Source organism: Sphingomonas paludis (assembly GCF_053502515.1).
Map to the genome: position 1 here is coordinate 113963 of NZ_CP187558.1, position 57671 is coordinate 171633.

52 protein-coding genes and 2 tRNA genes (2 of these 54 running past the window's edge) are annotated in these 57671 nt (G+C 66.5%); 33 read left to right on the plus strand and 21 right to left on the minus strand.

From position 1 onward, the window contains the following. Positions 1–654 carry the 3' end of a diguanylate cyclase domain-containing protein gene (locus ACPVPU_RS00520; RefSeq protein WP_448658956.1) on the plus strand. Its footprint begins 1104 nt before the window's first position, so the window shows 654 of its 1758 coding nt (coding positions 1105–1758); the start codon falls outside the window, past its left edge; it ends in the stop codon at positions 652–654. 66 nt (positions 655–720) lie between these two features. Here ACPVPU_RS00520 and ACPVPU_RS00525 read toward each other — a convergent pair whose 3' ends face one another. From ACPVPU_RS00525 to ACPVPU_RS00535, 3 genes are read right to left on the minus strand one after another with little or no spacing between them, the layout of a single operon-like run. Beyond that, entirely contained in the window at positions 721–1353 is a 633-nt protein-coding gene (locus tag ACPVPU_RS00525) for an Isoquinoline 1-oxidoreductase subunit (protein WP_448658957.1), read from the minus strand. Further along, positions 1350–3503: a molybdopterin cofactor-binding domain-containing protein gene (locus tag ACPVPU_RS00530; RefSeq protein WP_448658959.1), complete on the minus strand. Its 2154-nt coding sequence runs from the start codon at positions 3501–3503 to the stop codon at positions 1350–1352. Before ACPVPU_RS00530 ends, ACPVPU_RS00525 begins: the two co-directional genes overlap by 4 nt. Then, entirely contained in the window at positions 3500–3973 is a 474-nt protein-coding gene (locus tag ACPVPU_RS00535) for a (2Fe-2S)-binding protein (RefSeq protein WP_448658960.1), read from the minus strand. Before ACPVPU_RS00535 ends, ACPVPU_RS00530 begins: the two co-directional genes overlap by 4 nt. Before the next feature lie 134 nt (positions 3974–4107). Here ACPVPU_RS00535 and ACPVPU_RS00540 point away from each other — a divergent pair, with 134 nt between their 5' ends. The 6 genes from ACPVPU_RS00540 (at position 4108) to hslU (ending at position 10189) form a co-directional block, all read left to right on the plus strand. Then, positions 4108–5346, plus strand: a complete 1239-nt coding sequence (locus ACPVPU_RS00540) for a DUF3422 domain-containing protein (protein WP_448658961.1) — start codon at positions 4108–4110, stop codon at positions 5344–5346. Positions 5347–5607: 261 nt separating this feature from the next. Continuing rightward, on the plus strand, positions 5608–6138 hold the full coding sequence (locus tag ACPVPU_RS00545) for a glycoside hydrolase family 108 protein (RefSeq protein ID WP_448658962.1): 531 nt from the start codon (positions 5608–5610) through the stop codon (positions 6136–6138). Between the two features lie 73 nt (positions 6139–6211). Next, positions 6212–6625: a holin family protein gene (locus ACPVPU_RS00550; protein WP_448658963.1), complete on the plus strand. Its 414-nt coding sequence runs from the start codon at positions 6212–6214 to the stop codon at positions 6623–6625. Between the two features lie 92 nt (positions 6626–6717). Next, a complete protein-coding gene (locus ACPVPU_RS00555; protein WP_448658964.1) occupies positions 6718–8148 on the plus strand; it encodes an NAD-dependent succinate-semialdehyde dehydrogenase in 1431 nt (476 codons plus the stop codon). Positions 8149–8197: 49 nt separating this feature from the next. Then, positions 8198–8746: an ATP-dependent protease subunit HslV gene (gene hslV, locus ACPVPU_RS00560; protein WP_448658965.1), complete on the plus strand. Its 549-nt coding sequence runs from the start codon at positions 8198–8200 to the stop codon at positions 8744–8746. Between the two features lie 144 nt (positions 8747–8890). Then, positions 8891–10189, plus strand: a complete 1299-nt coding sequence (gene hslU, locus ACPVPU_RS00565) for an ATP-dependent protease ATPase subunit HslU (RefSeq protein WP_448658966.1) — start codon at positions 8891–8893, stop codon at positions 10187–10189. Here hslU and ACPVPU_RS00570 read toward each other — a convergent pair whose 3' ends face one another. The 3 genes from ACPVPU_RS00570 to ACPVPU_RS00580 are packed head-to-tail and all read right to left on the minus strand — an operon-like array spanning position 10190 to position 11836. Continuing rightward, positions 10190–10597, minus strand: a complete 408-nt coding sequence (locus tag ACPVPU_RS00570) for a DUF6491 family protein (protein WP_448658967.1) — start codon at positions 10595–10597, stop codon at positions 10190–10192. Between the two features lie 42 nt (positions 10598–10639). Beyond that, positions 10640–11377: a hydroxyacylglutathione hydrolase gene (gene gloB / locus ACPVPU_RS00575; RefSeq protein ID WP_448658968.1), complete on the minus strand. Its 738-nt coding sequence runs from the start codon at positions 11375–11377 to the stop codon at positions 10640–10642. Positions 11378–11380: 3 nt separating this feature from the next. Next, positions 11381–11836, minus strand: a complete 456-nt coding sequence (locus ACPVPU_RS00580; RefSeq protein WP_448658969.1) for a VOC family protein — start codon at positions 11834–11836, stop codon at positions 11381–11383. Positions 11837–11963: 127 nt separating this feature from the next. Between ACPVPU_RS00580 and ACPVPU_RS00585 the strand changes: the two genes are divergently transcribed. Then, complete coding sequence (locus tag ACPVPU_RS00585; RefSeq protein ID WP_448658971.1) at positions 11964–12707, plus strand: sulfite exporter TauE/SafE family protein; 744 nt, start codon at positions 11964–11966, stop codon at positions 12705–12707. A gap of 15 nt (positions 12708–12722) precedes the next feature. On the opposite strand, the gene pepN is transcribed toward ACPVPU_RS00585, so the two are convergent. Continuing rightward, on the minus strand, positions 12723–15317 hold the full coding sequence (gene pepN, locus ACPVPU_RS00590) for an aminopeptidase N (protein WP_448658972.1): 2595 nt from the start codon (positions 15315–15317) through the stop codon (positions 12723–12725). A 130-nt stretch (positions 15318–15447) separates the two neighbouring features. Here pepN and ACPVPU_RS00595 point away from each other — a divergent pair, with 130 nt between their 5' ends. Genes ACPVPU_RS00595 through ACPVPU_RS00605 form a run of 3 tightly spaced genes read left to right on the plus strand, consistent with a single transcriptional unit; the run spans position 15448 to position 19598 of the window. Next, entirely contained in the window at positions 15448–17118 is a 1671-nt protein-coding gene (locus tag ACPVPU_RS00595; RefSeq protein ID WP_448658973.1) for a M28 family metallopeptidase, read from the plus strand. Positions 17119–17122: 4 nt separating this feature from the next. Further along, positions 17123–18748 (plus strand): M28 family metallopeptidase, encoded by a 1626-nt coding sequence (locus ACPVPU_RS00600; RefSeq protein ID WP_448658974.1) that lies wholly within the window; start codon positions 17123–17125, stop codon positions 18746–18748. A gap of 1 nt (position 18749) precedes the next feature. Beyond that, complete coding sequence (locus ACPVPU_RS00605; protein WP_448658975.1) at positions 18750–19598, plus strand: NAD(P)-dependent oxidoreductase; 849 nt, start codon at positions 18750–18752, stop codon at positions 19596–19598. Here ACPVPU_RS00605 and ACPVPU_RS00610 read toward each other — a convergent pair. The 4 genes from ACPVPU_RS00610 to ACPVPU_RS00625 form a co-directional block, all read right to left on the minus strand. After that, on the minus strand, positions 19508–20398 hold the full coding sequence (locus ACPVPU_RS00610; RefSeq protein WP_448658976.1) for a DMT family transporter: 891 nt from the start codon (positions 20396–20398) through the stop codon (positions 19508–19510). The two genes, ACPVPU_RS00605 and ACPVPU_RS00610, sit on opposite strands and share 91 nt — an antisense overlap. A gap of 43 nt (positions 20399–20441) precedes the next feature. After that, positions 20442–21443 carry a threonine aldolase family protein gene (locus ACPVPU_RS00615; RefSeq protein ID WP_448658977.1) on the minus strand — a complete coding sequence of 334 codons (1002 nt, stop codon included), beginning with the start codon at positions 21441–21443 and terminating at the stop codon, positions 20442–20444. Between the two features lie 118 nt (positions 21444–21561). Further along, a complete protein-coding gene (locus tag ACPVPU_RS00620) occupies positions 21562–23670 on the minus strand; it encodes a transglycosylase domain-containing protein (protein WP_448658978.1) in 2109 nt (702 codons plus the stop codon). A 196-nt stretch (positions 23671–23866) separates the two neighbouring features. Next, on the minus strand, positions 23867–24433 hold the full coding sequence (locus tag ACPVPU_RS00625; protein WP_448658979.1) for an HNH endonuclease: 567 nt from the start codon (positions 24431–24433) through the stop codon (positions 23867–23869). Between the two features lie 104 nt (positions 24434–24537). Between ACPVPU_RS00625 and gluQRS the strand changes: the two genes are divergently transcribed. The 5 genes from gluQRS (at position 24538) to egtD (ending at position 28589) form a co-directional block, all read left to right on the plus strand. Then, on the plus strand, positions 24538–25416 hold the full coding sequence (gene gluQRS, locus ACPVPU_RS00630; protein ID WP_448658980.1) for a tRNA glutamyl-Q(34) synthetase GluQRS: 879 nt from the start codon (positions 24538–24540) through the stop codon (positions 25414–25416). 9 nt (positions 25417–25425) lie between these two features. Beyond that, positions 25426–25653 (plus strand): twin transmembrane helix small protein, encoded by a 228-nt coding sequence (locus ACPVPU_RS00635; RefSeq protein WP_448658981.1) that lies wholly within the window; start codon positions 25426–25428, stop codon positions 25651–25653. A gap of 22 nt (positions 25654–25675) precedes the next feature. After that, entirely contained in the window at positions 25676–26254 is a 579-nt protein-coding gene (locus ACPVPU_RS00640; RefSeq protein ID WP_448658982.1) for a cob(I)yrinic acid a,c-diamide adenosyltransferase, read from the plus strand. Positions 26255–26338: 84 nt separating this feature from the next. After that, positions 26339–27598, plus strand: a complete 1260-nt coding sequence (egtB, locus tag ACPVPU_RS00645) for an ergothioneine biosynthesis protein EgtB (protein WP_448658983.1) — start codon at positions 26339–26341, stop codon at positions 27596–27598. 4 nt (positions 27599–27602) lie between these two features. Continuing rightward, positions 27603–28589 carry an L-histidine N(alpha)-methyltransferase gene (egtD, locus tag ACPVPU_RS00650; RefSeq protein ID WP_448658984.1) on the plus strand — a complete coding sequence of 329 codons (987 nt, stop codon included), beginning with the start codon at positions 27603–27605 and terminating at the stop codon, positions 28587–28589. 30 nt (positions 28590–28619) lie between these two features. On the opposite strand, the gene ACPVPU_RS00655 is transcribed toward egtD, so the two are convergent. Together ACPVPU_RS00655 and ACPVPU_RS00660 are read right to left on the minus strand one after the other, a co-directional pair. Further along, positions 28620–28886, minus strand: coding sequence for a hypothetical protein (locus ACPVPU_RS00655; protein WP_448658985.1), 267 nt, complete (start codon positions 28884–28886; stop codon positions 28620–28622). Between the two features lie 98 nt (positions 28887–28984). Then, positions 28985–29058 (minus strand) — tRNA-Gln (locus tag ACPVPU_RS00660). Between the two features lie 189 nt (positions 29059–29247). Here ACPVPU_RS00660 and ACPVPU_RS00665 point away from each other — a divergent pair. Next, positions 29248–30261, plus strand: coding sequence for a Ppx/GppA phosphatase family protein (locus ACPVPU_RS00665; RefSeq protein WP_448660560.1), 1014 nt, complete (start codon positions 29248–29250; stop codon positions 30259–30261). Then, positions 30258–30938 (plus strand): RlmE family RNA methyltransferase, encoded by a 681-nt coding sequence (locus ACPVPU_RS00670; protein WP_448658986.1) that lies wholly within the window; start codon positions 30258–30260, stop codon positions 30936–30938. Before ACPVPU_RS00665 ends, ACPVPU_RS00670 begins: the two co-directional genes overlap by 4 nt. 75 nt (positions 30939–31013) lie before the next feature. On the opposite strand, the gene rpoZ is transcribed toward ACPVPU_RS00670, so the two are convergent. After that, positions 31014–31358 carry a DNA-directed RNA polymerase subunit omega gene (gene rpoZ / locus ACPVPU_RS00675; RefSeq protein WP_448658987.1) on the minus strand — a complete coding sequence of 115 codons (345 nt, stop codon included), beginning with the start codon at positions 31356–31358 and terminating at the stop codon, positions 31014–31016. A gap of 135 nt (positions 31359–31493) precedes the next feature. Between rpoZ and ACPVPU_RS00680 the strand changes: the two genes are divergently transcribed. The 13 genes from ACPVPU_RS00680 to ACPVPU_RS00740 all read left to right on the plus strand — a co-directional run bounded on the left by ACPVPU_RS00680 (position 31494) and on the right by ACPVPU_RS00740 (position 44585). Beyond that, positions 31494–32756, plus strand: a complete 1263-nt coding sequence (locus ACPVPU_RS00680) for a 2OG-Fe(II) oxygenase family protein (protein WP_448658988.1) — start codon at positions 31494–31496, stop codon at positions 32754–32756. Between the two features lie 206 nt (positions 32757–32962). Further along, positions 32963–34321, plus strand: a complete 1359-nt coding sequence (locus tag ACPVPU_RS00685) for a DEAD/DEAH box helicase (protein WP_448658989.1) — start codon at positions 32963–32965, stop codon at positions 34319–34321. Positions 34322–34412: 91 nt separating this feature from the next. Then, the gene (locus tag ACPVPU_RS00690) at positions 34413–34811 is read left to right on the plus strand and encodes a Dabb family protein (RefSeq protein ID WP_448658991.1); all 399 of its coding nucleotides are present in this window, start codon (positions 34413–34415) and stop codon (positions 34809–34811) included. Between the two features lie 111 nt (positions 34812–34922). After that, complete coding sequence (locus ACPVPU_RS00695) at positions 34923–37091, plus strand: sodium-translocating pyrophosphatase (RefSeq protein WP_448658993.1); 2169 nt, start codon at positions 34923–34925, stop codon at positions 37089–37091. A gap of 56 nt (positions 37092–37147) precedes the next feature. Continuing rightward, positions 37148–37555, plus strand: a complete 408-nt coding sequence (locus tag ACPVPU_RS00700; protein WP_448658994.1) for a hypothetical protein — start codon at positions 37148–37150, stop codon at positions 37553–37555. 129 nt (positions 37556–37684) lie between these two features. Further along, on the plus strand, positions 37685–39661 hold the full coding sequence (locus ACPVPU_RS00705; RefSeq protein ID WP_448658995.1) for a TonB-dependent receptor family protein: 1977 nt from the start codon (positions 37685–37687) through the stop codon (positions 39659–39661). Next, positions 39661–40971 carry a PepSY-associated TM helix domain-containing protein gene (locus ACPVPU_RS00710; protein WP_448658997.1) on the plus strand — a complete coding sequence of 437 codons (1311 nt, stop codon included), beginning with the start codon at positions 39661–39663 and terminating at the stop codon, positions 40969–40971. The genes ACPVPU_RS00705 and ACPVPU_RS00710 overlap by 1 nt, the downstream gene beginning before the upstream one ends. A gap of 86 nt (positions 40972–41057) precedes the next feature. Then, on the plus strand, positions 41058–41276 hold the full coding sequence (gene infA / locus ACPVPU_RS00715; protein ID WP_003049127.1) for a translation initiation factor IF-1: 219 nt from the start codon (positions 41058–41060) through the stop codon (positions 41274–41276). Positions 41277–41291: 15 nt separating this feature from the next. Further along, positions 41292–41861: a Maf family protein gene (locus ACPVPU_RS00720; protein ID WP_448658998.1), complete on the plus strand. Its 570-nt coding sequence runs from the start codon at positions 41292–41294 to the stop codon at positions 41859–41861. Further along, a complete protein-coding gene (locus ACPVPU_RS00725) occupies positions 41854–42837 on the plus strand; it encodes a ribonuclease (RefSeq protein ID WP_448658999.1) in 984 nt (327 codons plus the stop codon). Before ACPVPU_RS00720 ends, ACPVPU_RS00725 begins: the two co-directional genes overlap by 8 nt. Next, positions 42815–43024, plus strand: coding sequence for a DNA gyrase inhibitor YacG (locus ACPVPU_RS00730; RefSeq protein WP_448659000.1), 210 nt, complete (start codon positions 42815–42817; stop codon positions 43022–43024). The genes ACPVPU_RS00725 and ACPVPU_RS00730 overlap by 23 nt, the downstream gene beginning before the upstream one ends. Positions 43025–43055: 31 nt before the next feature. Beyond that, a tRNA-Phe gene (locus ACPVPU_RS00735) sits at positions 43056–43131 on the plus strand. Positions 43132–43184: 53 nt separating this feature from the next. Further along, on the plus strand, positions 43185–44585 hold the full coding sequence (locus ACPVPU_RS00740) for a mannitol dehydrogenase family protein (RefSeq protein WP_448659001.1): 1401 nt from the start codon (positions 43185–43187) through the stop codon (positions 44583–44585). A gap of 4 nt (positions 44586–44589) precedes the next feature. Here ACPVPU_RS00740 and ACPVPU_RS00745 read toward each other — a convergent pair whose 3' ends face one another. The 4 genes from ACPVPU_RS00745 to ACPVPU_RS00760 all read right to left on the minus strand — a co-directional run bounded on the left by ACPVPU_RS00745 (position 44590) and on the right by ACPVPU_RS00760 (position 51204). Next, positions 44590–45807, minus strand: a complete 1218-nt coding sequence (locus tag ACPVPU_RS00745; RefSeq protein ID WP_448659002.1) for a membrane dipeptidase — start codon at positions 45805–45807, stop codon at positions 44590–44592. 64 nt (positions 45808–45871) lie between these two features. Then, a complete protein-coding gene (locus ACPVPU_RS00750; RefSeq protein ID WP_448659003.1) occupies positions 45872–48193 on the minus strand; it encodes a TonB-dependent receptor in 2322 nt (773 codons plus the stop codon). Positions 48194–48453: 260 nt separating this feature from the next. Then, a complete protein-coding gene (locus ACPVPU_RS00755) occupies positions 48454–50706 on the minus strand; it encodes an NADP-dependent malic enzyme (RefSeq protein ID WP_448659004.1) in 2253 nt (750 codons plus the stop codon). Between the two features lie 99 nt (positions 50707–50805). Then, the gene (locus tag ACPVPU_RS00760; RefSeq protein ID WP_448659005.1) at positions 50806–51204 is read right to left on the minus strand and encodes a winged helix-turn-helix transcriptional regulator; all 399 of its coding nucleotides are present in this window, start codon (positions 51202–51204) and stop codon (positions 50806–50808) included. A 91-nt stretch (positions 51205–51295) separates the two neighbouring features. Here ACPVPU_RS00760 and ACPVPU_RS00765 point away from each other — a divergent pair, with 91 nt between their 5' ends. Then, positions 51296–52036, plus strand: a complete 741-nt coding sequence (locus ACPVPU_RS00765) for an SDR family oxidoreductase (protein WP_448659007.1) — start codon at positions 51296–51298, stop codon at positions 52034–52036. A 69-nt stretch (positions 52037–52105) separates the two neighbouring features. Next, positions 52106–54676 carry a DNA mismatch repair protein MutS gene (gene mutS / locus ACPVPU_RS00770; RefSeq protein WP_448660562.1) on the plus strand — a complete coding sequence of 857 codons (2571 nt, stop codon included), beginning with the start codon at positions 52106–52108 and terminating at the stop codon, positions 54674–54676. Positions 54677–54701: 25 nt separating this feature from the next. Here the strand turns inward: mutS and ACPVPU_RS00775 are convergent, their stop codons facing one another. The 3 genes in view from ACPVPU_RS00775 to ACPVPU_RS00785 are tightly spaced (at most 39 nt apart) and all read right to left on the minus strand, a layout consistent with a single transcriptional unit that may run on beyond the window. After that, positions 54702–55439, minus strand: coding sequence for a sigma-70 family RNA polymerase sigma factor (locus ACPVPU_RS00775; protein ID WP_448659008.1), 738 nt, complete (start codon positions 55437–55439; stop codon positions 54702–54704). Next, positions 55436–57484, minus strand: a complete 2049-nt coding sequence (flhA, locus tag ACPVPU_RS00780) for a flagellar biosynthesis protein FlhA (protein WP_448660563.1) — start codon at positions 57482–57484, stop codon at positions 55436–55438. Before flhA ends, ACPVPU_RS00775 begins: the two co-directional genes overlap by 4 nt. A gap of 39 nt (positions 57485–57523) precedes the next feature. Next, positions 57524–57671 carry the end of a lytic transglycosylase domain-containing protein gene (locus ACPVPU_RS00785; RefSeq protein ID WP_448659010.1) on the minus strand. 731 nt of this gene lie beyond the right edge of the window, so the window shows 148 of its 879 coding nt (coding positions 732–879); its start codon lies off the right edge, out of view; the stop codon is at positions 57524–57526.

Consider the following 57671-nt stretch of genomic DNA (forward strand, 5'->3'; position numbering starts at 1 on the left):
GCTTTGGCCACCGACACGGTCCAGCGACTGGAAATCCAGCCGCCCGACCGACGCGGCATGACGGTCGAAGTCGCGCTGAAAGCGGTCTGGTCCGACCAGCGGCTGGTGGGCGTGGTCGCCACCATCCGCGACGTATCCGACCGCAAGGCGCGGGAGATCGAACTGGCGCGTGCGGCGGAAACCGATCCGCTGACCGGCCTGTTCAACCGGGCGGGCTTCGACCGGCACCTGCAACAGCGGCTGACCAATGGTCTTGCTCCGGTCACGCTGGCGCTGATCGATGTCGACCGGTTCAAGAGCGTGAACGACAGTTTCGGCCACCAGGTCGGGGACGATGTGTTGCGCGAAGTCGCCCGGCGGCTAAAGGACGGGACGCGCCCCGACGATCTTGTCGCCCGGCTGGGCGGCGACGAATTCGTCATTTTGTTCGCCTGTGGCGGATCGGCGGCGCGGATGGCGTGCGAACGCATTACCGAATCCGTGGCCCGCGCACCGGTGCACAAGGATCGCGGCACCGCCGTGCTCGGCTCGATCAGCTGCGGCGTCGCCCCGCATCGTCCGGGGCAGACCGGCCTTGATCTGATGCGCGAAGCTGACCGGGCGCTCTACGCCGCGAAGCGGGAGGGACGGAACCGGGTTCGCACCGCGGCGTAACCCGGTATCGGGCGTACCCTGCCTCTGAACCCCGCCACGCTCAGCGGGGTCCAGCGGCATAGTGCGCTATGCCGGGCACTTCGCGCCGCTTTCCACCCATGCCCGGGTCAGTTCCCCGAACTCGGCCTGCGTCCCCGGGGCAGGCGTCCGGCCCTTGCCGGGGGCCCAGCCCCATCCGACCAGCCCGTCCTCAGCATTATGTTCGATCAGCGCGGCCAGCGTCTTGCCCCCGTTGCGCTTCGGGTCCTTCAACTGCTCGCAGATTTCGCGCAGGGACTTGCCCTCCCACGCCATGCTGGCCGGGGCCAGATGCCATTCGGGATGGCCGGGGATCGATCCCTTGCCGTTGGCATAGGCGACGTTTTCCGGCCCGTGACAGGTGGAACATTCCATCCCCGTCAGCCCATGCCCGTCCTTGCCCCGCTCGACCGGCGGCATGTGGAACCGGCCTTCGTCGCCCTGCAGCGGCGAATCGGTGCGCGGGTGGCAGTTCACGCAGCGCGGATGCTGCAGCACCTTGCCCATCTCGGCAAAGATCGCCGCCGACCGCGCATCGCGGTTGCCGATGTTGGCAAAGGAGGCCACTGGCTTCAGGCTCGCCGTCCCGTCCTGGGCGCCACTGGCCCAGATCGCGGCCGGCACCGCCAGCGCCGCCAATCCCAGCGCTGCCCAGCCAGCCCTGTTCCCCGTCCCCATCATGCATTGTCCTTATGAGCGAAGGGCAGGCGGCGCACCGCCTTGCCGGTCAACTTGCGCCAGGCATTGGCGACCGCCGGGGCCGATGGCGGCACGCCCGGTTCGCCCACGCCGGTCGGATCGACGCTGGACTTGACGATATCGACCTCCACCTCGGGCATCTCACCGATGCGAAGTGACCGGTAGCCGTCGAAATTGCCCTGCTCGACGATACCGCCCTCGGCAATCGTCACCTCGGCATAGAGCGCGTGGCCGATGCCGAACCCGATGCCGCCCTCCATCTGCGCACGGATGACATTGGGGTTGACCGGCACGCCGCAATCGACCGCGCACCACACCTTGTGCACGCGGGGCAGACCGTCCTTGCCCTTCGACACCTCGGCCACCTGCGCGACATAGCTGCCGAAACTCTTGTGCACGGCGACGCCCAGCGCCCGGTCCGCGCCTCGCGCCCGGCCCCAGCCCGAACGCTCGGCCACCCGGGTCAGCACGCCCTTGGCCCGCGGATCCTTCAGCAGCGCCAGCCGCCCCTCGACCGCATCCTTGCCGCCCATCGCCAGCAACTCGTCCAGGAACGTCTCGCCCGCATAGGCGGTATGGGTATGCCCGACCGATCGCCACCACAGCGTCGGCACCCCGTTCTGCATCACATGATAGGACAGGCGCGCATTGGGGATGGCGTAATTCTCCGGCCCCGATCCCTCGAACAGCGTCTCGTCCTCCTTCATGCCCAGCGTGTCCGCCATCGGCGTGCCCAGCATGAAGGATTGGGCGGCGATCACCTGATCCCAGCCGACCACATTGCCGCCCGCATCGACCATCCCGGTCAGCTTGTGGACGGTCAGAGGGCGATAACGTCCGCCGCGAATGTCGTTTTCCCGTGTCCACACATGCTTCACCGGCACCGGCTCGCCATAAGCCTTGGCGGCCATCGCCGCCTCGACGGCAAAGCCCATGTCCGGCTCGGCCCGCCTGCCGAAACTGCCGCCCGCATATTGCTGGTGCAGCGTCACCTTGTCCGGGGACAGGCCAAGCACCGCGCCGATTGCCGACATCTCGCCGACCTGGAACTGGCTGCCCATCCACACATCGGCCTTGCCGTCCTGGGCATGGACGATTGCGTCCAGCGGCTCCATCGGCGCGTGCGCCAGGAATGGAAAGACATAGTTCGCCTCGACCGTCCGCGCACCGCTGGCCGCCGCATTCAAGTCGCCGCGCGTCTCCTTGGCCACAACCGTGCCGGTCCTGGCCGCCGCCTCGACATAGGTCTTCACCATCGCCGCGCAGGACCGCGTCTCCGCCTTGGCCATGTCCCACTCAGCCTTCAGCGCCGCGCGCCCCTTCTGCGCGGCATGGAAGCTGTCGGCATAGACGACCACGCCGCGCGGAATGGCCTTCACCGCGCGCACGCCGGGCACCGCCAGCGCGGCGGCATCGTCCACCGACTTCAGCGTGGCACCAAAAGCGGGCGGGTGCAGGATCGCGGTCTGCACCATGCCTGGCTGTTTCAGGTCCATGGTAAAGCGCGCCGACCCGTCGGTCTTGATCGCGCTGTCCACCTTGGGCACGTCGGTGCCGATCAGCGTCCATTGATCGGGCGTCTTCAGCACCGGCTTTTCCGGCGGGGTCAGCCTGGCCGCGTCCGCCACCAGCTCGCCGAACGTCGCCCGCTTGCCTCCTGCGCTCACCACGCCCTTCGCCACGCTGACCGCATCGGCCTTCACGCCCCAGCGCCGCGCCGCCGCTTCGACCAGCATCGCTCGCGCCGATGCGCCCGCAGTGCGCATCTGCACCCAGCTATTGGCCATCGCGGTCGATCCGCCCGTACCCATCGTGCCGAAGAACAGGTTCTTGTACAGGGGGTCGTTGGCCGGGGCCATTTCGATCCGCATCTGGCCCCAATCGGCATCCAGCTCGTCCGCCACCAAAGTCGCCAGCCCGGTCGCCGGACCCTGGCCGAACTCGATATGCTTGATGACGACCGTGACGCTGTTGTCCGGCGCGATCTTCACGAACGCATTGGGCTGCATCGCCTGTGCCGCCGCCGGGCCAGCCGCCGCGCGCGCGCCCTTGCCGCCCATCGGCAGCGCCATGCCGATGACCAGCGCCCCGCCGGTCAGGAACCCGCGCCGCGTCGGCGTCACCGCGTTCATGCCACCGCTCCTTCGCCCAGCTTTGCCGATGCGTCCTTGATCGCCTGGCGGATACGGACATAGGTGGCGCAGCGGCAGATATTGCCCGCCATTGCCCCGTCAATGTCGGCATCGGTCACGCTGGGCTTGGCGGCCAGCAGCCCGATGGCGCTCATCACCTGTCCCGACTGGCAGAACCCGCATTGCGGCACGTCGATCGCGGTCCATGCGGCCTTCACCGCCTCCGCCACCGGTCCCTCGACCCCTTCGATCGTCGTCACCGCGCGGCCAGCGACGAACTTGACCGGCGTGACGCAGGACCGGCGCGGCTTGCCGTCCAGATGCACCGTGCACGCCCCGCACTGGGCGACGCCGCAGCCATATTTGGTGCCGGTCAGCGCCATCTCGTCGCGCAGCACCCACAGCAGGGGAGTATCGGGATCGCCGTCATGGGCGATGCTTCGCCCGTTCAGCGTGAATTCGGTCGCCATGGCCCTGCTCCCTTGCCCCGTTCGCTGCCCAGCATAGGGGTTTCCCGCAGTCGCGCCAAACATCATTTCGCGCCCGTCGCCGGTTCGACACGATCCGTTCCGGCTGATACGACAGGGGCGAGGGGATTGGGGGCATGGGCGTGACTGACGGCACCGAACATCCGCTGCGCCGGACCTTTTCCGAACTGATGCACCTGCGCACGCTGCCGATCGCGGCCCCGCCCTTTCGCGTCCGGCAATGGCTGCTGCTGCAGAACGGGCCGGTGCGCGACGCGACGGGCGCATGGCTGCAATCGATCGGCGCCCCGGCCGAAGCGCTGGAACGCGGCCGCCACGAAGTGCGCGACGCCCATGCGACCCGCATCTGGGAACAGCATACCGAATTCGCCACCGTCACCGAAGTGCGCAGCGACATCGCCGACGATCTCATCCCCGATTCGCCCTGGCTCGCCGCCCTGCCCGGCGCCGTGTTCCGATCCATCGAGGTGGTCGTATCCGCGCGCGGCGCCGCGCCGCCCGACCCCGCCCAGTTCGATCCCGCCCGCCTGGTCAGCGCGTTCGTCTTCGACGGCGCGGCGCGCATCTGGAGCGACTATTCGCTGAAGGCCGAGGGGGCGGGCCGCATCTGGATCGAGGATCTGGCGCTGGCCAATGACGAGCCCGCCCGCCTCGTCCAGACGCTGCTTGAGGTCGGCAATTACCGGAAACTCGCCCTGCTCGGCTTTCCGGAGGCGCGCGGTCTGCTTCCCTGGCTCAGCGAGGCGGAGGAACGCCACGCGACCCTTGCCCGCGCGCTCACCGCGCCGGACGGCGATGACGAGGCGCTCTTGGGCGCGCTCACCCGGCTGGCGACCGAGGTGGAGGACCGCGCCGCCGCCATCCGCTTCCGCATGGGGGCGACCTTTGCCTATCAGCGGCTGACGCTCGACCGGCTGCATTCGCTTCGGGAGACGCGGATCGCGGGCTTTTCCGGCCCGACCGAGTTCATCGAGCGTCGCCTCCTGCCCGCCATCCGCACCTGCGAGGTGGTGGACCGCCGCCTGACCGACCTGTCCGAACGCATCGCCCGCACCTGCAACCTCATCTCGCTGCGCCAGGGCCTTGCGCTCGAACGCCAGAATCAGGCGATCCTCACCAACATGAACCGGCGCGCCGACCTTCAGGTCCGGCTGCAGCAACTGGTCGAGGGCTTCTCGGTCTTCGCGCTCAGCTATTATGTGCTTGGCCTCATCGGCTATGTCGTGAAACCGTTCGGCGACAAGGATCATGGCGCGGCGCTCTGGATGGCGCTGGCCACCCCCGCCGTGCTCGCCCTGGTCTGGCTCGGCCTCAGCATCGTCAAGCGCCGCGTCCATACCCAGGTGGACGACTGAGCCGATAGCGCGCTCGGCATCGAAAATCCCTCACCCTTCCCACCGCCTGCGGCGGCGGGCCCCTTCCCTCTCCCGCTTGCGGGAGAGGGAGGGAGCGCCGTCAGGCGCGGAAGGGTGAGGACCTCCCTTCTTCACCGTCCGCACTCAACCCAAACCCCGTTCATCCTGAGCCGGTCGAAGGATACGTCCGGCCCTTCGCCTCTGTCCTACACATAACCATATCGGTTATTCCTTGCCCTCCCCAGACAGGAGGGCCAGCAAATGCACATCGAAACCCTGATCGACGCCGTCATCGACCGGGAGGGCGGATATGTCGATCACCCCGCGGATCGCGGCGGCGCCACCCGCTACGGCATCACCGAACGGGTCGCGCGGGCGGAGGGCTATGACGGCCCCATGCGCCACCTGCCGCGCAGTGTCGCCGCCAGCATCTATCGCCGCCTCTACTGGACCGGCCCCCGCCTAGACCGGATTGCGGAGCGCGCCCCGAAACTGGCCGCCGAACTGTTCGATACGGGCGTCAACATGGGGCCGCGCACCGCCGTCACCTTTCTTCAGCGCGCGCTGAACGCGCTCGACCGCGACGGCACCCTGCTGGTCCCGGACGGGCAGGCCGGGCCGAAGACGCTGGCGGCGCTCGACGCCTTTCTCGCCCAGCGCCCGACCCTGGGTGAAACGGTCCTGACCCGCGCCTGCGACGCGCTTCAGGGCGAACGCTATGTCGCGCTGGCCGAGCAGCGTCCGCTGAACAAGGCGTTCCTTTATGGCTGGCTGGCGAACCGAATCGGTTAGTGGCCCAACTTGACGAAATGCAATGCGTTGCGCGTAACTTTGTCAGCTTTCACGTGCTCGAAAGGAGCATCTCATGAGCATTCTCGGTTCCCTGATCGGCCCCGTTGCGGGCCTGATCGACAAGATCATTCCTGACCCAAAGGCGCGCGACGCCGCCAAGCTCGAACTGATGCGGCTGGAGGCCGCCAACGAGCTGGAGGGCGTCCGCACGCAACTCTCCGCGATCATCGCCGAGGCGCAGTCGCCCGATCCCTGGACCAGCCGCGCCCGCCCCAGCTTCCTCTATGTCATGTATGCGATTTTGCTTTTCTCCATCCCCATGGGTTTGATCGGCGCGGTGCGCCCGGAAATGGCGCAGGGGATCGCCGCTGCGATGAACGCCTATCTGAACGGCCTGCCAGAGCCGCTCTACGCGCTCTTCGGCACCGGCTATCTCGGCTACACCGCCGCTCGCCAATGGGGAAAGGCAAAGGGGGTGGACCGGTAAAGCAGGGAGCGGACCGGGGCCTTCTGCGTTGACGCACCATGCCCCGGCCCTGTTACGGTTGGGACACAATCCCAGCATCAAGGAGCCGCCCCATGTCCGACCTGATCCGCGAAGCCTGCTTGATCGACGGCGAATGGGTGACCGGCAATACGTGGATCGACGTCGACGATCCAGCCACCGGACGGATCATCGGCCGCGTGCCCGATCTCGGCGAGGCGGAAACCGACCAGGCAATCGCCGCCGCCTCCCATGCGATGACCGAATGGCGGCAATGGACGGCGGCGGAGCGCGCCCGGATCATCCGCCGCATCTTCGATTTGATGATGCAGCATCAGGACGCGCTCGGCGAACTGATGACGCTGGAACAGGGCAAGCCGCTGGCCGAGGCAAAGGGCGAGATCGCCTATGCCGCCAGCTTCTTCGAATGGTTCGCCGAAGAAGGGAAGCGTGCCTATGGCGACGTGATTCCGGGGCATCAGCGGGACAAGCGGATCGTCGTCCTGAAACAGCCGGTCGGCGTCGTCGCCGCGATCACGCCCTGGAACTTTCCCGCCGCGATGATCGCTCGAAAGCTCGCCCCCGCGCTGGCGGCGGGCTGCGGCATGGTCCTGAAACCCGCGCTGCAAACGCCGTTCAGCGCGCTCGCCATCGGCGCGATCGCGCTTGAGGCGGGCTTGCCAAAGGGGCTGTTCAACATCGTGACCGGTGATTCCGCCACCATCGGTGGCAAGCTGACCAGCGACCCGCGCGTGGCGAAACTCAGCTTCACCGGCTCCACCGCAACGGGTGCCAAACTGATGGCCCAGTGCGCGCCGACCATCAAGAAGCTCAGTCTGGAACTGGGCGGCAATGCCCCCTTCATCGTGTTCGACGATGCCGATCTCGATGCGGCGGTGGAGGGCGCGATCCAGTCCAAATATCGCAACAACGGCCAGACCTGCGTCTGCGCCAACCGCATCTATGCCCAGGCAGGCATCCACGACGCCTTTGTAGAAAAACTCGCTGCCGCCGCGTCAAAGCTGAAGCCCGCGCCGGGCACCGACCCGGACGCGAAACTGGGACCGCTCATCGACAAGAAGGCGCTGGAAAAGGTGGAGGCGCACGTCGCCGATGCACTGGAAAAGGGCGCAACCCTCGTCACCGGCGGTAAGCGGTCGGATGCCGGGCCACTCTTCTACCAACCCACCGTGCTGACCGGCGTGACCCCCGAGATGATCGCCACGCAGGAGGAAACCTTCGGCCCCGTCGCCCCGGTGCTGAAGTTCGAGACCGAGGAACAGGTGATCGCCGCCGCCAACGACAGCCCGTTCGGCCTGTCCGCCTATTTCTACGCCCGCGACCTGTCCCGTGTCTGGCGCGTGGCAGAGGCGATCGAGGCCGGGATGATCGGCATCAACACCGGCCTCATCTCGACCGAAGTCGCCCCCTTCGGCGGCGTCAAGCAATCGGGCATGGGCCGCGAAGGATCGCACTACGGCCTCGACGACTATCTTGAGACCAAATATCTCTGCATCGGCCTGTGAACCCGGCCGCCCTTGAACACGCCCTCGCTCACCTCCCATATCCGAACCCATGAGCGACAAGATCCAGTGGCACGGCACGACCATCCTTTCCGTGCGCAAATCCGGGAAAGTGGTGATCGCGGGCGACGGCCAGGTTTCCGCCGGACAGACGGTGATGAAACCCAATGCCCGCAAGGTCCGCCCGCTGGGCGACGGCAAGGTGATCGCCGGGTTCGCCGGGGCAACCGCTGATGCCTTTACCCTGTTCGAGCGGCTTGAGGGCAAGCTGGAACGCCATCAGGGCCAGCTCCTGCGCGCCGCGGTCGAACTGGCCAAGGACTGGCGGACCGACAAGTATCTGCGCAATCTGGAGGCGATGCTGATCGTCGCGGACAAGGATGTGACGCTGGTCATCACCGGAAATGGCGACGTGCTGGAGCCGGAGGCCGGTATCGCCGCGATCGGATCCGGCGGCAACTTCGCCCTCGCCGCCGCCCGCGCGCTGGCCGATTACGAACCCGATCCCGAAGTGCTGGCCCGCAAGGCAATGGCCATCGCCGCCGACCTCTGCGTCTACACCAACGACCGCCTGACCGTGGAGACGCTGGACGCCGCATAACCCTCTCCCGCTTGCGGGAGAGGAGCGAGACTTGATGAGCGAAGCGAGTTTAGTCGCAGCGGTGAGGGCCTTGCCGCGCGATGCTGAAAGAAAGGCCCTCACCCAACCCTCTCCCGCAAGCGGGAAAGGGCTCAAGAAGAAGCCATGAACGACCAACTCACCCCCAAAGCCATTGTCCGCGCGCTGGACGCCCACATCATCGGCCAGGCGGACGCCAAGCGCGCGGTCGCCGTTGCACTGCGCAACCGCTGGCGCCGCCAGCAGCTCGATGCCGACCTGCGCGACGAGGTTTCGCCCAAGAACATCCTGATGATCGGCCCCACCGGCTGCGGCAAGACCGAGATCAGCCGCCGGCTGGCCAAGCTGGCCGACGCGCCCTTCATCAAGGTGGAGGCGACCAAGTTCACCGAGGTCGGCTATGTCGGCCGCGACGTCGAACAGATCGCCCGTGACCTGGTGGAAGAGTCCATCCGGCTGGAGAAGGAACGCCGCCGGGTCGCGGTGAAGGACAAGGCGGAGGAAGCAGCGCTTGCACGCCTGCTCGATGCGCTGACCGGCAAGGATGCCAGCCAGGCGACGCGGGAGGCCTTTGCCCAGCGCTTCCGCGACGGTCAGCTCGACGACAAGGAAATCGAGATCGAGGTGGAGGCTGCCGCCCAGATGCCCTTCGAGGTGCCGGGCGCGCCGCAGGTCGGCATGATCAACCTGTCCGAAATGATGGGCAAGGCATTCGGCCAGAACAACCTGAAGCGCCGCAAGCTATCCGTCCCCGCCGCCTGGGCCAAGCTGGTCGAGGAAGAGGCCGACAAGCGGCTCGACCAGGACGATGTCGCCCGCGTCGCGCTTGCGGATGCAGAGGCGAACGGCATCGTCTTCCTCGACGAGATCGACAAGATCGCGGTCAGCGACGTGCGCGGCGGCTCGGTCAGCCGCGAGGGCGTGCAGCGCGACCTGCTGCCGCTGATCGAGGGCACTACCATCGCCACCAAATACGGCCCGATGAAAACCGACCATGTGCTGTTCATCGCCTCGGGCGCCTTTCATGTCGCCAAACCCAGCGACCTGTTGCCCGAACTTCAGGGTCGCCTGCCGATCCGGGTCGAGCTGAAGGCGCTGACGGTCGAAGATTTCGTAGCGATCCTGTCGGACACCAAGGCATCGCTGCTGCAGCAGTACGTTGCCCTGCTCGGCACCGAACAGGTCAGCGTCAGCTTCACCGAAGACGGCATCCGCGCCATCGCCCGCATCGCGGCGGACGTGAACGACAGCGTTGAGAATATCGGTGCCCGCCGACTGCAGACGGTGATGGAAAAGCTGCTGGAAGAAGTCAGCTTCGATGCCGAGGACCGTACCGGACAGACGCTGTCGGTGGATGCCGCCTATGTCGAGAAACAGCTGTCCGGCATTGCCCGCAATACCGATCTCAGCCGCTATGTCCTATGATCAGCTCGCCTTGTCATAGGGGACGAAGCTGCCATAGCGGCAATAGGCGCCGGGGATGCTGGTTCCGCGCTGCACCACGCGGAACCGGTCGTTGCGGCACATCTGGCTGCCATAGACTTCGGCGATGATGATGCTGTCCTGCGGACGCAGGCCTGGGCAGCTGCCCTGAAGTTCGTTGACCCAGACCCGCTTGCCGCCCTGGCGATAGATCAGGCGGTTGTCGCCGACGATCTGGGGGCCGTCGACCCCGATGGTGTCGATGCACAGCGACGGCGTACCGGCCACCCGCCCGTCGGTGGCCTTGGCGAAATCCTCGGCAGCCACCGCCTGCTGGCTGGCCATCTGTTCGGGGGTGGCCGCACATCCCGCTGCCGACAGCGCTGCCGCCAATGCCAATACCGCCTTCATCGCAACACTCCCCATTATCGTCTTAATGCCCGATCGTTTCACTCATCCCCTGAACCCATCCTTTACAGCGCGCAGTTCGCCCAGTCGTTCCGCGCTTCCTGCCCGCATGAACGGATTGGTCGCCAGCTCGGCCGCGATGCTGGTCGGAATGGTCGGCTCGCCCCGCTCGCGCATCGCGGCGACTTCAGCCAACCGCGCGGCGATGGCGGGATTGTCCGGTTCGACATGGGCGGCGAACCTGCCGTTGGACAGGGTATATTCGTGCGCACAATAGACCGCGGTATCGGGCGGCAAGGCGCTGAGGCGCTGCATGTTGGCGAACATCTGCGCGGCCGTTCCCTCGAACAACCGGCCGCATCCCATCGCGAACATCGTATCGCCGACGAACACGGCCCGGGCATCGGGCAGGTGATAGGCGATGTGCCCGGCGGTATGGGCGGGCACGGCCAGCACCTCTGCCGTCATCGCGCCCAGCGCAATCCGATCGCCCTCTGCCACCAGCCGATCGGCGGTGGGAATCCTGGCGGACTCAGCGGCGGGGGCGATGACCACCGCGCCGGTCGCGTCCTTGATCCCCTGATTACCGCCGGTGTGGTCGGGATGCCAGTGCGTGTTCCAGACCGCGCCAATCCGCCAGCCACGCGCATCGGCCGCTGCCAGCACCGGGTCGGCCGCCGCAGGGTCGACCACGATGGTTTCGCCCGACACCGGTTCGTGCACCAGCCAGATGTAATTGTCGCTGAGTGCGGGGATACGGACGATCTCGAGCGGCACGGTCATCGCTTACCAGACACCTGTATTGGGCATGGAAGACCATGGCTCGGCCGGGGCCAGCGCCTCGCCCTTTTGCAGCAGCTCGATGGAGATCAGATCCGGCGTCCGCACGAACGCCATATGCCCGTCACGCGGCGGCCGGTTGATGGTGACGCCCGCATCCATCAATCGCTGGCACGTGTCATAGATATTGGCCACGCGGTAGGCCAGATGACCGAAATTGCGCCCGCCATCATAAACCTCGGCAGGGCTGCCATCCTCTGGCGGCCAGTTATAGGTCAGCTCCACCTCGGCGCGGCCACGTCCCGTGGCGGGATCGATGTCATCCGGCGCGGCCAGGAAGATCAGGGTGAAGCGCCCGCCCTGGCTCTCCATCCGCTTGGTTTCCTGCAGGCCAAGCAGATTGAAGAAGCGGACGGTCGCGTCGGGATCGCTGACGCGGATCATGGTATGCAGATAATTCATTCGGTTTCGGCTCCGGGTTGCTGGCCGATAGATAGGGGTGGCGCCGAGACACGCCAAGCGCAGGCGCAATCACGAAAAGTCGCTGACCGCTTGATCCAATCGGCTAAAGACCCCTTCAATGGATAGCATGCTCCTCCTCGCGTTTGCCGCCGGCGCTCTTGGCGGGGCAATGAACGCGCTGGCCGGCGGCGGCACCTTTGCCACGCTGCCGGCCCTTATTGCGATCGGCCTGCCGGCAACGATCGCCAATGCCACGTCCAACGTCGCGCTGTTGCCGGGTGCCATCACCAGCGCATGGAGTTTCCGCCGAGAACTCGGCCCTCTGGGCGGCGTGTCCGTCGCACTGCTCGCCGCGATCTGTTTCGCCGGCGGCCTGGCGGGCAGCCTGCTGCTGGTGCTCACCCCCACCCGAACCTTCGATCTGCTGATCCCGTGGCTGCTGCTGACTGCATTCGTCGTCATCGCCTTCGGCAAGCGCGGTGCCGAATGGCTGCGGACGCGCTTCCAAATCGGGCGCCGGACGCTGATCGGCGCACAGGGGCTGCTCGGACTGTATGGCGGCTATTTCGGGGGTGGTGTCGGCATGATGATGACGGCGACCTATGGCCTGCTGGCCGGGCTGGACCCGCGCAGCCTGTTTGCGCCCAGGACGCTGATGCTGGCCGCCGCCAATCTTGCGGCCGCGATCGTGTTCATCGGCTTTGCCATGATCGACTGGAAAAGCTGTCTGCCGATGCTTACCGGCGCGATCCTGGGCGGATGGGTAGGCGCGGGTCTGGGCAAGCGCCTGCCGCCCCGCGCCGTCCGGTTGTGGACGCTGGCGGTGACGGGCGCGACGACCCTGGTGTTCTTCGTCCGCGCCTATGGCTGACGGAACGGGTCCGCCTCAGCCCTCCAGGCTTTTCGACGCCTGTTCGAACATGTCCTTGCTCAACCCTGGCTGCGCCAGGATGCGCGCCAGTCCAGCCCGCATCAGCGCCGCCCGCCCATCGTCGAAGCGCCGCCACCGGCCGAGCGGGGGCAGCAGCTTGGCCGCCGTTTGCGGGTTGAGCCGGTCGAGCGCGATCAGCTGATCCGCCAGGAAACGGTATCCGCTGCCGTCCGCCCGGTGAAACGCGCGCTGATTGACGCCGAACGCGCCCACCAGCGCCCGCGCGCGGTTGGGATTGGCCAGGGTAAAGTCGGGATGCGCCGCCAGTTCGACCACCGCCTCCAGCGTATCGTCACGGCTCGACAGCGCCTGGGTGGTGAACCATTTGTCGAGCACCAGCCCGTTGTCGCGGTAGCGCTGGTAAAAGATATCCAGCGCCGCCACCCGCTTGTCGGAGGACAGGTTGGCCAGCGTGCCCAGCGCACCCTGCCGGTCGGTCATGTTGTCGGCCTGTTCGAACTGGACAAAGGCCAGATCGGCCGCATCCGGTGCGCCCGATGCGGCGATATAGCCGAGCGCCACCGTCTTCAGCCGTCGCAGCCCCTTGCCCGAGGGCGAATATTCGAAGCGATTGCCGCTTGACCGGTCATAGGCCGCGCGCCAGTCCCCCTCCATCGCCCGGCCGATATCCCGGCGCAGCGCCTCTCGCGCGCGGTGGATGGCGTCGGGATCGACCCAGGCCATCTGATCCCCGACAAAGCTTTCGGCCGGCAACAGCACCGCCTCGGCGATGAAGGCGGGGTCGAGCACCGGATTGACCAGCGTGCCGCGCACTGCGTTGATGACGGGTTCGTGATCGGCCCGCCCCTCGGCCGTGGCGGTGATCAGGGTCTCCAGCATCAACTGCTGCATCGCCTCGTACCGGGCGAACGGATCGTCGTCATGCGCCGACAGGAAGGCAAGATCGGCCGGCGACCGATCGCTTTCCAGCACGATCGGTGCCGAAAAACCCCGGTTGATCGACAGGATGGGCCGTTCCCCGATGTCGGCGAAATGGACCGTCGCGTCGCCGTCGACCAGTTCGATCAGCCGCTCATCGCCCAGCGGCGCACCGCTATCGGCCCCGAACAGCCGGGTGCGCAGCGGAATATGCATCGGCAGCTTGTCCGGCTGGCCCGGAGTCGGCGGCACGGCCTGAGCCAGTTTCAGCGTGGCCGCACCCTTTGCCGCATCATAGGCCAGCCGGGCCGAAACGCGCGGCGTGCCTGCCTGGGAATACCAGCGGCGAAAGCGCGACAGATCGACCCCGCTCGCCTCTTCCATGCATGCGACAAAATCCTCGCACGTCGCCGCCGTGCCGTCGAAGCGGTCGAAATACAGATCGCTGCCTGCCCGGAACCGATCCGGCCCCAGGATCGCGGCCATCATCCGGATCAGTTCGGCACCCTTGTTATAGATGGTGGCGGTATAGAAATTGCTGATTTCGATATAGCTTTCGGGGCGCACCGGATGGGCGAGCGGCCCGGCATCCTCCGGAAACTGCGCGGCGCGCAGGCCGCGAACATCCTCGATCCGCTTGACGGCGGCACTGCCCTGATCGGCGGAAAAGCACTGGTCGCGATAGACGGTGAAGCCTTCCTTCAGGCTCAATTGAAACCAGTCGCGGCAGGTGACCCGGTTGCCCGACCAGTTGTGGAAATATTCGTGCGCCACAACCGCCGCGACCGCGTCGTAATCGTAATCCGTCGCGGTTTCGGGATCGGCCAGGATGTAGCGGCTGTTGAAGATGTTCAGCCCCTTGTTCTCCATCGCGCCGAAATTGAAATCGTCGACGGCGACGATGTTGAACACGTCCAGATCATATTCCCGGCCGTAGACCTGTTCATCCCAGCGCATCGCGGTCTGCAATGCGGCCAGGGCATGATCGGTCTTGCCCAGGTCGCGCGCGCGGACCCAGATCGCCAGCTGCACTTCCCGCCCGCCACGGGTGGTAAAGGTCGCGCGATTGGCGGCCAGATCGCCGGCGACCAGCGCGAACAGATAACAGGGTTTCGGATAGGGATCGGTCCATTCCGCCCAATGGCGGCCGCCATCCAGGTCGCCCGACGCCACCGGATCGCCATTGGCCAGCAGCACCGGATAGCGCGCCTTGTCCGCCGTCATCCGTACGGAATAGCGGCTGAGCACATCGGGCCGGTCGGGGAAGGGCGTGATCCGGCGGAACCCTTCCGCCTCGCACTGGGTGCACAGATTGCCGCCCGATGCATAGAGGCCCATCAACTGGGTATTGCGATCCGGCGCCAGCGCCACCCGGGTCGTGATGCGATGCTGGGCCCCGTCCAGCGGCAGGATCAGCCGATCATCCGTGATCACGGCATCCTGTTCGACCCCGTCGACCGTCACCGACAGCAGTTCCAGCGCCTCGGCGTTCAGTACCAGCGGCCGCCCATGCGCGCCGTTCCGCTCGACGGTCAGCGTCGCGGTGACCAGGGTGCGCGCGGCATCCAGCTGAAAATCGAGCGCGACCTGCGGCACCATCCAGTCGGGCGCGAGATAGGCGTCGCGCCGGATGGCCGGTGGCGTCACGGGGGCGGACATTGCGTCGAGCATGGGCGTCACCTTGATTGAACCGCCGGGACCGGCCGACCGCATAGTGCCGACATTTGGTCCGAGTGTGCGACTTGTGCAAGACGCTGGGCCTGCTAGGCATCGGGTATCCGTTGTTTTGTCGAGGATGTCCATGTTCCGCTACGCCGCCCCCCTTCTTCTTTTGACCGTCAGCCTGCCGACGCTGGCACTGGCCCAGACCGCCCCGGACGCCGCGCCGCAACAACCCGCTCCGGTCGTCGCTCCGCTGACCGACGCCGAATCCGCGATGAAGGCGCATGTGATGTTTCTGGCATCGGATGCGCTGAAGGGGCGCGAAGCCGGAACCCCGGAATATGAAGTCGCGGCCAATTATGTCGCATCCCAGTTCTTTGCGGCCGGGCTGCAGCCGGGCGGGGATGCCGGCAGCTATTTCCAGCGCGTTCCGCTGATCGGATACAAGGCCGCCGGCGAGGGAAGCTATGCGATCACCGGCCCTGCCGGATCGACCGTCCTGGCGTTCGGCAAGGATTATATCCCCAGCCCCGATTCGGCCCGCGCCGAGCGCACGACCGAAGGGGAAGTGGTGTTCGTCGGCCAGGGCATTTCGGCGCCGCATCGCGGCCGCGACGATTTCGCCGGCGTCGATGTGAAGGGGCGGATCGTCGCCCTGTTCAACGGCGCGCCCGCCGATTTCGATGGCGAGGAACGGGCGCATTTCGGATCGATCGCCAACAAGATCGCCGTGGCTGCGCAAAAGGGCGCGATCGGCGTCATCGTCCTGCAAACCGCCGCATCGGAAAAGATCCGGCCCTTTGACCGGCAGGCCAGCACCTATGATGCCCTGCGCGTTACCTGGACCCGGCCGGACGGCAGTGTCGCCAGCACCGCCACCACGACGCCCAGCCTGGGGATCCTGAGCCAGGCCGGTGCGGAGAAGCTGTTCGCCGGCGCCGCCACCCCCTGGGCGACCATCACCAAGCAGGCGGAGGATCCGTCGGCGAAGTTCAAGCCCTTCGTGCTCAAGACCCGGCTGAAAGCCACGACGAAGACCGAGATTTCCAAGCTGGAAAGCTCGAACGTCGCGGGTCTGCTGCCCGGCAGCGACCCGGCGGTGAAGGACGAGGTCGTGGTGCTGACCGCGCATCTGGACCATGTCGGGGTGGGCCGGGCCAAGGACGGCGACACCATCTACAACGGCGCGATGGACAATGCGGTCGGCATCGCATCGCTGATCGAGGAGGCAAAGCGGTTCAAGGCATCCGGCAAGCCGCCGCGCCGCTCCATCCTGTTCCTGGCGGTCACCGCCGAGGAAAAGGGGCTGGTCGGCTCCGACTATTTCGCCAACAATCCGACGCTGCCCAAGGAACGGCTGGTCGCCAACGTCAATCTCGACATGCCGATCATCACCTACAAGTTCGAAGACGTCATCGCCTTTGGATCGGACCGCACGACTCTGGGCCCGATGGTGCGTCAGGCCGCAGCCGAGGCGGGCGCTGTCTTTTCGCCCGACCCCATGCCGGAACAGGGGCTGTTCGTCCGTTCCGACCATTACCGGTTCGTGCAGCAGGGTATTCCGTCGGTGTTCCTGTGGCCGGGCACCAAGGGGCCGGGCAAGGCGGCGACAGACGAGTTCTTCGCCAATCACTATCACCAGGCATCGGACGAACTGGACCAGATTCCGGTGATCGACTGGTCGTCGGGCGTGCGGTTCATCGACGTGAATTACCAGATCGCCCGGAATATCGCCGATGCCCCGGAGCGGCCGCGGTGGAACAAGGGCGATTTCTTCGGAACGCTCTATAACGGCGTCGGAGCCAGATAAGCCGATGAAGGCGTCGATGATGCTGGCGAGCGCGATCCTGGCCCTGTGCAGCCCTGCGCTGTCGGTGGCCGTCCGGGCGCAGGCCGGACCGGATGCTGCGCAGGAGGCGGCACTACGCGCGCACGTCACCTTCCTGGCCGACGATGCGCTGCGCGGCCGGGAAGCCGGCACCCCCGATTACGATGTCGCCGCCGCCTATGTCGCTGCGCAGATGCAGGCGGCGGGGCTTGAGCCGGGGGGGATCGACGGCAGCTGGTACCAGCCGGTGCCGCTGGTCGGCGCGGTGGCGGCAGTCGAACCGGTGCTGACCCTGAACCGGTCTGGCGTAGCGCAGCCCATGCTGTTCGGCACCGATTTCACGATCCGCGCCGTGGCCGGACCGGAACGCATCGCGGTCGATGCCCCGGTCGTCTTTGCCGGATATGGCATCAGCGACGCAGCGATCGGCCGCGACGATTATGCCGGACTGGATGTTGCCGGGAAGATCGTTGCCGTCCTGTATTCGGGACCAAAGGGGCTGAACAGCGAAGTCAGCGCGCATCTGGGCAGCCGGGGGGACCGTGCGGTCATCGCCCGACAGAAGGGCGCGGCGGGCATCGTCTATCTGATGACCAGCCAGATCGAAAGCGTCTATCCGTTCAGTTCGATGAAGCGCAACTGGCAGGGCAAGGCGATGGCCTGGGCCAATGCCGACGGCACGCCGCAGGGGGGCGGCGCGCCGCAGATCGGCGTCATCAGCCTGGCCGGCGCAGCAAAGCTGTTCGGCACGAAGCGCTGGGCCGCGATCCGGGCGGCCGATGACGCGGGCCGGCCGCTGCCCCATCGGGGAGCGACCGGGGCTTCGCTGGCGACCGAGCAGCGATTCACGATCGACCGTGTGACCAGCCCCAATGTCGTCGGGCGTATTCCCGGCAGCGATCCGACGCTGGCGGCGGAGGCCGTGGTGCTGACCGCGCATCTCGATCATGTCGGGACAAAGGCCGACGGGGATGGCGACCGGATCAGCAACGGGGCGATGGACAACGCCATTGGCATCGCTGCGATGCTGGAGGTGGGGCGGGCCATCCGTGCATCGGCCACCCCGCCCCGCCGGTCGATCCTGCTGGTCGCGGTTACTGCCGAGGAAAAGGGGCTGATCGGTTCCGATTATTTCGCTCGGTTCCCGACAATGGCCAGGGATCGCATCGTGGCCAACGTCAATCTGGACATGCCGATCCTGACCTACCGGTTCCAGGACCTCGTCGCCTATGGCGCGGATCGATCGAGCATCGGAGCCGCCGTCGACCGGGCGGCACGGACATCCGGTTTCGTGCTGGTCCCCGACCCCGACCCCGGACAGGCCAGTTTCGTGCGGACCGACCATTACAGCTTCGTGCGGCAGGGCATCCCCTCCGTATCGTTGGAACCCGGGCCGGGCGGCGCGGGCGCAGCGGCTGCCAAGCGGTTCCTGGACGATCATTATCATCAGGTATCGGACGATCTGAACCAGCCGTTCGACTGGACGGCGGCGCGCGCCTTTGTCCGGGTCAACGCCGATGTCGCTCTTGATCTGGCCAATGGCGATGCACGGCCGACCTGGAAAAAGGGGGATTATTTCGGGCTGCTCTATGGGGGGCCGGGGGCCAGGTAACATGCGCATGCTGATTTTCGGCATGGGCTATACTGCTGCTCGGATCGCCGCGCTCGCATCGTCGCACGGCGCGGTCGTGATGGGGACCACCCGCGACGGCAGGAACGGGACGATCCGGTTCGACGATGCCCAGGCCGTGACCGCTGCCGTGGCGGCGGCCACGCACCTGCTGTCCTCCGTTCCGCCGGACGGGGCGACGGGCACGGACCCTGTGATCGATCGCTATGGCGGCGCGTTGACGGGCCATCGTGGCCGGATCGGCTATCTGTCGGCCACCGGGGTTTACGGCGATACGGGCGGTGCCTGGATCGACGAAAGCGCGGCGATCGGCACCGGTCGGCGGAGCGCCCGGGCAGCCGCCGATCTGGCATGGCAGGCACTGGGGTCCAGCATCTATCGCCTGCCGGGCATCTATGGCCCCGGCCGCTCGGCGCTCGACCGGGTTCGGGAGGGCCGGGCCAACCGAATCGACCTGCCCGGACAAGTGTTCAGCCGCGTCCATGTCGACGACATCGCATCGGGCGTGATGGCGGGGATGACCGGCTCGGCCGGGATCTACAATCTGGCCGATGACAATCCATGCAGCCAGAATGACGTCATCGCCTATGCCTGCATGATCACCGGGCTGCCCTTGCCGCCGCTCCTGACGCTGGAACAGGCGAAATTGTCGCCGATGGCGCGGGATTTCTATACCGAAAACCGGCGGATTGCGAATGGCAGGGCACGGCGGTTGCTCGGTTGGCGGCCACGGTACCCGGATTACCGCGCCGGCCTGCGCGCCCTCAACGCGACGATCAGCCCGATCAGCACCAGCACCCCCCCTGCCGCCGCCAGCACCGACCATCGGTAACCTTCGAACAGCGTCGACAGGGCCATGGCAATGACCGGGACGACGACACTGTTGTAAGCGGCCTTAGCCGGGCCGATCTGACGGATCAGCCCGAAATAAAGAGGAAAGGCGATGGCGGATCCGGCCAGCCCCAGGAACAGCAGCCCGGCGATGTAACCGGCCCTGAAATCGAACACCGGCGGCCCGACCAGCACCCAGGCCAGCAGCGCGTCGATGACAGCCCCGATCAGCATCGCATGGCCCAGCATGGTCGCCATCGGATAGGCGCGTGCGGTCTGCGTCGCCTGCAGCACATTGGCGGTCGATGCGCTCATCACCCCCATCAGCGTGATGCCGATGCCCAGCGCCACCGCACCGGCGCCGTTGGGATCGGCCCGCAGTTCATGGCCGAACAGCAATGCCGTACCGACCATGGCGATGGCCGATCCGACAAGGAATCTGCCCGTCACCTGCTGACCAAGAAAGCGCCGGGCCAGCAGCGCATTGGGCACAATCAACAGCGCAAAGACGACCGCCACCAGGCCCGAGGTGATGAACCGTTCCGCCTGATAGACGAAATTGAAATTGAGCACGAACTGACTGCCGCCAAGCAACACGGCAAAACGCCAGCCGCGCGCATCGAGGCGCATCCGCTCGCCCCGGAGCCGCGCCCAGACGAGCATTGCCGCCCCGGCAATGGCGAACCGATAGGCCACGGACCAATTGGCCGGCACCACGCCCAGCTGGTCCCGGATGACGATCCACGTCGATCCCCAGATCAGCGTGACGATGATGAACGGGATCAGGACCGCAGGGCGCACGACCGGTCCCCAGCCAAACGCCACGCGGTCCGTGCGGCGATGCTCACAATGCCTGGATCGCGGCTGCCAGCGGCCGGACGGCGGCGGCGTCCTGGTCCCAGCCGACCACCAGCCGCGCCTCGCCCGGCCCCCAGTCATAGAAATCGAATCCCTGCCCGCGCAGCAGGGCGGCTTCATCGGCCGTCAGGCGCAGGAACACCTCGTTGGCCTCGACCGGATGGATCAACCGCCCGCCCGCCGCTTGGGCCAGCATCGCCGCCCCGGCATTGGCGGCCCGCGCATTGGCCAGCCACACGTCATCGTCGAGCATCGCCAGCAACTGCGCCGCCAGATAGCGACCCTTGGACTGCAGATGGCCCGCCCGCTTGCGCCGCCGCCGGGCACCCGCCGCCAGGTCGGGCCGGAACAGCACCAGCGCCTCCGCGCTCATGCCGCCATTCTTGATGAAGCCGAAGCTGAGTGCATCGACGCCCGCCCGCCAGGTCGCATCGGCCGGCGAACAACCGCGATGGACGATCGCATTGGCAAAGCGCGCACCGTCCATGTGCAGGCCAAGCCCATGGTCCCGCGCCACCGCCCCGATCGCAGCTACCTCGTCGAGCGAATAGGACAGGCCCCATTCGGTCGCGTTGGTGATGGAAATGGCATGGGCCTGCACCTGATGCACGTCCGGCCGGATCGCCGCCAGGGCAGCGATCAGCGCATCCGGCGTCAATTTGGCACCATCGCCGTCGACCGGCATCAACCGCGCGCCATGCGTGAAAAACTCGGGCGCGCCCGCCTCATCCACGACGATATGCGCCTCGCGGTGGCACAGGACGCCGCCGTCGGGCGGGCACATCGCCGCCAGCGCCAGGCAATTGGCCGCCGTCCCCGTCGCCACCCACAGCACCGCGACCTCGGTTTCGAACAGCGCGGAAAATTGGGCATCCAACGCCTGACTGATCGCATCGCCGTCATAGGCAGTGTCCTGCACATTGGCGCGAACGATCGCGTCCATCACGGCGGGACAGGCGGGCGCGGCATTGTCGGAAAAAAAGCGCATCCAGTCTGCCTTTCAGCGGCACCCACATCCCGCATGCCGAGCGAAAATCACCCGACGCACAGGGTCGGGCCGTGGCGCACGCCCTAAGCGCCCGCGCCGCCGCCCGTCAATCGCCTGGCTATTCCCCTTCCGGCTCCGGTTCCCCGCGCGGCGGCGGGGCACGGGGGCCGCGCAGATCCAGCTGGAACGGGGCCTCGCGGCGCTGCTGCTGGCGACGGTCCTCGGGCCGGACGATATCGACGCCGCCGTCGCGGTCGATCACGACGCTGGTGCCATCGCCCAGCTGGGCATCGAACACCGGTTCGCCGGGGCCGGGCATGCCCAGTTCATCCTCGATCGCATCGACCTCATTGCCCAGATCGAACCCGTCGGTTTCGTTGACCAGCTCGGGCTCATCCTCCGGCAGGTCGACGGCACGACGCATCACATCGGCCCATAGCCGTGCGGGCAGTCCACCGCCCGACAGCCCCGGATTGGGTGAATTGTCGTCATTGCCCAGCCAGACGCCGACGATCAGTCCTTCGGCATAACCGATGAACCAGCCGTCGCGATTGTCCTGGGTCGTACCGGTCTTGCCGTAAACCGGCACCGGCAGGCGCGCCGCGCTGCCCGACCCCTTGTCCACCACCGCCCGCAACAGCTGGCGCATATCCTCCAGTTCGCGCGAGCCGATCGATCGCCGCCCGCCCGTCAGCCGGTCGAGCCATCCCGCCTCTCCGGTTTCCGCAAGACCGCGCGGCTTCACCGGATATTCCCCGGCCGCGATCGCCGCATAGGCAGCGGTCAGTTCAAGCAGCGACACGGACGGCGTACCCAGCGCGATGGTCGCCTCCGCCGGGATCGGGGTGGTCACGCCCAGGTCGCGGGCCGCCCGGATCACGGCGCGCGGCCCCACCTCGTTGGTCAGGCGCGCGGCAGCGACGTTGCTGGACCAGGCAAACGCCCCCTCCAGGCTCATGCTGCCGCGATAGCGCCCGCCGTCATTCTTGGGGCTCCACCCGGCGATGGTCAGCGGCGTATCCTCCACCCGGTCATCGGGACGCATGCCCGACCGCAGCGCCGCCAGATAGACGAACAGCTTGAACGTGCTGCCCGGCTGGCGATTGGCGGCGGTGGCGCGGTTGAACTGGTTCGCCCGGTAATCCTTGCCGCCGACCATTGCGACCACCCGGCCATCGGGGCGCATCGCGACGATCGCCACCTGCGCCTTGGTCAGCCGTGCGGATCGCACCGCGCCCTCGGCCGCGCGCTGGATGCGCGTTTCCAGCGTGGTCTTGATCTCGACGCCGTTTTCGACGCCGCCGGCGCGGTCCCGCGCCTCTGGCAGAACCCAGTCACTGAAATAGGTCCCGGTGGGCAGCGTATCGGATCGCTCGACCCGCAGCCGCGCCGGCTGAACCGCATCGCCCTCCGCCTGGGTCAGGAACCCGGCGTCCACCATCGCGCCGACCACGACCGACTGGCGCTCGCGCGCACCGGCCAGATTGGATGTCGGTGCCAGCCGCGACGGCGCCTTGACCAGCCCGGCCAGCATGGCCGCCTGCGCAGTGGTCAGCCGCTCCGGCGACCGGCTGAAATAATGGCGTGCGGCCGCCCGCAGACCATAGACATTGTCGCCGAAATAGACGTTCGACAGATAGCGCGACAGGATATCGTCCTTGGTCAGCCACGCCTCCAGCCAAAATGCGATCAGCACCTCGCGCGCCTTGCGGGTAAAGGTGCGGTCGGAATTGAGGAAGGCGTTCTTTGCCAATTGCTGGGTGATGGTGCTGGCACCCTGCGACCGGCCGTCGCTGAAACTGTTGTGGATGACCGCGCGCAGGATGCCGCGAGGGTCTACGCCCCAGTGCGACCGGAACCGGCGATCCTCGATGGCCAGGAACGCGTTGACGACATGTTCGGGCAGCGCGGCGGCATCCACCGGATCCTCGATCCGCGCACCCGACCGGGCGATCGGCGTTCCTTCGGCCGACAACAGGGTGATCGACGGCGGAACTGGCGGCTCAAGCGACTTGGACAGTGGGGCGGTGAAGGCCAGCCAGCCAATGGCCAGCACGACCAGAAACAGGCCAAGGCCGGCCGCCCGCGACAGGTTGCGCCACGTCACCCATCGACGCTTGCGGATGGCCGGCAGCTGCGCCTGCGGCGACGCCCGGCCCGCGGGATCGAACTCCGCGCCGGGCATGATCGGGTCGGGCACTGCCGGCTTGCGAAACCATTTGAACATGACGGGGTGTTTTATCCGAGCAATACGGCTTCGACAAGCATCGGGCGGTGCCGGGCATTCCGGGCAACAATCGGCATCATGCGGATCGCCCCCCAATGGTTCCGGCCAGCGAGGCCAATGCGATACCGCGCAGCCGCTGTCATCGCAATGAACGATGCGGATCGCCGGTCATGCGGCCGGGGTGGCCGATGGCGGGCTATGCCTCCAGCTCGATATCCCAGTACAGCCAGTCATGCCAGCTGTCGTGCAGGTAATTGGGGGGGAACCGGCGGCCATGTTCCTGCAATTGCCAGTTGGTCGGGCGGATGGGCGCGATGCGCAGCGGCATCGCCGCCTGCTTCGGCGTCCGCCCCCCTTTCTTCAGGTTGCACGGGGCGCAGGCGGTGCAGACATTTTCCCAGGTCGTTCGCCCGCCCTGGGCGCGCGGCACAACGTGGTCGAACGTCAGATCCCTTGGACTGCCGCAATACTGGCATTCGAACTTGTCGCGCAGGAACAGGTTGAACCGCGTGAAAGCCGGAAATTGCGACGGTTTCACATATTGCTTCAGCGCGATAACCGACGGCAGCCGCATCCGGGCGGTCGGGCTGCGGATTTCGCGTTCATACTGGGCGACGATGTCGACCCGTTCCAGGAACACTGCCTTGATCGCTGTCTGCCACGGCCAGACGCTCAGCGGATAATAGCTGAGCGGGGTATAGTCCGCATTCAGCACCAGCGCGGGGCATCCGTCGGGATGCCGGATCAGATCGGGATGAAACATCCTGTCTCCCTCACCATGCGCGTCACCCTTTCGCCGGAAAGCATGACGGCACTATGACAGCATGGCCGCTTTGGCCGGGTCAACCCGAACTTGTTGAGGAATCTGTGGATAAGTCTGTGGTCACCCGGTTTGCCCCCAGCCCCACCGGTGCGCTGCACCTTGGCCATGCGCTGTCGGCGGTAACGGCCGACCATGCGGCGCGGGCAGCAGGCGGCCGGTTCATCCTGCGGATCGAGGATCTGGATGGCGGGCGCAGCCGGAAGGAATGGGTTGATGCGATCTTCACCGACCTGGCCTGGCTCGGCCTTGGCTGGGAAACGCCGGTCTGGTTCCAGTCGCGGCGGCTGGACAGTTATGCGGCTGCGCTGGACAGGCTGCGGACGGCGGGCCTGCTCTATCCCTGTTTCTGCACCCGGGCGGAAATCGCGCGCGAGAGTGCGGCCAGCCTGTCCGCGCCGCACGGTCCGGACGGACCCGTCTATCCCGGCACCTGCCGCAGCCGTTCGGCGGCCGAACGGGCCGAGCGGATCGCACGGGGCGATGCCCATAGCTGGCGGCTGAACGTGGCAGCCGCCATGGATCGCGCCGGGCGCCTGGAATGGCACGATCGGCATGCGGGCAGGATCGCGGCCCGGCCCGGGCTGTTCGGCGATGTGGTGCTGGCGCGCAAGGATGCGCCGGCCAGCTATCACCTGGCGGTCACGCTGGACGACGCGGCACAGGGCGTGACGCTGGTGGTGCGCGGACGCGACCTGTTCGATGCCACGCATGTCCACCGCTTGCTTCAGGCTTTGCTGGACCTGCCGGTTCCCGATTACTGCCACCATCACCTGATCGGCGACGCGGCCGGGCGGCGGCTGGCCAAGCGGGAACGGGCGGCATCGCTCGCCGATCTGCGCGCGGCGGGGATGGACGGTCACTCGCTTGCGCAAATGTTGCTGGCCGGCCGACTGCCGCTTGGTTTTCGGTTTCTGGATGCCTAGATAACGGCCATGCAAACGTTCCTAATCCTCCTGCTCGTCGCGGCGATGATCGCCACCGTTGTCGCGCTGGTTCGCGGCATCATCGCGTTTCTACGCACGACCGAGGCGGAGCTTAAGGGAGAGGGACCCGCCCGTTCCAGCGTTCAGTCGAACAAAATGATGCAGGCGCGCGTGATGTTTCAGGCGCTGGCGGTCCTGATCGTCGTGGTGATCCTGTTCGCCGCGGGCCGGACCTGAGCCACGGCGCGACGGGGGCGACATGGTCAAGCTGAATCGGATCTACACCCGCACGGGTGACAACGGCACGACCGGGCTGGTCGACGGGTCGCGTGTCGCCAAGCATGACGCACGGCTGAATGCCATCGGAGAGGTGGACGAGGCGAACAGCGCGATCGGGCTGGCGATGACCGCCACCGGCATGCCGCCGACGATCCGTGCGATGCTGGAGCGGGTGCAGAACGACCTGTTCGATCTGGGCGCAGACCTGGCGACCCCGCTGGCAGACGATGAGGCACCCGGTGCCATGCTGCGTATCGTCGCGGAACAGCCCGCGTGGCTCGAATCAATGATCGATGCCGTTAACGCCGATCTCGCCGCGCTGAACAGCTTCATCCTGCCGGGCGGCAATCCCGCCGCGGCCGGATTGCATCTGGCGCGAGCCATTGCCCGCCGGGCGGAACGGGCTGCGGTCGCGGCGGCCGATGTCCACCGCCTGAACCCTCACGCGCTGGCCTATCTGAACCGGCTGTCGGATCTTTTGTTCGTTCTTGCACGAATGATGAACCAAAATGGCGCCAGCGACGTTTTGTGGATACCGGGGGCGTCACAGACGACTTGATCGACTGTTCGTGCGGCGTCCCCTGATGTTGTCGGTAACCCGATCGGCAGCGCGAACGAACCCCAGGATGCACGGGGGCAATGGATGCACGAAGGATTGGCACGATCGTCGGCCATTGGCCCGCTGGCCGAGCGACTGACCGCCGTCCGCTCCCTGTCAGAGGCATTGGTCGAACGGCTGAGCGATGCCGATGCCACCGTCCAGTCGATGGACGATGCCAGCCCCGCCAAATGGCATCTGGCCCACACGACCTGGTTTTTCGAAACCTTTGTCCTGCGCGACCATGTGCCGGGATACCGCCTGTACGACGAACGCTATCCGTTTCTGTTCAACAGCTATTACGAAGCCGAAGGGCCGCGCCACGCCAGGCCCAATCGCGGGCTGATCACGCGCCCGACCCTGACAGAGGTGCTGGACTGGCGCCGTTCGGTGAATGCGGCCCTGGTCGATGCGCTGCCATCACTCGGCGCGGATGCGCTGACTTTGGTGGAGCTGGGCTGTCACCACGAACAGCAGCATCAGGAACTGCTGCTGACCGACATCCTGCACCTCTTTGCCCAAAACCCGCTGGAACCGGCCCTGTGGCAGGGCGACCCCAAACAGCCCGTGGGCATGCCAGGCCCCGTCAACTGGATGCCGGGTCATGCCGGGCTGGTCGAAATCGGACATGACGGCAGGGGCTTTGCATTTGATTGCGAAGGGCCGCGCCACAGCGTGCATCTGGCTCCCCATGCGCTTGCCGACCGGACCGTCACCAACGGCGAATGGGCCGATTTCATCGCCGATGGCGGCTATGATACGCCGCGCTGGTGGCTGTCGGACGGGTGGGCGTGGGTGCAGGCACATCAGGTTGAGGCCCCCCTGTACTGGCGACGCGAAGGGCGCACCTGGACCCGGTTCGGCCTAGACGGCCGCCGTCCGCTCGATCCTGCAGCGCCGGTCACGCATATCAGCTTTTACGAAGCCGACGCTTATGCCGCTTGGGCGGGCGCGCGGCTGCCGACCGAGGCGGAATGGGAATCGGCGGCCAGCGGCCATGATCCGATGGTCGGCAACCTGCTCAACCGCGCCGGTCCGGCCGAGCCGCGTCCGGCACGGGGCGGTCCAGCATTTTTCGGCGATGTCTGGGAATGGACGGGCAGCGCCTATCGCCCGCATCCCGGCTTTAGAGCAGCCGAGGGTGCGGTCGGCGAATATAATGGCAAGTTCATGAGCGGCCAGTTCGTCCTGCGCGGCGGCAGCTGCGCGACGCCGCGCGGCCATGTCCGCGCCTGTTACCGAAACTTCTTTCATCCCCACCAGCGCTGGCAATTTACCGGCCTGCGCCTTGCCAAGGATCTGTAATCCGATGTGGACCGATCATACCGCGCAGGCCCCTGCCCGTCCCACCGCCACCATCGATCCGCATTTCCGCGCCGATGTGCTTGCGGGTCTTTCCACCGAGCAAAAGGCGATACCGGCCCGGTGGTTTTACGATCATCGCGGATCGGAATTGTTCGAGGCGATTACCGAGCTTCCGGAATATTATCCGACGCGTACCGAGGCGGCGCTTTTGGAACAGGCCGGACCGGAGCTGCGCGCGCTGAAGGGGATCGGTTGCGCGATCGTCGAATTCGGATCGGGTTCGTCCGCCAAGACGCCGATCCTGCTGCGTCATGTCGATCCCGCGGCTTATGTCCCGATCGACATTTCCGGGGATTTTCTGCGCGAATCCGCTGACGGCATTGCCAGCGCCTTTCCCGGCATCGGCGTTTTCCCGGTCGAGGCGAACTTCATGCAGCCGGTGCCGTTGCCGCGCGCCATTGCCGACCTGCCGAAGCTGGGCTTTTTCCCCGGGTCGACCATCGGCAACCTGACCCCGTCGGCTGCGATCGACTTGTTGCGGACCATGCGCCAGTCGCTGGGAGAAGGCGCGCGGTTGCTGATCGGCATCGACCGGACCAAGCCGGCCGACGTGCTGGTGCCTGCCTATGACGACGCGCAGGGGGTGACGGCCGCGTTCAACCTCAATCTACTGACCCGCATCAACCGCGAACTGGATGGCACGATTCCGGTGGACGCATTCCGGCACAAGGCCTTGTGGAACGATGCCCGTTCGCGGATCGAAATGCATCTGGAGGCGATGGCCGACCTGAGCTTCTCGGTCGCCGGCCAATCCTTTTCCATGCGCGCTGGCGATACGATCCACACCGAAAACAGCCACAAATATGGGCTTCGTGACGCTCGGGTGCTATTGTCGGCTGGCGGATGGACGCCGATCCGCGAGTGGCAGGACGATCGAGGCTGGTTCGGTCTGACGCTGGCTCAGGCGATGCCGCATCCGGCAGCCCCCTGATCGTCGCAGCCCAAAACCTTCTCGGAAAACTCAGCCTTTGCCGGTTCGCTGCGGCTGCCGTTGATCGGTCAGCTGCAGCGTCCGCCGTCCCATGATCCAGTTCCATGCGCGGTGGCGGGCCAGATCACGCCGCCGCGTCCGCCGGTGATCGGCCAGGCGCTGTCGATCGATGACCATTCGACCGATCCGGTAGAGAAGCGGGGCAATTGCCAGGCACCCCAAAGCGGGCAGCATCCACCACGGAATCAGCTCGAAATGCAGCATGTCGCGAGTCTCCCCGCGCCGCATCTGGGCCATTCCGCCGTTATTGTGCAATTGCGAAGATTGCAGTCACGATCGCACCCCGTGACGCATCAGCCGTTCAACGCGGGACCGAGAGACAGCAGCGGAAGGAATGGATGCCCGACAAGGATTCGAACCTTGATTGACGGAGTCAGAGTCCGCTCTCTTACCATTAGAGGATCGGGCAATCGTCGGGCGCAGATAGGTCCGGCATTTCACCCTGTCAATGCCGACCGGCGTTCCGCTTGCCGCCACCGCTGCGCTTCGCTACCTTGATCGCAAGCACCGAACGGCGTGTCGCCGTGACGGAAGAACGATAAGTGAGTGTTTCGTCATGGGGGAACAAACCGCCCCGACGCCGACCCGTCGGCAGGCCATGCCGCCGCCCCGCGATGCGCAAGGCGCGCAGCGGGCGCGCGGCCATCACCCCCGATTATATGCTGCGCTGGACCTGGGCACCAACAATTGCCGTCTGCTGATCGCCCGGCCCCAGGGGGCGGGATTCGTCGTCGTCGATGCCTTTTCCCGCATCGTCCGGCTGGGCGAGGGGCTGGCGGCGACCGGCCGGCTGTCCGATGCCGCCATCGAGCGAACCATCGCGGCACTGCGCGTCTGTGCGGACAAGCTTCGGCGGCGACAGGTGACGCTGGCGCGTTCGGTCGCGACCGAGGCCTGTCGCAGGGCGGCCAACGGAACCGCGTTCATCCAGCGGGTACAGGCGGAAACCGGGATCCGGCTCGACATCATTTCCGCCGAGGAAGAGGCCCGTCTGGCCGTGCTTGGCTGCCATGGCCTGCTGGAACCGGGCGATGGCCCTGCGCTGGTGTTCGATATCGGCGGCGGGTCGACCGAACTGGTGCTGATCGACGCCGCCCAACCGGTGCCGCGCGTGCTGGACTGGCATTCAGCCCCCTGGGGCGTCGTTTCGCTGACCGAGGCATATGGCGAACGGACGGGCGGCGGCCATGCGGTCGCCTATGCCCGGATGAAGGCTGTGGCCGCCGAACATTTCGCCGCCTTTGCCAGCCGGCTGTCCGACCGTTCCATGCCGCCGCAATCGGTGCCAGTCCGCCTGCTGGGCACCAGCGGTACCGTCACCACGCTGGCCAGCGTGCATCTGGGCCTGGCCGCCTATGACCGGGCGCAGGTCGATGGGCTGATCGTGCCCGCCGATGCCATGCGACAGATCAGCACGCGGCTGGCGGGCATGGACCTGGCCCAGCGCGCGACCGTGCCGTGTATCGGCCAGGAACGTGCCGATCTGGTCGTTGCTGGATGTGCCATCCTGGAGGCGATCCTGGACATCTGGCCCGCCCCGCGGCTGGGCATTGCCGATCGCGGCATCCGCGAGGGTATCCTGAAACGATTGATCGATGGAGACCGCGCATGAGCCGGTTCGGAACGCGCGGCGGGCATCAACGGGTCAAGACCGCCCGCAGCCGATCGGCGCAATCAACGCGCTGGCTGGAGCGGCAGTTGAACGACCCCTATGTCAAGCGGGCCAAGGCAGAGGGGTATCGCAGCCGTGCGGCCTACAAGCTGATCGAACTGGACGAGAAGTTCGATTTTCTGAAAGGCGCCCGGCGGGTGGTCGACCTTGGCATCGCGCCCGGCGGCTGGGCTCAGGTGGTGCGGCGTCAGGTGCCGAAGGCGGTGGTCGTCGGCATCGACCTGTTGCCGGTCGACCCGATCGACGGCGTCACGATTTTCCAGATGGACTTTACCGATGACGCCGCACCCGGCCGGTTGATCGATGCGCTGGGCGGTGCGCCGGACCTGATCGTGTCGGACATGGCGGCCAATACGGTGGGCCATGCACAGACGGATGCGCTGCGCACCATGGCGCTGGTCGAGATCGCGGCCGACTTCGCGGTCAGCACCCTGGTCCCCGGCGGCACGTTCGTGGTCAAGGTGTTTGCGGGCGGCGCGGATTCGGCACTGGTGGCGGAAATGAAGCGCAATTTCGCGACAGTGAAACACGCAAAGCCCCCGGCCAGCCGCAAGGGCTCGGTCGAATGGTATCTGGTGGCTCAAGGGTTCAAGGGCCGATCCGAAACCGGGGACTGAACGCCCCGTTTCGGCGATGGGCAAACAAAAACCCCCGCCGAAGCGGGGGTCCTGTATCCGGTTGATCCGGGCGGATCAGCCGTCGTAATCGCCGCCGACATTCTGGTTGCGGGCGGGCGCGGCGGCGGTCAGGCGCAGCGCCTCTGCGGTGCTGGCCAGGTTGCCGATTTCGTCCGGCGCTTCCTCGTCGTCGACCTGAACCTTCTGCAGCGATCCGACCAGCGAATCCTCCAGATGATCGGGCCGAATCGTCTCCTCGGCGATTTCACGCAGCGCGACGACCGGATTTTTATCGCGGTCCCGGTCCAGGGTCAGCTCTGCACCACCCGAAATCTGGCGCGCACGCTGGGCCGCGAGCAGGACCAGATCGAACCGGTTGGGAACCTTGTCGACGCAATCTTCGACGGTAACGCGCGCCATGAAACGCTTCCTTCAAAACGACCAGAGTGTCGGGAAAGTGCGTGGAATAATCCCCCCGACCCCGAAAAGTCAAGATTTTTGGGACCGGACCGGGTCGGCTTGCACTGCGCAGCGGAAACCGGTTTGACGACCGGCATGAGCGATGCGGATATCAGAGCTGGCGCCCTGCGGGCCTATGCCGCCGGGACTGGCGATGCGGCACAACGGGTTGCCGAGGCATTGCGCACGCATCCCGAAGACGGCGCGCTGCTGATCGCCGATGCAGTCCTGGCTGCCCAGGCGCGCCGCCCCGACGCGCTGGCACGGATCGACGCGATGCTCTTCGCTGCGCCTGACTGGCTGGACGGCCATGTCGCGCGCGCGGAGCTTGCCTGGGCGATGGGAGATCGCGACGGGTATCTGGCGATGATCCATCAGGCGCTTGGCAGGCTCCCCCGGCACGGCGGGCTCTGGATGCGGCTGATGCGGCTGATGGCCGGCACGGGACGGTCGGCAGAGGCGGCGGACGTGGCCCTGCGGCTGCGCCGGACGGGCGGAGATGTCGCCCCGCTTCGGCTGATCGAGGCGCGCCATGCCGGTGCGGCGGGGCAGACGGAGCGCGCGGGCACCCTACTCGCCAGCCTGCCCGAAGCGATGGCCGAGGCCTGGACCGATCGCGGGCGCCACGCCCTGCGGATGGGCGATCCAGCCGTTGCCGAGTCCTGGCTCGCGCGCTCGCGCCAGAGCGAGCCTGACAATCCCGCCGTCTGGGCGCTGACCGAACTGTCCTGGCGCGCCGTCGGCGATTCGCGCCACGACTGGCTGATGCGGCCCGATACGATGATCCGCCGAATGCCGCTGCTGGATGACGCCGCGACGCTGAGCGGGCTGGCCGGATGCCTGCGAAAGCTGCACCACGACGCGCTGCCGCCGATCGGCCAGAGCGTTCGGGCGGGAACGCAGACGCGAGGCGCGCTGGCCGAGCGCGGCGAGCCGGAGATCCGCGCGCTGTTCGATCGGATCAGCGTCGCGATCGACGCGTATCGGGCTGCGCTGCCCCCCGCCGATCCGTCCCATCCGCTGCTTCGTCACCGCGACCGGCACTGGACGATCACGGCAAGCTGGTCGATCCGTCTGACGGGTGGCGGCCATCATGTCAGCCATCTGCACGATCATGGCGTGCTGAGTTCGGCTTGCCACATCGCCGTGCCCGCAATGGACGATCCGGGCTCGACCGATGGCTGGCTGGAGCTTGGCCGAGCGCCCGCCGACCTTCCGCTCGCGGTGCCGCCGGTCGCCATCGTTCAGCCGCAACCGGGCACGTTGGTGCTGTTTCCTAGTTTCCTCTACCACGGCACTCGGCCGGTTTCGGCCGGCGAAAGATTGACGGTCGCACTCGATATTGCTCCAACGGATTGACTTTCGCGGCACATCCGCACATATGCCGCAATGCAACGCAGGCTTTCTGCAGCGTGATCGAACCGCCCTTATGGCAGTTCAGGCTCGCCCGCGTTGTCCACCGGCTTCCCTAGTCACGCGGGTCGTCACGTTGTTGACACCCAGCCTTTTCCCGCGTGCGATCCCCGCATCCGGGAGGGACGCTGTATTTCGTTTCAAGGAATCACATGACCTTTCAGTCGCTCGGGCTTTCCAAGTCCGTCCTCGATGCGCTCGCGCAGAAGAATTACGACACGCCGACCCCGATCCAGGCACAGGCGATCCCGCCGCTGCTCGCCGGCAACGACCTGCTCGGCATCGCGCAGACCGGCACCGGCAAGACGGCGGCCTTCATGCTGCCGTCGATCGACAATCTGGTGAAGGCCAATATCCGGCGTAAGCCGATGCGCTGCCGGATGCTGGTGCTGGCGCCGACGCGCGAGCTGGCAAGCCAGATCGCCGATTCGGCGCAAACCTATGCCAAATATACCAAGCTGACCGTCGCCACCGTGTTCGGCGGCGTGCCGATCGGCCGCAACCGCCGCGATACCGCCGCTGGCGTCGACATCCTGGTCGCCACGCCGGGCCGCCTGATGGACCTGATCGAACAGCGCTGCATGAGCCTGGCGGACCTGGAAATCCTGGTGCTGGATGAGGCGGACCAGATGCTCGACCTGGGCTTCATCCATACGCTGAAGCGCATCATCAAGATGCTGCCGGTCGATCGCCAGTCGCTGTTCTTTTCGGCAACCATGCCCAAGGAGATCAAGGCGCTGGCCGACGGCTTCCTGACCGATCCGGTCACGGTCCAGGTGACGCCCGTCGCCTCGACGGCCGAGCGCGTCGAACAGTTCGCCACCTTCGTCAATCAGCAGGAAAAGCAGGCGCTGCTCACCCTGTTCTTTCAGAAGAACGAGATCGACCGGGCACTGGTCTTTACCCGCACCAAGCATGGCGCCGACCGCGTGGTGAAGCTGCTGGCATCGAACGGCATCGTCTCGCACGCCATCCACGGCAACAAGAGCCAGCCGCAGCGGGAAAAGGCACTGGCCGATTTCCGCGCGGGCCGGGTCAAGATCCTGATCGCCACCGATATCGCGGCGCGCGGCATCGACGTGTCCGGGGTCAGCCATGTCATCAATTTCGAGCTGCCCAATGTCGCCGAACAATATGTCCACCGCATCGGCCGCACCGCGCGTGCCGGGGCGGACGGCGTCGCGTTCAGCTTCGTCGCCGACGATGAAAAGGCCTATCTGCGCGGTATCGAGAAGCTGACCCGGCAGAAGATCGAGATCGTGCCGCTGCCCGCCAATTTCATGGCCGAGGCGGAGCGGATCAAGTCGAGCCGAGTCGGCCCGATACCTGCCGAGCGCCCGGACCGCCCGATGCGTCCGCGTCAGGAACAGGGGCCGCGCCGTCCGCGTGCCACCCATGCCGCCCGTCCTGCGGGTTCGAAACCCGCCGGAGAAAATCGCGGCGGCCGTCCCGGCGGCAATCGCCGTCGTGGCGGCGGCGGTGGCGGCCGCCCGCAGCGCGTCCAGGGCTGATCCGGTCGAAAGCCAGCGCCGGTGACGGCGCTGGCTATCCGGACGGGGGGGATGCTATGCGAGCGCTCACATCCGAACGATGGAGCGTTTCATGGCCAAATCCCCCCTGCCCGGCGTCGCTGCCCTGGCTGCCGCCACCCTGTTTCCCGCCGCTGCATCGGCGGATGCCCCGGCGCAGGCGCCGTTTATCCATCACGTCTATTTCTGGCTGAACAATCCCGACAGCGCGGAGGACAAGGCCAAGCTGGTCGCCGGCCTGCGCAAGATGACGGGCATCGCCACGATCAAGAGCTGGCAGATCGGCCAGCCCGCCGGCACGCCGCGCGACGTTGTCGACAACAGCTATCAGGTCAGCTGGACGGTCAGCTTCGCCAGCGCAGCGGATCAGGACAGCTATCAGGTCGACCCGGTGCACCAGCAATTCGTTGCTGAAAACGCATCGCTGTGGCGCAAGGTCGTGGTGTACGACACCGTTCCCGTCGCCCCATAAGCCCGGCCAAACCGGCGCTTGCGCCCGATTGGCGTCGGCCTATACCTTTTCGTTCCAGACCACGCACGGACCGACAGAGTCCGGCGGGCCGAACAGAGGGGATGGATGCCAATGTCAATCGTGACGATTGCCCTGGCGTGCGGCGTGATTGCCGTGCTCTACGGGATATTGACCAGTCAGCAGGTGCTGCGCGCATCGGCGGGCAACGAAAAGATGCAGGATATCGCCGCTGCCATCCAGGAGGGGGCAAAGGCCTATCTGGGCCGCCAGTATCGCACCATCGCCATTGTCGGCGTCATCGTCGCCATCATCCTGGTTCCCGCGCTGGGCATGCTTTCGGCCATCGGGTTCGTCATCGGCGCGGTGCTTTCGGGCGTCGCTGGCTATGTCGGCATGAATATCTCCGTTCGCGCCAATGTCCGCACGGCAGAAGCAGCACGCGGCAGCCTTCAGGGCGGCCTTACCCTCGCCTTTCGCTCCGGCGCGATCACCGGGATGCTGGTCGCGGGGCTCGGCCTGCTCTCGATCACCGGCATCTTCTGGTATCTGACCGGGCCGGGCGGCCATGCGCCCAATGACCGCGAGATCATCGAGGCGCTGACCGCGCTCGCCTTCGGCGCGTCGCTCATCTCCATTTTCGCGCGGCTGGGCGGCGGCATCTTTACCAAGGCGGCGGACGTCGGCGCGGATCTGGTCGGCAAGGTCGAGGCGGGTATTCCCGAGGACGACCCCCGCAACCCGGCGGTCATCGCGGACAATGTCGGCGACAATGTCGGCGACTGCGCCGGCATGGCAGCCGACCTGTTCGAAACCTATGTAGTCACGCTTGGCCTGACCATGGTGTCGATCGCGCTGCTGGTCACCGGCAGCGACGCGGAACTCACCGCGCTGATGAGCCTGCCGCTCGGCGTTGGCGGGGTGTGCATCATCACGTCGATCATCGGCACCTATGCCGTCCGGCTGGGCGGCGGCACCAACATCATGGGCGCGCTGTACAAGGGGTTCTGGACCACCGCGATCCTGGCCGTGCCCGCGATCTGGTGGATCACCAGCTACGCACTGGGCGACCTCTCCGCCACGATCGGAAGCGCAGGCTTCCTGGATGCGGCCAGCGACACGCTGTCATCGGAGCCGCTGGGCACCAGCGTCGCCGATGCGGGCCAGAGCTTCACCGGCTGGGACCTGTTCTGGTGCATGATGATCGGACTGGCGGTCACCGGCCTGCTCGTCTGGATCACCGAATATTATACCGGCACCAATTTCCGCCCCGTGAAGTCCATCGCCCATGCCAGCCAGACCGGCCATGGCACCAACGTCATTCAGGGGCTGGCGATCAGCCTGGAATCGACCGCGCTGCCGACGCTGGTGATCGTGGTCGCGGTCATCGCCACCTATCAGCTGGCCGGGATCATCGGCGTCGCCTTTGCCGCAACCTCGCTGCTGGCGTTGGCGGGCATGGTCGTCGCGCTCGACGCCTATGGCCCGGTCACCGACAATGCGGGCGGCATTGCCGAAATGGCGGGGCTGGACGACAGCGTGCGGGAAAAGACCGACGCGCTGGACGCGGTGGGCAACACGACCAAGGCAGTGACCAAGGGCTATGCCATCGGGTCCGCCGCGCTTGCCGCGCTGGTGCTGTTCGGTGCCTATACCGAGGATCTGAAGCGATACTTCAGCACCGTCACAGTCGATTTCAGCCTGTCCAATCCGTACGTCATCGTCGGGCTGCTGCTCGGCGCGCTGCTCCCCTATCTGTTCGGCGCGTTCGGCATGACGGCGGTGGGCCGCGCGGCCGGCAGCGTGGTCGAGGATGTCCGCGATCAGTTCGCCAGGGATCCGGGCATCATGGCGGGCACCAGCCGTCCCAACTATGCCCGCACCGTCGACATCGTCACGCGCGCGGCGATCAAGGAGATGATCGTTCCATCATTGCTGCCCGTTCTCTCGCCCATCGCGGTCTATTTCATCATCACCGCCGTAGCAGGACAGGCTCAGGGGTTCGCGGCGCTGGGCGCGATGCTGCTGGGCGTGATCGTCTCCGGCCTGTTCGTCGCCATCTCGATGACCAGCGGCGGCGGCGCATGGGACAATGCCAAGAAATATATCGAGGACGGCCATTATGGCGGCAAGGGATCGGAGGCGCACAAGGCGGCTGTGACCGGCGACACGGTCGGCGATCCGTACAAGGACACCGCCGGCCCGGCGGTCAATCCGATGATCAAGATCACCAACATCGTCGCCCTGCTGCTGTTGGCGGCGCTGGCGGGAGGCGCTGGCTGATAGTTGGACCATTCGCCCCGGTGACAAGCCGGGGTGAAGCCTTTAAGGGCGCGGGCGTGGCAACGCTCCGCGCCCTTTTTTCATCCAGCCCGCGCCTGTTCTTGGCGCTGATGCTGGTCGCGCTCGGCGCGAAGTTGCTGGTCCCGGCGGGCTACATGGTCATGCCCGCCCAGCCGGGCGCAATGTCGTTCAGCGTCGGGGTCTGCAACGCGACCGGACCATCGCGGCTGACGGTCACCATCCCGATGGATCAGCCACAGCCATCCGATGAACGCGCGGCGGCGGACAAGCCCTGTGCCTTTGCCGGTCTGGGCCAGCCGATGCTGCCGGGCACTGACCCGGTCCAGCTGGCGCTGGCTATCGCGTTCATCATCGCCCTCGGCTTTGCCGCGCTTCCCGTCCTGCGCCGTGCCGCAAGCCCGCGCGTCCTGCCGCCCAGCCAAGCGCCGCCCATCCTGAACTGAGCCGTCATCGCTCGTCCCGAGGATCCGCGAAGCGGCGTAACGAAGGACGGGTGCCTGTGCTTCGGGACGGGGCATTGCCCCGCCTCGGCACGAACGGAGCCTGTCGGCTTCATCGTTCAGGAAAATACCATGTCTCTCTCCATGCTTGCCCTTGCGGCCGCTCTTTCTGCGCCCGCCACCGATCCCGTCGCGGTCGAAGACACCGATACTCAGGTCATCATCGTCACTGCGCCTGAGGCCCGCGATCAGGCCGAACGCGAAACCGCCCGCACGCCCGGCGGGGCGAACACCGTCGGCTATCAGGATTATGCCGACAAGACCGTCATCTCCCTGCGCGACGCGCTCGCATTTTCGCCCGGCGTCTACCTTCAGCCGCGCTATGGCCAGGAAGTTCGGATCAGCATCCGCGGATCCGGCATTTCGCGCGGCTTTCACATGCGCGGGCTGACGCTGCTGCAGGACGGCGTGCCGATCAACCTTGCCGACGACAATGGGGATTTTCAGGAACTGGACCCGGTCTTCTTTTCCAGCCTTCAGGTGTTTCGCGGGTCGAACGCGCTGCGCTATGGCGCGTCCACGCTGGGCGGCGCGGTCAACGGCATCACCCCGCGCGGAACGGAGGCGCAGGGCTTTTATGCTCGCGCCGATGGGGGGAGCTTCAACACCGCGCGCCTGCTGCTGACTGCGGGCGGCACGTCCGGCCCCGGCGATTTCTGGGTCGGGGTCAGCGGCGATACATCGGATGGCGACCGCGATCATGCCAAGCGCCGCTCGGTGCGGTTCAACGGTAACGCAGGGATCGAGGTTGCTCCCGGCCTGACCACCCGCTTCTACGGTTCGGCCAATGCCATTTACCAGCAGCTGCCCGGCGCGCTGACCCGCACGGTCGCGCTGACCGATCCGACGCGCGGCAATTTCACCGGCGACCAGCGCCGCGACATCACCTCGATCCGCATCCAGAACCGAACGACGCTGGCGCTACTCGATGGCAAGCTGAATGTCGGCATCTTCATGAACGACAAGCAGCTCTATCACCCGATCTTCGAGGTGATCGACAATGACAGTTTCGATCGCGGTGCCTATGCCCGCATGGAATGGGCGCGCGGGCCATTCGAGCTGACGCTCGGCGGCGAGTTCCGCATCGGCGACACCGATGCCAAGCGATACGTCAACGTGAATGGCCGTCGCGGCGCGCCGACGTTTCAGGCGGACCAGCGGGCACGCACCAGCAATATCTATGGTGAGTTGCGCTTCCGCCCGGTCGATCCGCTCAGCCTGATCGCCGGGGTGGTGTGGACGGATGGCTGGCGCGAACAGCAGATCAACTTCAGCCGCTGCTTCACCAGCCAGTTCGGCCGGGCAGAGTTCAGCCAGGTCAGCCCGAAGGTCGGCGTTCTCTTGGACGTGAGCGCGGAAGTGCAGCTATACGGCAACATCAGCCGGTCGGCAGAACTGCCCGGCTTCAGCGAGTTGGGTCAGATCACCACCTTCGTCAATCTGGACCCACAGCGCGGCTGGACCAAGGAAGTGGGCACGCGCGGCAATCTGAACGGCATCGAATGGGACGTCAGCTATTACCGGGCGGACCTGACCGGCGAGCTGCTGCAATTCACGGTGGATCAGAGCATCCCCGCCGCCACCTTCAATGCCGACCGGACGGTGCATCAGGGGGTCGAGGCCGGGTTGACGGTCGCACCCAGCGACTGGCTGCAGCTGCGCGGCACCTATTTATGGTCTGATTTCCGCTTCGATGGCGACCGGCAATATGGCGACGATCGCCTGCCCGTGGTGCCCGTGCATATGCTGCGCGGGGAGGTGCGGGTCGGCACGGATGCGCTGCACGTCGCGCCAAACATCGAATGGGTGCCGAAAGGGGCCTTTGCCGATTATCACAACACCACCCGCGCACCCGCCTATGCCCTGCTCGGCGTGACGGCGGGGGCCAGCGTGACGCGCGGCGTCGATCTGTTCCTCGACGCCCGCAACCTGACGAACAAGCGCGCGATCGGCGACATCAGCGCGGTCGTGCTGGCCACCACAGGATCGGCCATTTACCAACCCGTCGAGCGGCGCGCGCTGTTCGGCGGCATCCGGACTCGTTTCTGATGGGCGCGGGGCTGTATCGCACCATCTGGCGCTGGCATTTCTATGCCGGGCTGCTGGTCGTGCCGTTCATCCTGATGCTGTCGGTCACCGGTGCCATCTATCTGTTCAAGCCAGACCTGGACCGGTGGCAGGAGCGCGCCTGGCACGACCTGCCCCCCGTCGGCGCGCCGGTCAGCGGCGACGCCCGCATCGCCGCTGCGCTGGCGGCGGTGCCGGGGTCGACCTTCACCCATTACCGGCTGCCGGAACGGCCGGGCGATGCGGCGGTGGTCCATGTCGGCGTGGCCAATGGCGGCGGCATGCGAGATGTGGCGGTCGCTGCGGACGGACGCGTGATCGGGATCGCCGACCCGGAGGACAAGCTGTCGGCGCTGGTGGCGCGCTTCCACGGATCACTGATGCTCGGCCTGCCGGGCGGGCTGATGGTCGAACTGGCCGCAAGCTGGGCGATCGTCATGGTGCTGACCGGGCTGTATCTGTGGTGGCCGCGTGGACAGGGGCTGGCGGGCATCGTCTGGCCGCGCCTCCATCGGGGCGGGCGCACGGCGCTGCGTGATCTGCACGCGGTGACTGGCTTCTGGGTGTCCGGCCTTGCCTTGATCCTGTTGTTCACCGCCCTGCCCTGGACCGATGTCTGGGCGACCGGCTTTCGCGCGGTGCGTGCCCAGATGGGCTGGGTTCAGGGCGCGCAGCAATGGAAGGGCGGCGTCGATCTGCACGCCGAACATGACCATGACGCGATGCTCCGCGCCGCCGCCGCCAAGCCGGTCGCGCCGAGCATCGACCGGGTGCTGGACCGGGCAATGGCGGAACGGATGCCGCACCCCGCGCTGCTCATCCCGCCGGGCGCCAAGCAGCGCTTCGGCCCGCCCAATGGCGGCGACTGGAAATTGACCAGCGAAACGCAGAACCGCCCGATGGTGCGCAGCGTGACCTATGATCCGGCAACCGGCGCTGAAACCGGCCGATCCCAATTTGCCGACAAGCATCCCATCGACCGGGCGGTCGGATACGGCATCGCCTGGCATGAGGGGCATTTGTTCGGGCGGATCAATCAGGCGATCGGCGTGCTGACCGCGCTCGGCCTGATCACGCTGGCGGTAACCGGAACCCTGATGTGGTGGCGCAGGCGACCCAAAGGCCAGCTTGGCGCGCCGCCCGCCCCGCGCGATCCGGTGAAGCTGCGCGGCGTGACGGCGATCACTGTCCTGCTTGCGCTGTTCCTGCCCCTGCTTGGCGCATCGCTCGTCCTGCTCGCGGCGATCGACCGGCTGGCACTGCCGCTGTGGCGGCGGGCTCGGATGGCGTGAAACACGGCCCTGTGGACGGCTTTCCTTTTGCCTGATTCGGGCTTATGGGCCGTCCACCTTTATTTTCAAACGACTGAGGACGATTTTTGGCCAAGGAAGAACTGCTTGAGATGCGCGGACAGGTGGTTGAGCTGTTGCCCAACGCCATGTTCCGGGTCCGCCTGGAAAACGACCATGAAATTCTGGGTCACACCGCCGGCAAGATGCGCAAGAACCGCATCCGCGTGCTGGTGGGCGACGAAGTGCTGGTCGAACTGACGCCCTATGACCTGACCAAGGGTCGCATCACCTATCGCTTCAAGTAAGCGCGACGCTGGCCAATGCGGCTCGTACTCGCCTCCACCTCGCCCCGCCGGTTGCACCTGCTGCAGCGCATCGGGGTCGAACCCGATCGCATCGTCGGACCCGATATCGACGAAGAACCGCGCAAGGGCGAGCTGCCCCGCATCTATGCCACCCGCCTGGCCGAGGAAAAGGCCCGCGCAGTCACCCGCGAGCCGGACGAAATCGTCATTGCGGGCGATACCACCGTCTCGGTCGGCCGCCGCATCCTCAACAAGCCTGCCGACGCAGACGACCATCGCCGGATGCTGGAATTGATGTCGGGCCGCCGCCATCATGTCTGGTCCGGGGTGTGCGTGATCGACCGCGACGGACGGGCGCGGACGCGGCTGACCGACAGCATCGTCGCGTTCAAGCGGCTGAGCACGGCCGAGATCGACTGGTACCTCGCCAGCGGCGAGGGTTGGGGCAAGGCCGGCGGATACGCGATCCAGGGCCGGGCCGAGGCGCTGGTCCGCTTCCTGTCCGGCAGCCATTCCGGGGTGGTCGGCCTGCCCCTGTTCGAAACGCGCGCCCTCCTGGAATCCAGCGGTTACCGTTTTGGCTGACTGGTGGGTCGAACGCGGGATCGGGGAGACCCGCGCGATCCTGATCGAGCGTGGACACATTCTTGAAGCACGGATCGAACCGGACGGCGCGTTGTTCGCGGGCACCGTGATCGATGCGCGGCTGGTTCGCCGCATCGCGGCCCGAAACCAGGGGATCGTCGAATGGGCGGACGGCGAGGCGCTGGTGACGCCCCTGCCCCCCGGCATCACACAGGGCGCGCTGTGCCGCATCGAGATTACCCGGCCCGCCACGCCGGAACCCGGCAAGCCCAAGCGCGCCCGCGCCCGCCCCGCCGCGCCGGATGCCGTGCCCGGCCCGGCCCCGGCGCTGGCCGACCGACTGCCCGGCGCACGCGTGCCGCCCCGCTTCGGCCCCGATCCGTTCGAGCAGGCCGGATGGGGGGAGGTGCTGGAGCAAGCGGAAACGGGGCTGATCGGCTTTCCCGGTGGATCGCTGTCGATCCATCCCACCCCGGCCATGACGCTGATCGATGTCGACGGCGAGCTGGCCCCCGCGGAACTGGGCCTGATCGCGGCCCAGGCGGCGGGACAGGCGATCAGGCGGCTGGACATCGCCGGGTCGGTCGGCATCGACCTGCCGACGGTTCAGGACAAGGCCGCCCGGATCGCCATGGCCGAGGCGCTGGACGCTGCCCTGCCCCAGCCGTTCGAGCGCACCGCCGTCAACGGTTTCGGCTTCATCCAGATCGTGCGGCGGCGGGCACGCCTGTCACTTCCCGAGTTGTACACGGCCGATCCGGCCGCATGGGCTGCCCGCGCGCTGATCCGCCGGGCGGAACGCAGCATCGGGCATGGCGAGCGGCTGATCCTTGCCCATCCGGCCGTCATCGCTGCAATCGACCGTCACCCGGAATGGCTTGCCCGACTGGCATCTCGCCTTGGTACCGCCGTCACCTTGCAAGCCGACCCGGCGCTGCGCATATCCGGCGGCCATGTCCAGTCCCGCCACGCCTGATGCCTGCCCGCTTTGCGGCAAGCCTGTCCTCAGCCCCGAACACGCCCCCTTCTGCTCGCGCGGGTGCAAGGACCGCGATCTGCTGAACTGGCTGGGCGAGGGCTATCGCCTGCCCGGACGGCTGGCCGATCCCGACGAATTGGCAAACGAACAAAGCGGGCTGGACAGAGCCGATAGCGACGACTAAGAGGCCCGCTCCCCGGACGTCAGCCCGGTGTGCCCGAGTAGCTCAGTTGGTAGAGCATACGACTGAAAATCGTAGTGTCGGTGGTTCGATCCCGCCCTCGGGCACCATTTTCGCCCTTCCCTTGCTGGTAATGCCGGACCGCGCCGACTAAGCGCACGGCATGAACAATCGCCTGTCGCTTGCCACGCTGGATGCGCTCCCCAACACTGTCCATCGCCCCGCTTATGATCCCGCTGCGATCGGCGTCGGCATCGTCCATCTGGGCATCGGCGCATTCCACCGCGCGCATCAGGCGGTCTATGCCGATGATGCGATTGCCGCTGGCGGCGGCGACTGGCGCATCCAGGGCGTATCGCTGCGATCGGCCGGGGTCCGCGATCAACTTGTGCCACAAGACGGGCTGTTCACGCTGGTGGTACGCGACGGCGACCGGATCGAGGACCGCGTCATCGGGTCCGTCGCGGGCGTACTGGTCGCGCCGGAGGACCCGGCGGCGGTCATCAACGCCATCGCCGCACCGGGCACGCACATCGTCAGCCTGACGGTGACGGAAAAGGGGTATTGCCACGATCCGGCAACCGGTGCGCTGAACCGCGATCATCCCGATATCGTGCACGACCTGGCCCATCCCGATGCGCCGCGCAGCGCCATCGGCTTCATCGTCGCTGGCCTGGCCCGTCGTCATGTCGAAGGCGCGGGTCCGCTTACTTGCATGAGCTGCGACAACCTGCCGCATAATGGCGCGGTGCTGCGGGGGGCGGTGACGACGCTGGCAGCAATGCGCGATCCAGCGCTGGCGGACTGGATTGCCGCCACCTGCACCTTTCCGGCGACCATGGTCGACCGCATCGTGCCGGCGACGACCGATGCCGACATTGCCGAACTGGCGCTGCGGACCGGCGTGGAGGACCGAGCGATGGTCAAGGCCGAACCGTTCAGCCAGTGGGTAATCGAGGACGCGTTCGCGGCGGGCCGCCCGCCCTATGAGCGGCATGGCGCGCGGCTGGTCGGCGATGTCCGCCCGTTCGAGTTCGCCAAGCTCAGGATGCTGAATGGCGCCCATTCGACGCTCGCCTATCTCGGCCTGGGCCGAGGGCTGACCTTTGTCCATGAATCGATGGCCGACCCCGCAACCCGCGCCACGGTCGAGGCGCAGATGGCCGAGGCTGCGGCCACCGTCGGCGAGGTGCCGGGCCTGGACGTGGCAGCCTATGCCGACGCCTTGCGCGCCCGGTTCGCCAACAGCGCACTGGAGCACCGGCTGGCGCAGATTGCGATGGACGGATCGCAAAAGCTGCCCCAGCGGCTGGTTGGCACGATGGCCGATCGCCATGCGGCGGGGGCGACGTCGCCCGCCTGTGCGATGGGCGTCGCAGCATGGATTGCCCACCTGTCCGGCCCGTTCCTCAACGATCCGCTGGCGGACCGGCTCCGCGACGCCGGAACCAGCGCCGGCCCCGTCGCCGCCGCGCTGGCAATCGAACCCGTGTTCGGTTCGCTGGGCGACGAGCCCTGGTTCGCCGATCAGGTACGGTCGGCGTGGGACGCCATGCAGCGCTGACCAATCACTTTGCCACCGCATCCTCTGCCGCCTTCAGCACGCGAAGCATGTTGCCGGACCATATCTTTTCGATATCCGCCTCGCTGTAGCCGGCCTTTACCAGCGCCTCGGTGATTCTGGGCAGGGCCTTGATGTCCTCCATGCCGGTGGTCCCGCCGCCACCGTCCCAATCCAGACCGATGCCGACATGGTCCGGCCCGACCAGTTTCAATGCATGGAACAGGTGCGCCAGGAAATCCTCGAAACTCGCCTCGTCGGCGGGGTATTTCGCGTCGATCTCCCGCCGCTGGGCCAGCATCTCCGCCCGCTGTGCCGCCGTCATTGCGCCGCGCGGCATCGCCTCGCGCAGCGCGCGGAGCGCCGCATCGCGCTCCGGGTTCGGCTTCAGTGCGCGCAGATAGCCGCCATAGGCGTTCATCTGGATCACCCCGCCCTTGGCCGCCAGCGCCTTCAGCCGGGCATCATCGACATTGCGCGGATGGTCATAGATCGCCTTGCACCCCGAATGGGTGAGGATCAGCGGCGTGGTGGACAGCGCCAGCGCATCGTCCAGCGTCGAATCCGCGCTGTGCGACAGATCGGGCACGATCCCCCGCTTGTTCATCTCGACCAGCAACTGCTTGCCCAGCGGCGACAGGCCGCCCCATTTCGGCGCCTTGCTGGGGTCGGTGGAACTGTCGCCGAATTGGTTGTGCGCGAAATGGGTGAAGCCGATCACGCGGATATCCATCTTCTGGAACAGATCGAGCAGGCTCAGATCCTCGCCCAGCGGATAGGCGTTTTCCATCGACAGATAGACGACGCGCTTGCCCGCTTTGGCGATCGGCGCGGCGTCTGCGGCCTTCACGGCCAGTCCGAACTCGCCCGGGCTGGCAGCGACCATCTTGTGAATGGATACACCCCGCATCACCGCGAAATTGCGCGATTGCTGATAGCCCTCCGGCGTCAGCGGCCCTTGTGGCGTGTAGATCGCCCACAGGCCGCCATCCAGCCCGCCCGCCTTCATCCGTGGCAGATCGACCTGGGTATAATCCTCATGCACCTCATGCTCGTCCAGGATCGACCAGCCGGGCAGGTCCAGGCTGGCGGGCGTATCGAGGTGGGAATCGAGCGTCAGGATGCGCTGGTGCAGCGCCGCCGCCTTTTGGTCCACGTCCTGCGCGGCGAGCGGCACCGCCGTGCTGGCCAGAAGGAACAGGGCAAGCGCACGAATGGGTGGCATCGGGGAACCTCCGGGAAACAGGGTGCGGCCGGAGGATCGCTCCCCCGGCCGCGAGCATGGTCGGTCAGATTTCGGCGCGCAAGCTCAGCTGCCACGTCCGGTCGGGTCCGGGCCGGAACGTGGCCAGCCCGTTGGTCGATACGTTGATCGTGCCCAGATAATCCTTGTTGAAGATGTTATCGACATTGGCACGCAGCCGGATCGCCTTGAACGGCCCGACATCGATGCCCTCGCCAAGGTCCACATAGGCGTTGAAGATCGTGTAGCCCGGCAGTTCCTGGGTGTTGATGAAGTTGGTGTAGCGCCCGGACAGATATCGCCCGCTGAAATTGGCGACGATCCACTCGGCCGGTTCCACCGTCACCCCCGCCTGGATCAGCCAGTCGGCATTGTCCGGTACGCGGTTCCCCGCGATGGCCAGGGTCGAATAGCTGTCCTTGAACCTGGCGATATTGTACGTGACGTTGGCGTTGACGTAGAAAAAGTCGGACGGCTTGACGATGCCCGAAAGCTCCGCGCCATAGCTTTCCACCGCACCGACATTCTGGAAAAACGTCTCGAGCTGCGGCGAGCCGGGGACGGCGGCGGCAAAGGCCTGAAGCCGGTTGTCGAACCGCGTGTAGAACAGCGCAAGCGAGGCGTTGAACATCTGGCGATTGGTCCGGAAACCCACCTCGGCGTTCTTGGCGGTTTCCGGCACCGGTCCCGGTGCCAGCGGGCTGGCCGCCGAAAAGATGTCGTCCGCGCCGCGCGGCAGGGCCAGGTTTTCGGAATAGCTGGCAAAGATCTGCTCGCGGTCGGTCACGTCGAACACCAGGCCGACCTGCGGCAGGAACAGATCCTCGTAATTGTCGGTGATCCGCGGCGTGCGGCGCGCAATATAGTCGCCGGGGTTCCGGTATCCCGCGATCGCATAATCGATCATCGTGCCCTTGAACCCGGCATCCAGCTTCAGCGTATCGTCCAGGAAACGGAACGTCGCCTTGGCGTGATACTGAAAGGTTTCACGCTTCGATTCATAATCGCGCTGGCGATGCACCGGCTCGTTCAGCAACGGATCGCCATCGGGATCGCCATTGGCGTGATTGAACCGGTCCTGGGTCCGGTGATAATCATCATTCTCAGCCCAGAACCCGAATTGCAGCGCGTGCGCACCGATCTCTGCGTCGAAATTGGCGACGACGCCGTACCGTTCGCCCTCGATCGTCGACAGGCCGTATTGCAGCCCCTTTGGCGCCGTCAGCCCGGGCACGATCAGCCGCTGGGCGTTATAGGCGGCGATCGACGTGGCATAGGCCTCCGGCGACACGCCATACCCCTGCTTGTCCTCGTAATAGAGGGTCGGGCTGAAGGTAAAGCCGGGGGTGAGTTCGAAATCGCCGTGCAGGCTGTACAGGTAATCGGTGCGCGAATTGACCGCCTGTTTGAAATACTGGTTGTACAGGGTGTTCGAATAACGGATGCCCGCGGTCGTCACCGGCAGGTTGGGAACCTCACCCAGATAGGCAAAATACCGTCCCGACCGGCCGAATGCGTCGTTGGCGGTGCCTTCATATTGCGCGATCGAGATGGCGGGGGAATCATAGTCGAAATAGTCGTTGTAGAGGAACCGGAACGCCAGCGAATGGGGTCCGAACTCGTACCGCGCCTTGGCCTCGACGTGATCGCGTTCGATGAACCCTGGACCCCGCCACACGTCCGCTTCCAGCCGCGAATAGCTGGCATAGGCGGAAAAGCCGCCCATATCCCCGGTATCGAGCCGCAGGAACCCGCGCCGGAAACTGTCCGCACCGATGCTGAACTGGCCGACCGCCCCCATTTCCCGTTCGGGATCGGTGGTGATGTACTGAACGATCGGGCCGAGCGAGGCATAGCTGGGCAGGGAAACATCGCCTGCGCCAGGGCTGGCCGTCACGCGCGACAGATTCTCGTTTTCCACATAACGAAAGATCGGGCTGCCGCCGAACTGGTCGGACCGCCCCATCGGCACGCCGTCCAGCACAAAGCCGATCTGCTGGAAATTGAACGCCCGCACGAAGACCGAATTGCCGAATTCATACAGGCCAAGCGCGTCATTGGCCTGAACGTTGAACCCCGGCAGCCCTTCCAGCATCTTCAACCCCGAAATACCGGCCGGGGCTGAGAGCAGCGCCTCTCGCGTGATGGAAATGGTCGCGGTCGTCTCGTCGGTGCCGATTGCGGTCTCTGCGGTGGAGACGCGGCGGCCGGTGACCACGATTTCTGGATTGCCGGCCTGGTCCTGCGCCACATCGGCGTCGGTCGGCGCCTCCGCAACGGGGTCGGCGCTGGGGCCGGATTGGGCGTAAGCCGGCAGCGCGACCGTGGCCAGCGCGGTGGAGGCGAGCAGAATCGTCAATTTGGGCATGGAGTCCCCCTTTTTTGGGTTTGTTCCAGGCCTCTCCGGGCATCCGTCGTAATCGGGTCGCGCCAGGTTTTGCGGCTGTCGATCCATCCGACGGCGATCTGGCGTCAGCAATCGCCCGACGATCGCTGACGGCTCAACGGGCTGCGGCTCCCATTGAACACGAACAACTGTTCGTAAAACCGGTCGTTACGCAAGCCGAGTTTGTTCAGTCGTGCACTATCGTCCGACCGTGTTGCGCTGCCGCAACACGGTCGGCAGGATCAATGGGCGATACCGCCCGCCGCCAGCACGGCCAGCGTCACCAGGTCGCTGGCGCTGGACGTCATCGGCGCGATCTGCACCGGCTTTTCCATGCCCACCAGCATCGGCCCGATCGTGGCGTCGCCGCCCAACTCGCGCAGCAGCTTGGCCGAGATATTGGCGGACTGCAGCCCGGGCATGATGAGGACATTGGCCGGACCGGACAGCCGGGCAAAGGGATAATTGGCCAGCTGCTTGGGGTTCAGCGCCACGTCCGGCGGCATCTCGCCCTCATATTCAAAGCCCGGATTCTGCTCGTCGAGCAACTTTACCGCGCCGCGCAGATTGTCGAGCCAGCGTCCCTCCGGATTGCCGAAGGTCGAATAGGAGACAAAGGCGACGCGCGGTTCCACGCCCATGCGGCGGGCGACGGCGGCAGTACCTTCGGCAATCTGGGCCAGTTCCTCGGCCGTCGGCCGTTCGTTCACCGTCGTGTCGGCGATGAACACCGTATGCGACTGCCCGACCAGAACGTGGATGCCGAACGGGATGCGGCCCGGCTGGGGATCGATCACCCGGCGAACCTGGCGCATGGTTTCCGCCCAGGTCCGGGTGGTGCCCGTGATCATCACGTCGCCCTCCCCCAGTTGCAGGAGCAACGCGCCGAAGATGTTGCGGTCGCGGTTGACCAGCCGTTCGATGTCGCGGCGAAGATAGCCGCGACGTTGCAGCCGGGCATAGAGGAACTCGACCATCTGCGGCACCAGCGGCGAATGCGCGCTGTTGTGCAGTTCGAAATCGTCCGGGTTGGCGCCCAGCGCCTTCAGCCGGTCGAGCGTCGAATCGCGGCCGACCAGCACGGGGGTGCCATAGCCCCCTTCCTTGAACGCGATGGCGGCGCGCAGCACTACCTCTTCCTCGCCCTCGGCGAACACGACCCGCTTCGGCTTGGCCCGCGCACCCTCATAGGCCAGGCTCAGCACCGAGGTGGTCGGGTTGAGCCGCGCCTTGAGCGACTGGCGATAGGCCGCCATGTCCAGGATCGGCTTGGTCGCGACGCCCGAATCCATCGCCGCCTTGGCGACGGCGGCCGGCACCACTTCCATCAGGCGCGGGTCGAACGGTGCCGGAATGATATATTCCGGGCCGAAGCTGTGCTGGACGCCGTAAGCCAGCGCCACTTCCTCCGGCACCTGTTCGCGGGCCAGTTCGGCGATGGCATTGGCAGCGGCGATCTTCATCGCATCGTTGATGCCCGTCGCCCGCACATCGAGCGCGCCGCGGAAGATGAAGGGGAAGCCGAGCACGTTGTTGACCTGGTTCGGATAATCCGACCGGCCAGTGGCGACGATCGCGTCGGGCCGCGCGGCTTTGGCCAGTTCGGGGCGAATCTCCGGCTCGGGATTGGCCATGGCAAAGATGATCGGCGCGGGCGCCATGTCCTTGACCATTTCGGGCTTCAGCGCGCCGGCAGCCGACAGGCCCAGGAACACGTCGGCGCCGACCAGCGCCTCGGTCAGGGTCTTGCGGTCGGTGACGGCGGCATGGGCCGACTGCCACTGGTTCACCCCTTCGCGGTCGACGGTGATGACGCCGGTGCGGTCGCACATCAGCACGTTTTCATGGCGTACGCCCATCGCCTTCATCAGTTCGGTACAGGCGATGGCTGCCGCGCCGGCGCCGTTCACCACCATCTTGATTTCGGCAAAGCTGCGGCCGGTGAGCAGGCAGGCATTGATCAGACCGGCGGCGGTGATGATCGCGGTGCCGTGCTGATCGTCATGGAACACCGGGATGTTCATGCGTTCGCGCAGCGTCTGTTCGATGATGAAGCACTCGGGCGCCTTGATATCCTCAAGGTTGATGCCGCCAAAGGTGGGTTCCATCAGTTCGACCGCGTCGATGAAGCGGTTCACATCCTCGGTCTTCAACTCGATGTCGATCGAATCGACATCGGCGAAGCGCTTGAACAGCACCGCCTTCCCTTCCATCACCGGCTTGGAGGCGAGCGCGCCCAGATTGCCCAGCCCAAGAATGGCCGTACCGTTCGAGATGACCGCGACCAGATTGCCCTTGGCGGTATAGTCATAGGCGGTGGACGGGTCTTCGGCGATCGCCTTGACCGGCGCGGCCACCCCGGGGGAATAGGCCAGCGCCAGGTCGCGCTGCGTGGTCAGCGGCTTGGATGCGATGATCTCGATCTTGCCCGGACGGCCTTCGGCATGGAAGCGCAAGGCTTCACGGTCGGAAAACTGGTTGGTTTCGTCGGTCATGCGATCCTCTCACTACCCCATGCGCCTTACCCAGCGCGCACCCTCGCGTCACCCCCCTGTTTGCAGCGATGATAGCGATACCATTCACTCGATCGCTGCTCATCCGCCGCGCTTGTCATAGGCCGCACGGGCAGCCTCGATCCGATCGATATGTCGTGCAGCCCAGGACCAGACCCCGCAAAAGGCATAGCTGAGCGTGTCGCCCAGATCGGTCAGCCGGTATTCGACACGCGGCGGCACCTCTGGATGGACGGTCCGCACCACCAGCCCGTCGCGCTCCATCTGGCGCAGCGTCTGGGTCAGCATCTTCTGGCTAACGCCCTCCACGGCCCGGGCGATGGCGGAAAACCGCATCTCGCCCCCCTCGGTCAGGGTCTCCAGCACAATCATCGTCCATTTGTCCGCAACCCGGCCGATCACTTCGGTGACCAGCGCCTCGACCCGGGGATCCAGGTTGTCGGGATAATAATGCAGGTCGTCAGCGCTGTCGGTTCCCATCTGGTAACTACCCTACTTTCAGGTGCCTACTTTCCAATGGAGAGTATAGGCCATATCTGCCCGCTGCAACCCAATGCGAAGGAGCCCTCCCATGCAGATTACCGGCAACACCATCCTGATCACCGGCGGCGGCAGCGGCATCGGCCGCGCGCTGGCAGAGGCGCTGCACGAGCGCGGCAACCGGGTCATCATTGCCGGGCGCCGCGCCGAAGTGCTGGCCGAGGTCGCGGACGCCAATCCCGGCATGGCGACTGCCACGCTCGATATCGCCGACACAGCGTCGATCGCACCCTTTGCGGAGCAGCTGCTGGCCGATCATCCCGCGCTGAACATCGTCATCCACAATGCCGGCATCATGCAGGTGGAACAGGGGATCGACGGTGCGGTCGCCCAGGCGACGATCGCCACCAACCTGACCGGCCCGATCCTGTTGACCGAAGCGCTGCTGCCGCATCTGAAGACGCGGCCGGACGCGGTGATCGCCACCGTCACCTCTGGCCTGGCCTTCGTCCCGCTAGCCGCCACGCCGACCTATTCGGCGACCAAGGCAGCGTTGCACAGCTGGACCCAGTCGTTGCGTGTGCAGCTGGCCGACACCGGTATCCATGTGCTGGAAATCGCACCCCCCGCCGTCGCCACCGACCTGATGCCTGGCCATGCCGAGAACCCGCAGTCGATGCCGCTGGCCGAATATACGGCAGAGGTCATGGCCCTGATCGAGGCGAATCCGAAGGCCGAGGAGATCCTGGTCGAGCGCGTCAAGTTCCTGCGCCATGCCGAACGAGAGGGCCGTCATGCCGAGGCGATGGCGGCGATCAACGGCGCGCATTGATCGCCCCCTTGCCTGACCGGCGGCGTCGGCTATTCGAACCGGATGGCCGATGCCCCCGCCCCCACGCCCATGATGGCGCAATATCTGGCGCTGAAGGCAGAGGCGGCGGATTGCCTGCTGTTTTACCGGATGGGCGATTTCTTCGAGCTGTTCTTTGACGATGCAAGGGTGGCGGCCGCCTGTCTCGACATCGCGCTGACGGCGCGCGGCGAGCATCTGGGCGAGAAAATCCCGATGTGCGGCGTGCCGGTCCATTCGGCCACCGCCTATCTGCAACGGTTGATCAAGGCGGGGCACCGCGTCGCCATCGCCGAACAGACCGAAACGCCCGAGCAGGCGAAAAAGCGGGGCGGGTCAAAGGCGCTGGTCGGGCGGGCCATCGTCCGCGTGGTGACGGCGGGCACGCTGACCGAGGAAGCGCTGCTCGATGCCCGCGCCGCCAACTGGTGCGCGGCGGTTGGCGAGGCGACGGGCGCCATGGCCATCGCCGCCGCCGATATTTCGACCGGTCGCTTCGAAATCATCGAGACGACCGCCGATGGACTGGGCGCGGCCATCGCCCGCCTGGCCCCGGCCGAACTGATCGCGGCAGAGGGATCGACGGCCGATGCCGCCGCGACGACCCTTCGTGCGCGGGCCGAGTTTGACAGCAGCCGGGGCGAAGCGCGGCTGAAATCGCTGTTCGGGGTGACGACGCTGGACGGCTTTGGCCAGTTCAGCCGCGCGGCACTGGCCGCAGCCGGCGGTCTGATCGCCTATCTGGACCATACGGCAAAGGGATCGCTGCCCTTTCTGCGCCCGCCCCGCATTCTGGCGAGCGCGGCGGCGATGGCGATCGATGCCGCAACCCGCGAAAGCCTGGAACTGACCGTCAGCCAGTCGGGGGCACGCAAGGGCAGCCTGCTCGACGCCGTCGACCGCACGGTCACCGGGGCGGGGGCGCGAATGCTGGCGGCAGACATCGCCGCGCCGTTGATGGACCGCGCCAGCATCGCCGAACGGCTCGATCTGGTTCAGCACTTTCATGACGATGCCGGCCGGCGCGAACAGCTTCGTGCCGCGCTGCGTGCCATGCCCGACATCGGTCGCGCCATCGGCCGCATCGCCGCCGGACGCGGCAGCCCACGCGATCTTGGTCAGTTGCGCGACGGGCTGGACGGTGCCTGGCGGCTCGCCGAGCGACTGGACCGGGCCGGCGGCCCGCCGCTGTTGATGGCGCTGATCCCCGATATGCGCGGGCATGGTGCGCTGATCGACCTGTTGCGGCGGGCGCTGGTGCCCGAACCGCCGATCGATGCGGCGCAGGGCGGCTATATCGCCGAGGAGTTCGATGCCGCGCTGGACGATCTGCGCCGGACCGGCGCCGGGGGTCGGCAGGCCATTGCGGGACTGGAAGCCCAATATCGCGCACGGACGGGCATCGCGGCGCTGAAGATCCGTCACAACAACGTCCTGGGCTATCATATCGAGGTGCCCGCCCGCCATGCCGATCCGCTGATGGCCCCCGACAGCGGGTTCATCCATCGCCAGACCATGGCGGGCGCCGTCCGTTTCAACGCCGCCGACCTGCACGATGTGGCGATGAAGGTGGCGCAGGCCGGTGCCCATGCCCTTGCCGCAGAGGCCTCGCATCTCGAGGAGCTGACCGAACAAGCGCTTGCCGCGCGCGAGGCGATTGCCCGCACCGCCGATGCGTTGGCCCGGCTGGACGTGGCGTCCGCCCTGGCCGAACGCGCGGCGGAGGGCGGCTGGTCCCGCCCGGAAATCGTCGACCATCCCTGTTTCGAAGTGGCGGGCGGCCGCCATCCGGTGGTCGAGGATGCGCTGGCGAAATCGGGCCAGCGCTTCGTGGCCAATGACTGCACCCTATCGCCCGATAACCGGCTGTGGCTGGTCACCGGGCCGAACATGGGCGGCAAATCCACATTCCTCCGCCAGAACGCCCTGATTGCCGTGCTGGCCCAGGCGGGGAGCTATATCCCCGCGACGCGCGCGACGCTTGGGCTGGTCGACCGCCTGTTCAGCCGGGTGGGCGCATCCGACAATCTGGCCCGCGGACGATCGACCTTCATGGTCGAAATGGTCGAAACCGCAGCCATCCTGGCTCAGGCGACGCCGAACAGCTTTGTCATCCTGGACGAGGTCGGACGCGGTACCAGCACCTATGATGGCCTCGCCATCGCCTGGGCGGTGGTCGAGGCGGTGCATGACGACAATCGGAGCCGCTGCCTGTTCGCTACCCATTATCACGAGCTGACGCGGCTGGCCGGGCGCTGCCCGGCCCTGTCGCTCCACCATGTCCGCGCTCGGGAATGGAAAGGCGATCTGGTCCTGCTGCACGAGCTGGCGGAGGGACCGGCGGACCGCAGCTATGGCCTGGCCGTTGCTAGGCTGGCGGGGATGCCGCCTGCGACCATTGCGCGGGCAAAGGCGGTGCTGGCCAAGCTGGAAGCGGGGCGAGAGCGCACGGGCGGCATCGCTGCGGGCCTGGATGACCTGCCCCTGTTCGCCGCAATGGCGCAAGCGGAGCCCGAGCCGGCAAACCCGCTGCGCGAGGCGGTGGCCACCCTCGACGTCGACGCCCTGACCCCGCGCGAGGCGCTGGAGCAGCTTTACCGGCTGAAGGGACTGCTGGACTGAGGGTCGTCCGAGGGGTTGAGCCAGATTACCCCAATCGCCGCATCAGCCCCTTGCGCAGCCGTTCGTGCGCGCTTTTCTTGATCTGGCAAATGCGCGCAGAGCCTACGCCCAGCACTTCGCCGATCTCTTCCAGGTTCAGTTCCTCGACATAGTAAAGCTGGATGACGATCGCCTCGCGCTCCGGCAGGTCGGCGATGGCGCTGGCCAGTGCCTCACGCTGGTCGCTTTCGGCCAGCGATTCGAACGGGTCGGGCGCATCGGACATGAACCATGGCGCCTCGTCATCATACAGATCATCGATGGAATCGAACCGGATCGGCTCGGCTGCCGCATAATCGGTGCGCAGTTTGTCCATGGTCACGCCCAGCCGTGCGGCGATTTCGGCATCGCTGGGCGCGCGGCCCAGATCGGTGGTCAGCACGGTGATCGTCTCCCGATATTCCCGTTTCCGGCGCATGGCGCCGCGTGTCATGGTGGCGCCCCGGCGCAGCGCGTCGATCATGCTGCCGCGCACTCGCGTGGCCAGATACTGATCGAACGTCACCATGCCGCGATCCTCGAACTGGTCCACGGCCTCCACCAGGGCGACCAGCCCGATCTGGATCAGATCCTCGACCTCGATCAGCGTGCTCATCGCGCCGTGCACGTGCCAGGCGATCCGTCGCACCAGCGGCAGATATTGCCGGGCCAGCGCGTCCTTGTCCGGCGCGGCGCCGGTGGGCGAATAGGTCAGCGGGCGTTGGGGAAAGAAGGGCGCGTTCATGCGGGCAGTGCCTCCGGCGCGCCGATGACGGCGACGACTTCGACCGCCTTGTCCTCGGGCACCTCGAAAAAGCTGAGGACGGGCGTATCGGGCAGGACGGTGCGAACCAGCTTGCGGATCGCCACCCGGATCGCGGGCTGAACGACCAAAGCGAACGGCTTGCCATCGGCGACCAGCGGCTGGGCCGCCCGCTGCAAGGCGTCGGCGATGCGGCGGCCCAGCTCTGGATCGATCGCGTGGCGGCGGCTCATGTCGCCGCGCACCGCCTGGCTCAGCAGCGCTTCCAGCTGCCCCTCCAGCGTCATCACGCGGAGCGGTTCGCGCACGCCGCACAGTTTCTGGATGATCAGCGCGCCCAGATCCGGCCGGATCAGTTCGACGATTTCGTCAGCATCCATGCTGCGCTGGGCGGCGACCGCAATCGCCCCGGCAATCCGCCGAAATTCCTTCAGAGAAATGTTTTCCGCCAACAGGCCCTTCAGCACCTGGGTCAGGGTGGTCAGCGGCAGCGGGCTTGGCGTCAGCGAAGCGACCAGTGCGGCGTGGCGGTCCTTCAGCTCGTCCAGCAGCGCCTGCACCTCGTCCGGGCCAAGCAGGTCCGCCGCATACTGGATCAGCAGCTGGTTCAGATGGGTGGCGATCACCGTCGCGGGATCGACCACCAGATAGCCCTGGCCAGTCGCCGCGTCGGCATCGCCCGCGCGGATCCATACCGCATCCAGGCCGAATGTCGGGTCCTTGACCTTCTTGCCCTGGACCGCGCCCACCGCCTGGCCGGTATCCAGCGCCAACATTTCGTCGGGGGACACGCTGTCTTCGCCCACCACGACGCCGCCGATCAGCACGCGATAGGTATAGGGGGGCAGGTTGATGTCGTCGCGCACCCGCACCTGGGGCACGACAAAGCCCAGTTCCTTGGACAATTGGCGGCGGACGCCGGTGATCCGGCCCATGACCGGGCCGCCGCGCCGCTCGTCGGCCAGCGGCACAAGGCCATAGCCGATATCGATCTGGACGGTCAGGTTGTCCGCCACCTCGTCCCAGCCGATCCGCGACAGATCGGCGGGCGGCGCGGGCAATTCGGGCGGCGGCGGGCGCTTTTCGATCGCGCGCAGCCGCCAGGCGATATAGCCCGCACCTGCGGCGGCGGGCAGGATGACCAGCATCGGCATGCCCGGCAACAGGCCCAACAGGCCCAGAATGCCAGCCACCGGGGTCCAGGTGCGCGACGATCCGAACTGGCCGCCAATCTGTCCGGCCAGATCTTCGCTGGATGTGACGCGGGTGACGATGGCGGCGGCGGCGATGGACAGCAAGAGCGACGGCACCTGCGCCACCAGCGCGTCGCCGATGGCCAGCAAAATATAGGTCTGGGCCGCCTCGCCCACCGTCAGCTGATGGCTGGCGACGCCAAGGATCAGGCCGCCGATGATGTTGATCGCCAGGATCAACAGACCCGCGATCGCATCGCCCTTTACGAACTTGGACGAACCGTCCATCGATCCGTAGAAATCGGCTTCGGTCGCCACCTCGATCCGCTTGGCCCGCGCCTCGTCGGCGGTGATCAGCCCGGCGTTCAGATCGGCGTCGATCGCCATCTGTTTGCCGGGCAGGGCGTCCAGGGTGAAGCGCGCCGACACTTCGGAAACGCGGCCCGCACCCTTGGTGACCACGACCATGTTGATGATGATCAGGATCGCAAAGACGAGCAGGCCGACGACATAGTCGCCGCCGATCAGAAAGGTGCCGAACGCTTCGATCACATGGCCGGCCGCCGCCTCGCCCTCATGCCCGTGGACCAGCACGACGCGCGTGGAGGCGACGTTCAGGCCGAGGCGGAACAGCGTGGCGAACAGCAGGACGGAGGGAAAGGACGAGAAGTCGAGCGGCTTGCGGGCATTCAGCGCCACCATCAGCACTGCCAGGCTGATCGCGATGTTCAGCGTGAAGAAGATGTCGAGCAGGAACGCCGGAATCGGCACCACCATCAGCACGACCAGCAACAGGATCGCCAGCGGCAGCGCGGAATTGCGGATCACGGGCATGAAATTGCCATGCGGGGCAAGCGAAGCGAACATTCCCGATCAGGCCCCCAGATTGGCAAGCATCAGATAGGCAAGCCGCGCCGTGGCAGGCGTCGGACGATAGGCTGCGGTCCGGATGGGATCGCCCATCGCACCGATATCGCTGCGGCCACGCACCACGTTCAGATTGGCCAGCGTCGTCTCGACC

Coding starts and splice junctions, on each gene's coding strand:
- ACPVPU_RS00745 (WP_448659002.1), bottom strand. CDS start 45,807: ATGCCACCCATTCGTGCGCTTGCCCTGTTCCTTCTGGCCAGCACGGCG.
- ACPVPU_RS00545 (WP_448658962.1), top strand. CDS start 5,608: ATGCACATCGAAACCCTGATCGACGCCGTCATCGACCGGGAGGGCGGA.
- ACPVPU_RS00625 (WP_448658979.1), bottom strand. CDS start 24,433: ATGTTTCATCCCGATCTGATCCGGCATCCCGACGGATGCCCCGCGCTG.
- ACPVPU_RS00680 (WP_448658988.1), top strand. CDS start 31,494: ATGAGCGATGCGGATATCAGAGCTGGCGCCCTGCGGGCCTATGCCGCC.
- egtD (WP_448658984.1), top strand. CDS start 27,603: ATGTGGACCGATCATACCGCGCAGGCCCCTGCCCGTCCCACCGCCACC.
- ACPVPU_RS00535 (WP_448658960.1), bottom strand. CDS start 3,973: ATGGCGACCGAATTCACGCTGAACGGGCGAAGCATCGCCCATGACGGC.
- ACPVPU_RS00765 (WP_448659007.1), top strand. CDS start 51,296: ATGCAGATTACCGGCAACACCATCCTGATCACCGGCGGCGGCAGCGGC.
- ACPVPU_RS00605 (WP_448658975.1), top strand. CDS start 18,750: ATGCGCATGCTGATTTTCGGCATGGGCTATACTGCTGCTCGGATCGCC.
- ACPVPU_RS00685 (WP_448658989.1), top strand. CDS start 32,963: ATGACCTTTCAGTCGCTCGGGCTTTCCAAGTCCGTCCTCGATGCGCTC.
- ACPVPU_RS00570 (WP_448658967.1), bottom strand. CDS start 10,597: ATGAAGGCGGTATTGGCATTGGCGGCAGCGCTGTCGGCAGCGGGATGT.
- ACPVPU_RS00530 (WP_448658959.1), bottom strand. CDS start 3,503: ATGAACGCGGTGACGCCGACGCGGCGCGGGTTCCTGACCGGCGGGGCG.
- ACPVPU_RS00580 (WP_448658969.1), bottom strand. CDS start 11,836: ATGAATTATCTGCATACCATGATCCGCGTCAGCGATCCCGACGCGACC.
- ACPVPU_RS00730 (WP_448659000.1), top strand. CDS start 42,815: ATGTCCAGTCCCGCCACGCCTGATGCCTGCCCGCTTTGCGGCAAGCCT.
- gloB (WP_448658968.1), bottom strand. CDS start 11,377: ATGACCGTGCCGCTCGAGATCGTCCGTATCCCCGCACTCAGCGACAAT.
- ACPVPU_RS00710 (WP_448658997.1), top strand. CDS start 39,661: ATGGGCGCGGGGCTGTATCGCACCATCTGGCGCTGGCATTTCTATGCC.
- ACPVPU_RS00670 (WP_448658986.1), top strand. CDS start 30,258: ATGAGCCGGTTCGGAACGCGCGGCGGGCATCAACGGGTCAAGACCGCC.
- ACPVPU_RS00600 (WP_448658974.1), top strand. CDS start 17,123: ATGAAGGCGTCGATGATGCTGGCGAGCGCGATCCTGGCCCTGTGCAGC.
- ACPVPU_RS00595 (WP_448658973.1), top strand. CDS start 15,448: ATGTTCCGCTACGCCGCCCCCCTTCTTCTTTTGACCGTCAGCCTGCCG.
- ACPVPU_RS00540 (WP_448658961.1), top strand. CDS start 4,108: ATGGGCGTGACTGACGGCACCGAACATCCGCTGCGCCGGACCTTTTCC.
- ACPVPU_RS00555 (WP_448658964.1), top strand. CDS start 6,718: ATGTCCGACCTGATCCGCGAAGCCTGCTTGATCGACGGCGAATGGGTG.
- ACPVPU_RS00550 (WP_448658963.1), top strand. CDS start 6,212: ATGAGCATTCTCGGTTCCCTGATCGGCCCCGTTGCGGGCCTGATCGAC.
- ACPVPU_RS00620 (WP_448658978.1), bottom strand. CDS start 23,670: ATGTTCAAATGGTTTCGCAAGCCGGCAGTGCCCGACCCGATCATGCCC.
- ACPVPU_RS00720 (WP_448658998.1), top strand. CDS start 41,292: ATGCGGCTCGTACTCGCCTCCACCTCGCCCCGCCGGTTGCACCTGCTG.
- ACPVPU_RS00760 (WP_448659005.1), bottom strand. CDS start 51,204: ATGGGAACCGACAGCGCTGACGACCTGCATTATTATCCCGACAACCTG.
- pepN (WP_448658972.1), bottom strand. CDS start 15,317: ATGCTCGACGCAATGTCCGCCCCCGTGACGCCACCGGCCATCCGGCGC.
- ACPVPU_RS00615 (WP_448658977.1), bottom strand. CDS start 21,443: ATGCGCTTTTTTTCCGACAATGCCGCGCCCGCCTGTCCCGCCGTGATG.
- ACPVPU_RS00695 (WP_448658993.1), top strand. CDS start 34,923: ATGTCAATCGTGACGATTGCCCTGGCGTGCGGCGTGATTGCCGTGCTC.
- mutS (WP_448660562.1), top strand. CDS start 52,106: ATGATGGCGCAATATCTGGCGCTGAAGGCAGAGGCGGCGGATTGCCTG.
- ACPVPU_RS00755 (WP_448659004.1), bottom strand. CDS start 50,706: ATGACCGACGAAACCAACCAGTTTTCCGACCGTGAAGCCTTGCGCTTC.
- ACPVPU_RS00585 (WP_448658971.1), top strand. CDS start 11,964: ATGCTCCTCCTCGCGTTTGCCGCCGGCGCTCTTGGCGGGGCAATGAAC.
- ACPVPU_RS00740 (WP_448659001.1), top strand. CDS start 43,185: ATGAACAATCGCCTGTCGCTTGCCACGCTGGATGCGCTCCCCAACACT.
- ACPVPU_RS00655 (WP_448658985.1), bottom strand. CDS start 28,886: ATGGCCCAGATGCGGCGCGGGGAGACTCGCGACATGCTGCATTTCGAG.
- hslU (WP_448658966.1), top strand. CDS start 8,891: ATGAACGACCAACTCACCCCCAAAGCCATTGTCCGCGCGCTGGACGCC.
- rpoZ (WP_448658987.1), bottom strand. CDS start 31,358: ATGGCGCGCGTTACCGTCGAAGATTGCGTCGACAAGGTTCCCAACCGG.
- hslV (WP_448658965.1), top strand. CDS start 8,198: ATGAGCGACAAGATCCAGTGGCACGGCACGACCATCCTTTCCGTGCGC.
- ACPVPU_RS00775 (WP_448659008.1), bottom strand. CDS start 55,439: ATGAACGCGCCCTTCTTTCCCCAACGCCCGCTGACCTATTCGCCCACC.
- egtB (WP_448658983.1), top strand. CDS start 26,339: ATGCACGAAGGATTGGCACGATCGTCGGCCATTGGCCCGCTGGCCGAG.
- ACPVPU_RS00705 (WP_448658995.1), top strand. CDS start 37,685: ATGTCTCTCTCCATGCTTGCCCTTGCGGCCGCTCTTTCTGCGCCCGCC.
- ACPVPU_RS00690 (WP_448658991.1), top strand. CDS start 34,413: ATGGCCAAATCCCCCCTGCCCGGCGTCGCTGCCCTGGCTGCCGCCACC.
- ACPVPU_RS00665 (WP_448660560.1), top strand. CDS start 29,248: ATGCCGCCGCCCCGCGATGCGCAAGGCGCGCAGCGGGCGCGCGGCCAT.
- ACPVPU_RS00750 (WP_448659003.1), bottom strand. CDS start 48,193: ATGCCCAAATTGACGATTCTGCTCGCCTCCACCGCGCTGGCCACGGTC.
- ACPVPU_RS00525 (WP_448658957.1), bottom strand. CDS start 1,353: ATGATGGGGACGGGGAACAGGGCTGGCTGGGCAGCGCTGGGATTGGCG.
- flhA (WP_448660563.1), bottom strand. CDS start 57,484: ATGCCCGTGATCCGCAATTCCGCGCTGCCGCTGGCGATCCTGTTGCTG.
- ACPVPU_RS00640 (WP_448658982.1), top strand. CDS start 25,676: ATGGTCAAGCTGAATCGGATCTACACCCGCACGGGTGACAACGGCACG.
- ACPVPU_RS00635 (WP_448658981.1), top strand. CDS start 25,426: ATGCAAACGTTCCTAATCCTCCTGCTCGTCGCGGCGATGATCGCCACC.